Annotated in this window: 51 protein-coding genes (1 of these 51 cut by a window edge); 28 read left to right on the top strand and 23 right to left on the bottom strand. The window is 64.8% G+C overall.

The annotated features are described in order from the left end of the window. The 3 genes in view from Q0743_RS22715 to Q0743_RS22705 are tightly spaced (at most 35 nt apart) and all read left to right on the top strand, a layout consistent with a single transcriptional unit that may run on beyond the window. A protein-coding gene (locus tag Q0743_RS22715) for an ABC transporter permease (protein WP_298243713.1) crosses the window boundary here: on the top strand, window positions 1-543 show its 3' portion. The gene continues 243 nt to the left of window position 1, outside the view; 543 of the gene's 786 nt are visible here — the last part of the coding sequence; its start codon lies off the left edge, out of view; its stop codon occupies window positions 541-543. Next, window positions 543-1,307 (top strand): ABC transporter permease, encoded by a 765-nt coding sequence (locus Q0743_RS22710; RefSeq protein WP_298243712.1) that lies wholly within the window; start codon window positions 543-545, stop codon window positions 1,305-1,307. Before Q0743_RS22715 ends, Q0743_RS22710 begins: the two co-directional genes overlap by 1 nt. Before the next feature lie 35 nt (window positions 1,308-1,342). Continuing rightward, complete coding sequence (locus Q0743_RS22705; RefSeq protein WP_298243711.1) at window positions 1,343-2,389, top strand: peptidase M29; 1,047 nt, start codon at window positions 1,343-1,345, stop codon at window positions 2,387-2,389. Here the strand turns inward: Q0743_RS22705 and Q0743_RS22700 are convergent. Genes Q0743_RS22700 through Q0743_RS22680 form a run of 5 tightly spaced genes read right to left on the bottom strand, consistent with a single transcriptional unit; the run spans window position 2,386 to window position 8,095 of the window. Next, entirely contained in the window at window positions 2,386-3,378 is a 993-nt protein-coding gene (locus Q0743_RS22700; protein ID WP_298243710.1) for a 3-hydroxybutyryl-CoA dehydrogenase, read from the bottom strand. The two genes, Q0743_RS22705 and Q0743_RS22700, sit on opposite strands and share 4 nt — an antisense overlap. 3 nt (window positions 3,379-3,381) lie before the next feature. Next, window positions 3,382-4,470, bottom strand: coding sequence for an NAD/NADP-dependent octopine/nopaline dehydrogenase family protein (locus Q0743_RS22695; protein ID WP_298243709.1), 1,089 nt, complete (start codon window positions 4,468-4,470; stop codon window positions 3,382-3,384). After that, window positions 4,467-5,993: a class I adenylate-forming enzyme family protein gene (locus tag Q0743_RS22690; protein ID WP_298243708.1), complete on the bottom strand. Its 1,527-nt coding sequence runs from the start codon at window positions 5,991-5,993 to the stop codon at window positions 4,467-4,469. The genes Q0743_RS22695 and Q0743_RS22690 overlap by 4 nt, the downstream gene beginning before the upstream one ends. A gap of 2 nt (window positions 5,994-5,995) precedes the next feature. Beyond that, the gene (locus Q0743_RS22685; RefSeq protein ID WP_298243707.1) at window positions 5,996-7,285 is read right to left on the bottom strand and encodes an acyl-CoA dehydrogenase family protein; all 1,290 of its coding nucleotides are present in this window, start codon (window positions 7,283-7,285) and stop codon (window positions 5,996-5,998) included. A gap of 12 nt (window positions 7,286-7,297) precedes the next feature. After that, window positions 7,298-8,095: an alpha/beta fold hydrolase gene (locus Q0743_RS22680; protein ID WP_298243706.1), complete on the bottom strand. Its 798-nt coding sequence runs from the start codon at window positions 8,093-8,095 to the stop codon at window positions 7,298-7,300. 212 nt (window positions 8,096-8,307) lie between these two features. On the opposite strand from Q0743_RS22680, the gene Q0743_RS22675 reads away from it, so the two are divergent. The 4 genes from Q0743_RS22675 to Q0743_RS22660 all read left to right on the top strand — a co-directional run bounded on the left by Q0743_RS22675 (window position 8,308) and on the right by Q0743_RS22660 (window position 13,688). Continuing rightward, on the top strand, window positions 8,308-9,069 hold the full coding sequence (locus Q0743_RS22675) for an SDR family NAD(P)-dependent oxidoreductase (protein WP_298243705.1): 762 nt from the start codon (window positions 8,308-8,310) through the stop codon (window positions 9,067-9,069). 30 nt (window positions 9,070-9,099) lie between these two features. After that, window positions 9,100-9,936, top strand: a complete 837-nt coding sequence (locus tag Q0743_RS22670) for an enoyl-CoA hydratase family protein (RefSeq protein ID WP_298243704.1) — start codon at window positions 9,100-9,102, stop codon at window positions 9,934-9,936. A 98-nt stretch (window positions 9,937-10,034) separates the two neighbouring features. Next, window positions 10,035-12,386: a bifunctional salicylyl-CoA 5-hydroxylase/oxidoreductase gene (locus Q0743_RS22665; RefSeq protein ID WP_298243703.1), complete on the top strand. Its 2,352-nt coding sequence runs from the start codon at window positions 10,035-10,037 to the stop codon at window positions 12,384-12,386. 51 nt (window positions 12,387-12,437) lie between these two features. Beyond that, window positions 12,438-13,688 (top strand): flavin-dependent oxidoreductase, encoded by a 1,251-nt coding sequence (locus Q0743_RS22660; protein ID WP_298243702.1) that lies wholly within the window; start codon window positions 12,438-12,440, stop codon window positions 13,686-13,688. A gap of 9 nt (window positions 13,689-13,697) precedes the next feature. On the opposite strand, the gene Q0743_RS22655 is transcribed toward Q0743_RS22660, so the two are convergent. Both Q0743_RS22655 and Q0743_RS22650 read right to left on the bottom strand, forming a co-directional pair. Beyond that, entirely contained in the window at window positions 13,698-14,156 is a 459-nt protein-coding gene (locus tag Q0743_RS22655) for a cupin domain-containing protein (RefSeq protein ID WP_298243701.1), read from the bottom strand. Window positions 14,157-14,183: 27 nt separating this feature from the next. Beyond that, the gene (locus Q0743_RS22650) at window positions 14,184-15,359 is read right to left on the bottom strand and encodes an ABC transporter substrate-binding protein (protein ID WP_298243700.1); all 1,176 of its coding nucleotides are present in this window, start codon (window positions 15,357-15,359) and stop codon (window positions 14,184-14,186) included. A 252-nt stretch (window positions 15,360-15,611) separates the two neighbouring features. Here Q0743_RS22650 and Q0743_RS22645 point away from each other — a divergent pair, with 252 nt between their 5' ends. From Q0743_RS22645 to Q0743_RS22635, 3 genes are all read left to right on the top strand, one after another. Further along, the gene (locus tag Q0743_RS22645; protein ID WP_174719141.1) at window positions 15,612-16,130 is read left to right on the top strand and encodes a MarR family winged helix-turn-helix transcriptional regulator; all 519 of its coding nucleotides are present in this window, start codon (window positions 15,612-15,614) and stop codon (window positions 16,128-16,130) included. Window positions 16,131-16,278: 148 nt separating this feature from the next. Next, a complete protein-coding gene (locus Q0743_RS22640) occupies window positions 16,279-17,970 on the top strand; it encodes a benzoate-CoA ligase family protein (protein ID WP_298243699.1) in 1,692 nt (563 codons plus the stop codon). A gap of 15 nt (window positions 17,971-17,985) precedes the next feature. After that, window positions 17,986-18,450 carry a RidA family protein gene (locus Q0743_RS22635; protein ID WP_298243698.1) on the top strand — a complete coding sequence of 155 codons (465 nt, stop codon included), beginning with the start codon at window positions 17,986-17,988 and terminating at the stop codon, window positions 18,448-18,450. 6 nt (window positions 18,451-18,456) lie between these two features. On the opposite strand, the gene Q0743_RS22630 is transcribed toward Q0743_RS22635, so the two are convergent. Next, entirely contained in the window at window positions 18,457-19,185 is a 729-nt protein-coding gene (locus tag Q0743_RS22630) for a CBS domain-containing protein (protein ID WP_298243697.1), read from the bottom strand. A gap of 210 nt (window positions 19,186-19,395) precedes the next feature. On the opposite strand from Q0743_RS22630, the gene Q0743_RS22625 reads away from it, so the two are divergent. Continuing rightward, window positions 19,396-21,249 carry an alpha/beta fold hydrolase gene (locus Q0743_RS22625; RefSeq protein WP_298243696.1) on the top strand — a complete coding sequence of 618 codons (1,854 nt, stop codon included), beginning with the start codon at window positions 19,396-19,398 and terminating at the stop codon, window positions 21,247-21,249. Here Q0743_RS22625 and Q0743_RS22620 read toward each other — a convergent pair. From Q0743_RS22620 to Q0743_RS22610, 3 genes are read right to left on the bottom strand one after another with little or no spacing between them, the layout of a single operon-like run. Next, on the bottom strand, window positions 21,246-22,217 hold the full coding sequence (locus Q0743_RS22620; RefSeq protein ID WP_298243695.1) for a CHAD domain-containing protein: 972 nt from the start codon (window positions 22,215-22,217) through the stop codon (window positions 21,246-21,248). The two genes, Q0743_RS22625 and Q0743_RS22620, sit on opposite strands and share 4 nt — an antisense overlap. Next, entirely contained in the window at window positions 22,204-23,766 is a 1,563-nt protein-coding gene (locus tag Q0743_RS22615) for a bifunctional aminoglycoside phosphotransferase/ATP-binding protein (protein WP_298243694.1), read from the bottom strand. The genes Q0743_RS22620 and Q0743_RS22615 overlap by 14 nt, the downstream gene beginning before the upstream one ends. A 23-nt stretch (window positions 23,767-23,789) precedes the next feature. Beyond that, entirely contained in the window at window positions 23,790-24,773 is a 984-nt protein-coding gene (locus Q0743_RS22610) for a zinc-dependent alcohol dehydrogenase family protein (RefSeq protein WP_298243818.1), read from the bottom strand. A gap of 164 nt (window positions 24,774-24,937) precedes the next feature. Between Q0743_RS22610 and Q0743_RS22605 the strand changes: the two genes are divergently transcribed. Beyond that, window positions 24,938-25,777: a universal stress protein gene (locus tag Q0743_RS22605; protein ID WP_298243693.1), complete on the top strand. Its 840-nt coding sequence runs from the start codon at window positions 24,938-24,940 to the stop codon at window positions 25,775-25,777. A gap of 66 nt (window positions 25,778-25,843) precedes the next feature. Beyond that, entirely contained in the window at window positions 25,844-28,537 is a 2,694-nt protein-coding gene (locus Q0743_RS22600) for a bifunctional acetate--CoA ligase family protein/GNAT family N-acetyltransferase (RefSeq protein ID WP_298243692.1), read from the top strand. Window positions 28,538-28,546: 9 nt separating this feature from the next. On the opposite strand, the gene Q0743_RS22595 is transcribed toward Q0743_RS22600, so the two are convergent. Then, on the bottom strand, window positions 28,547-29,047 hold the full coding sequence (locus Q0743_RS22595; protein ID WP_298243691.1) for a phage holin family protein: 501 nt from the start codon (window positions 29,045-29,047) through the stop codon (window positions 28,547-28,549). Then, window positions 29,048-29,323: a hypothetical protein gene (locus tag Q0743_RS22590; RefSeq protein ID WP_298243690.1), complete on the bottom strand. Its 276-nt coding sequence runs from the start codon at window positions 29,321-29,323 to the stop codon at window positions 29,048-29,050. Window positions 29,324-29,497: 174 nt separating this feature from the next. On the opposite strand from Q0743_RS22590, the gene Q0743_RS22585 reads away from it, so the two are divergent. The 3 genes from Q0743_RS22585 to Q0743_RS22575 are packed head-to-tail and all read left to right on the top strand — an operon-like array spanning window position 29,498 to window position 32,511. Further along, window positions 29,498-30,634, top strand: a complete 1,137-nt coding sequence (locus Q0743_RS22585; protein ID WP_298243689.1) for an ABC transporter permease — start codon at window positions 29,498-29,500, stop codon at window positions 30,632-30,634. A gap of 2 nt (window positions 30,635-30,636) precedes the next feature. Then, complete coding sequence (locus Q0743_RS22580) at window positions 30,637-31,404, top strand: ABC transporter ATP-binding protein (RefSeq protein ID WP_298243688.1); 768 nt, start codon at window positions 30,637-30,639, stop codon at window positions 31,402-31,404. 3 nt (window positions 31,405-31,407) lie between these two features. After that, complete coding sequence (locus Q0743_RS22575) at window positions 31,408-32,511, top strand: MlaD family protein (RefSeq protein ID WP_298243687.1); 1,104 nt, start codon at window positions 31,408-31,410, stop codon at window positions 32,509-32,511. A gap of 6 nt (window positions 32,512-32,517) precedes the next feature. On the opposite strand, the gene Q0743_RS22570 is transcribed toward Q0743_RS22575, so the two are convergent. Next, window positions 32,518-32,835, bottom strand: coding sequence for a cytochrome c (locus tag Q0743_RS22570; RefSeq protein WP_298243686.1), 318 nt, complete (start codon window positions 32,833-32,835; stop codon window positions 32,518-32,520). Window positions 32,836-32,987: 152 nt separating this feature from the next. On the opposite strand from Q0743_RS22570, the gene Q0743_RS22565 reads away from it, so the two are divergent. The 3 genes from Q0743_RS22565 (at window position 32,988) to Q0743_RS22555 (ending at window position 34,925) form a co-directional block, all read left to right on the top strand. Continuing rightward, window positions 32,988-33,701 carry a helix-turn-helix domain-containing protein gene (locus Q0743_RS22565; RefSeq protein ID WP_298243685.1) on the top strand — a complete coding sequence of 238 codons (714 nt, stop codon included), beginning with the start codon at window positions 32,988-32,990 and terminating at the stop codon, window positions 33,699-33,701. Window positions 33,702-33,794: 93 nt separating this feature from the next. Continuing rightward, complete coding sequence (locus Q0743_RS22560) at window positions 33,795-33,920, top strand: hypothetical protein (RefSeq protein WP_298243684.1); 126 nt, start codon at window positions 33,795-33,797, stop codon at window positions 33,918-33,920. 276 nt (window positions 33,921-34,196) lie between these two features. Next, the gene (locus Q0743_RS22555; protein WP_298243683.1) at window positions 34,197-34,925 is read left to right on the top strand and encodes a Crp/Fnr family transcriptional regulator; all 729 of its coding nucleotides are present in this window, start codon (window positions 34,197-34,199) and stop codon (window positions 34,923-34,925) included. Window positions 34,926-34,935: 10 nt separating this feature from the next. Here the strand turns inward: Q0743_RS22555 and Q0743_RS22550 are convergent, their stop codons facing one another. Then, complete coding sequence (locus Q0743_RS22550; RefSeq protein WP_298243682.1) at window positions 34,936-35,712, bottom strand: cyclase family protein; 777 nt, start codon at window positions 35,710-35,712, stop codon at window positions 34,936-34,938. A gap of 293 nt (window positions 35,713-36,005) precedes the next feature. Here Q0743_RS22550 and Q0743_RS22545 point away from each other — a divergent pair, with 293 nt between their 5' ends. The 4 genes from Q0743_RS22545 to Q0743_RS22530 all read left to right on the top strand — a co-directional run bounded on the left by Q0743_RS22545 (window position 36,006) and on the right by Q0743_RS22530 (window position 39,704). Next, window positions 36,006-36,977, top strand: a complete 972-nt coding sequence (locus Q0743_RS22545) for a TRAP transporter substrate-binding protein (RefSeq protein WP_298243681.1) — start codon at window positions 36,006-36,008, stop codon at window positions 36,975-36,977. A 66-nt stretch (window positions 36,978-37,043) separates the two neighbouring features. After that, entirely contained in the window at window positions 37,044-37,592 is a 549-nt protein-coding gene (locus Q0743_RS22540; RefSeq protein ID WP_298243680.1) for a TRAP transporter small permease, read from the top strand. After that, complete coding sequence (locus tag Q0743_RS22535; protein WP_298243679.1) at window positions 37,583-38,875, top strand: TRAP transporter large permease; 1,293 nt, start codon at window positions 37,583-37,585, stop codon at window positions 38,873-38,875. The genes Q0743_RS22540 and Q0743_RS22535 overlap by 10 nt, the downstream gene beginning before the upstream one ends. A 22-nt stretch (window positions 38,876-38,897) precedes the next feature. Further along, window positions 38,898-39,704, top strand: a complete 807-nt coding sequence (locus Q0743_RS22530; protein ID WP_298243678.1) for an SDR family NAD(P)-dependent oxidoreductase — start codon at window positions 38,898-38,900, stop codon at window positions 39,702-39,704. A gap of 9 nt (window positions 39,705-39,713) precedes the next feature. Here Q0743_RS22530 and Q0743_RS22525 read toward each other — a convergent pair whose 3' ends face one another. The 4 genes from Q0743_RS22525 to Q0743_RS22510 are packed head-to-tail and all read right to left on the bottom strand — an operon-like array spanning window position 39,714 to window position 43,998. Beyond that, entirely contained in the window at window positions 39,714-40,412 is a 699-nt protein-coding gene (locus Q0743_RS22525) for a substrate-binding domain-containing protein (RefSeq protein WP_298243677.1), read from the bottom strand. Further along, window positions 40,409-42,541, bottom strand: a complete 2,133-nt coding sequence (locus tag Q0743_RS22520) for a molybdopterin cofactor-binding domain-containing protein (RefSeq protein ID WP_298243676.1) — start codon at window positions 42,539-42,541, stop codon at window positions 40,409-40,411. Before Q0743_RS22520 ends, Q0743_RS22525 begins: the two co-directional genes overlap by 4 nt. Then, on the bottom strand, window positions 42,538-43,008 hold the full coding sequence (locus Q0743_RS22515) for a (2Fe-2S)-binding protein (protein WP_298243675.1): 471 nt from the start codon (window positions 43,006-43,008) through the stop codon (window positions 42,538-42,540). Before Q0743_RS22515 ends, Q0743_RS22520 begins: the two co-directional genes overlap by 4 nt. Window positions 43,009-43,023: 15 nt before the next feature. Continuing rightward, window positions 43,024-43,998 carry a tripartite tricarboxylate transporter substrate binding protein gene (locus Q0743_RS22510; RefSeq protein ID WP_298243674.1) on the bottom strand — a complete coding sequence of 325 codons (975 nt, stop codon included), beginning with the start codon at window positions 43,996-43,998 and terminating at the stop codon, window positions 43,024-43,026. Between the two features lie 234 nt (window positions 43,999-44,232). On the opposite strand from Q0743_RS22510, the gene Q0743_RS22505 reads away from it, so the two are divergent. Next, on the top strand, window positions 44,233-46,323 hold the full coding sequence (locus Q0743_RS22505) for a molybdopterin oxidoreductase family protein (protein WP_298243673.1): 2,091 nt from the start codon (window positions 44,233-44,235) through the stop codon (window positions 46,321-46,323). Here the strand turns inward: Q0743_RS22505 and Q0743_RS22500 are convergent. Beyond that, window positions 46,320-47,696 (bottom strand): caspase family protein, encoded by a 1,377-nt coding sequence (locus Q0743_RS22500; protein ID WP_298243672.1) that lies wholly within the window; start codon window positions 47,694-47,696, stop codon window positions 46,320-46,322. The genes Q0743_RS22505 and Q0743_RS22500 overlap by 4 nt on opposite strands. A 168-nt stretch (window positions 47,697-47,864) precedes the next feature. Between Q0743_RS22500 and Q0743_RS22495 the strand changes: the two genes are divergently transcribed. After that, window positions 47,865-48,647, top strand: a complete 783-nt coding sequence (locus tag Q0743_RS22495) for an enoyl-CoA hydratase/isomerase family protein (protein ID WP_298243671.1) — start codon at window positions 47,865-47,867, stop codon at window positions 48,645-48,647. A gap of 1,034 nt (window positions 48,648-49,681) precedes the next feature. On the opposite strand, the gene Q0743_RS22490 is transcribed toward Q0743_RS22495, so the two are convergent. From Q0743_RS22490 to Q0743_RS22480, 3 genes are all read right to left on the bottom strand, one after another. Beyond that, window positions 49,682-50,110 carry a heme-binding protein gene (locus tag Q0743_RS22490; RefSeq protein WP_298243670.1) on the bottom strand — a complete coding sequence of 143 codons (429 nt, stop codon included), beginning with the start codon at window positions 50,108-50,110 and terminating at the stop codon, window positions 49,682-49,684. Further along, window positions 50,103-53,078 carry an FAD-binding and (Fe-S)-binding domain-containing protein gene (locus Q0743_RS22485; RefSeq protein ID WP_298243669.1) on the bottom strand — a complete coding sequence of 992 codons (2,976 nt, stop codon included), beginning with the start codon at window positions 53,076-53,078 and terminating at the stop codon, window positions 50,103-50,105. Before Q0743_RS22485 ends, Q0743_RS22490 begins: the two co-directional genes overlap by 8 nt. 104 nt (window positions 53,079-53,182) lie before the next feature. Continuing rightward, window positions 53,183-53,932 (bottom strand): GntR family transcriptional regulator, encoded by a 750-nt coding sequence (locus Q0743_RS22480; RefSeq protein WP_298243668.1) that lies wholly within the window; start codon window positions 53,930-53,932, stop codon window positions 53,183-53,185. A gap of 82 nt (window positions 53,933-54,014) precedes the next feature. On the opposite strand from Q0743_RS22480, the gene Q0743_RS22475 reads away from it, so the two are divergent. The 3 genes from Q0743_RS22475 to Q0743_RS22465 all read left to right on the top strand — a co-directional run. Further along, on the top strand, window positions 54,015-55,268 hold the full coding sequence (locus tag Q0743_RS22475) for an alanine--glyoxylate aminotransferase family protein (protein ID WP_298243667.1): 1,254 nt from the start codon (window positions 54,015-54,017) through the stop codon (window positions 55,266-55,268). A gap of 146 nt (window positions 55,269-55,414) precedes the next feature. Then, on the top strand, window positions 55,415-56,398 hold the full coding sequence (locus tag Q0743_RS22470; RefSeq protein WP_298243666.1) for a tripartite tricarboxylate transporter substrate binding protein: 984 nt from the start codon (window positions 55,415-55,417) through the stop codon (window positions 56,396-56,398). A 62-nt stretch (window positions 56,399-56,460) separates the two neighbouring features. Then, the coding region (locus Q0743_RS22465; RefSeq protein WP_298243665.1) for a tripartite tricarboxylate transporter TctB family protein at window positions 56,461-56,896 on the top strand (436 nt) is incomplete at its 3' end.

The raw sequence follows: 56,896 nt of genomic DNA, 5'->3' as shown, positions 1-56,896 counted from the left end.
CTGTTGATGGGACGCAGCCGGAGCGTCGCGGCTTTCTTCAATCCGCTTCTGATGGTGATTTATCCGGTGCCGAAAGCCGCCTTGATGCCGATCATCATGCTGTGGCTGGGCGTCGGCGATGTCACCAAGACGCTGGTGATCTTCCTCGGTGTCAGCCTTCCCGTGATCTACCATAGCTTCGAAGGCGCCAAGGCCGTCGAAGAGAAGATGCTGTGGTCGGGTGCCGCGATGGGGCTGTCGCCCGCACAACGCCTGGTGCGGATCGTACTGCCCGCGGCGTTGCCGGAAATCTTGACCGGATGCCGAACGGGGCTGGTGCTGGCGCTGATCACGATGATTACGAGCGAGATGATCGCCCGCCAGTCCGGTGCCGGCAACATTCTGTTCAACGCGCTCGACATGGGCCAGTATGACACCGTGTTTGCGATGATCATCATCGTGGGCGCCATGGGGATTTGCTTCGACGCGATTTTCGAAAGGGTTCGGGCGAGACTCGTGCGCTGGTCCGAGCCCCAGTTCGACCTGCCGCTGAGCTTCTCGTGATGACGCGCCTTCTCTCCTCAAACGTCTTTCTCGGAATTGTCCCGATCGCGCTGGTCATCGCACTGTGGCAGGGTCTGGTGTCCTTCGGCTTTGCGCCCGCGGTCCTGCTGCCGCCGCCGGGCTTCGTGTTCAGTCGGCTGCTCCAGCAGCTCGTGACGTGGACGTTTCAGCAGGAGATCGTGGCAACCCTCATCCGACTGTTTGCCGGATTCGCGATTGCGGTCGTGCTCGGCGTCAGTGTCGGCATCGCCGCGGCCGCCAGTCCTGCGATCAATGCCGTGGTGCGGCCGATCGTTCGCGTCCTGGCCCCCCTGCCCAAGGTCGCGCTCTATCCGGCGCTGCTGCTGCTGCTCGGATTCGGCCATGGATCGAAGATCACCTTGGTGACCGCGGATGCGCTCTTTCCTATCCTGCTCTCGACCTATTACGGCGCCTCGACTGTCGAGCAGAAGCTGATCTGGTCGGCAATGGCGGCGGGAACGTCGCGCGCCGAAATTCTGTTCAAGGTGGTGTTGCCGGCGGCGATGCCGTCGATCCTGACCGGGTGCCGGATCGGCCTTGTCATTTCCTGCATCGTGGTGTTTCTGGCCGAGATGATCACGTCGACGGACGGATTGGGGCATGCGCTCGTCACCGCGGCGCGAACTTTTCAGGCCGTCGACATGTTCGTGCCGCTGATCACGATCTCGCTGTTGGGGTTGATTCTGAACGCCCTGCTGGGCGCCTTGCGGTCTTACCTCTTGCGCGGCTTCCCAGAAGCGTGATCTGAACGAAGAAGAAACAAGACCGGGAGTGACCCATGCTGGCTGATCGCATCGAGGCAAAATGGATCGATGCATTTTGCGAGATCTTTGAGCGATGCGCCGTCAAGGCCGGCGATACCGCGGCCATTCTCTCGGAGACCCAGTCGCGCGCATTGAACGTGCATCTGGCGGAGCTCGCCCTGCTGCGCATGGGCGCGCGACCGTTTCATGTGGTGATGCCGACGCCGCGTAACCGCAACATCGTGCCGGTGCGTTCAACGGGGGCGAGCGAGGCGATCCAGCGCCTTGGCCCGGTCATCACCGCGCTCCAGCAGGCCGGCTTTGTGGTGGACTGCACCATTGAAGGTCTGATGCACGCGGTGGAGACGCCAGAAATCCTCAAGGCCGGTGCGCGGATCCTGGTGATTTCGAACGAGCATCCCGAGGCGCTGGAGCGCATGATGCCGGATTCCGCGCTCGAGAAGCGGGTTCGTGCGGCGGCGAAGATGCTGCGAGGGACCAAGCGGATGCGGGTGACCTCGAAGGCCGGCACTGCGCTGGATGTCGACATGGTTGGCGCGTCCACGGTCGGTGTGTGGGGCTGGACCGACAAGCCCGGCACGCTCGCGCATTGGCCGGGCGGTATCGTCGTCAGCTTTCCCAAGCGCGGGACCATCAACGGCACGTTGGTGATGGCGCCCGGCGACATCAACCTGACTTTCAAGCGATATTTAACCTCGCCGGTGACGATGATGTTGAAGGACGACTATGTCGTCGAGCTCGCAGGCGAGGGCACGGATGCCGCGATGATGCGCGCCTATCTGGCGGCCTGGGGTGACCGCGAGGCCTACGCCGTGTCGCATGTCGGCTTTGGCATGAATCCGGGTGCGCGTTATGAAGCGCTCTCGATGTACGACCAACGCGACACCAACGGCACGGAGATCCGCGCCGTCTCGGGCAATTTCCTGTTCTCGACCGGCGCGAACGAATTCGCTGGCCGCTATACGGCAGGCCATTTCGATCTGCCGATGATGGGAACGACCATCGAGCTCGATGGCGTCGCCGTGGTGCGGGAAGGCGTGCTTCAGGACGTCTTCGGCTAACTGCCGTCCCGCGCGGGCGGCCGGGCGAGGTCGAAGTGCCGGAGCAGGTCGACCATGGCCTGCAGCCGCTTCACGCGATAAGCATCGAGATCCATCCCGGAGTAATCCAGGAAGCCGGCGCCCGTACGCAGGCCGATCCGGCCTTCATGCATGTTGCGGGAAATGACCTCGGGCGCCCGATAGCGATCGCTGCCGAGCGCGCCTTCGAGGTAACGGCTGGCGTAGTACAGGATATCACCGCCACCCCAGTCGATGAATTCGAGCAGACCGAGCACGGCATAGCGGAAGCCGAAGCCGTAGCGGATCGCCTTGTCGATCTCTTCGGCGCTGGCGACGCCTTCCTCGACCATGCGCGCCGCCTCGTTCATCGCCAGCGCCTGGATGCGCGGGACGATGAAGCCGGGCGTCGCCGCGCACACCACCGGCACCTTGCCGATGCCTTCGAGCAGAGCCTTGACCTCGTCGATGATGGCGGGGTCGGTGGCTTTGCCGGGCGAGACCTCGACGAGCGGGATGAGGTAGGCCGGATTGAGCCAGTGCACGTTGAGAAAGCGACGCGGGTTCACGATCGCGCCCGAGAGATCGTCGACGAGGATGGTCGACGTCGTCGATGCGATGATCGTGTCAGGGCTGACCTGCTTTGAGGCCGTCCCCAGCACCTCGCGCTTGAGCTCGACGACCTCAGGAACGCCCTCGAAGACCATTCCGGCGTCTGCCAGCGCTGCGTCGCTTCGGCTCGCCGGCACCACCGAGACCCGTGCGATCAGCGGATCGACATCCGCCTCGGTCAGCAGTCCCAGCTTCGACAGGCTGGCGAAGGTCTTTCCGACTTCACCGAGCGCGTCCGCCTCCAGCTTGGCGAAATCCTCCGGAGAGCGAGCCTTGACGTCGATCATCGTGACCTTGTGCCCGGCGTAGGCGAACGCGACGGCGATGCCGCGCCCCATGCGGCCGGCGCCGAGACAGGCAATATTGGCGCGACTGGTCATCGGTCAGAATCCATTACGAAGCAGCGTCTGCAATTCAGCCTTGCCGAGCTTGTCGAGCCCGAGCGTCCCGAGCGTGCGGCCGCCTTGCGTAAAATCCTCGCCGCAGATCGCGCCGCCGATCGACAGGAAGGCCTTGGCCAGTGGTGTGGACACGCCCGCGAGGCCGGCGACGGAGACCAGCAGCGACAGCCCAAGCCGCAGATCCTCGCGCATGTAGCGATGCTCAGTCAGCACGATCCGCTCGCGCCAGTCGCCGGAATCGGTCAGGCGGTCGTGCGAGCCGCGGCCATACATCCAGATCTCGCCCTCCTTCGCGTAGTGATGAGCGAGCGGGAAATGCGGCGCGCCGTAGCCGAGCGCTTCACGCACAGCGATCCGCTCGGCATCGAGCGCGTCCGTCACCCGCCGGATCGCGGCTTGCGTACCTTCCTTATGGATATCCCAGCGTTCGAAATGTTCGATCGGCCCCGCATTCATCACGATCAGCGGCGGATGAATGATCGGGCCGGCATTCATCAGTGCACCGGACAATGCGTCTCCGCACGGCTCGATCGCATCGGGAAACGCGCTGCCGATCACTTCGAGCGCATGCGGTGCCTGGTCGAGCGGAAACACGCCGACCGGTAGCCGTTTGGCGCGGATGGTGATGGCGACCTCGAACGGTCCGTGTTTGCGGGTGAGCCACGGCAGCGTGCCGGTTTCGGCGAAACTCGCCTTGGCCTGGTTCCCAGCGTCATGCGCCGCCTGCGCGAAGATCATCGAGCCGAATGTCGCCGGGGGCAGGAAGACGACCTGGCCGTCGCGCAGATGCGGAGCGAGCAGGTGGGCGATATCCGGTTGCGCGAAGGCGGGAGCCGGACACAGGATCAGCTCCACGTCACCGACGGCCTCGGCAATATCGGTCGTGACCAGCGCGAGCTTCACATTGTGGCGGCCGTTGTGGTCCTTGACCAGAATGCGCGAGTCGGCGGCGCGATGCGCCGCCACCTGGTCGGCATCGCGGCGCCAAAGCCGCACCTGATGCCCTGACAGCGCAAAGTCGCCCGCGGCCGCGAAAGAGCCGTTTCCCCCTCCCAAAACCGCAATCTTCAAGACGTTTCTCCTTGCGCACGCGACTGCGCATCAAGCTGTTTCAGCAGGAAATGCTGGACCTTGCCCAGCGCCGTGCGCGGCAGGTCTTTGACGAAAACGATATCACGCGGAACCTTGTAGCGCGCGAGCTGCACCTGCAGATGGGCTCTCAGTTCGTCGACTTCGAGGCGGCGACCGGATCGTGGGATCACGTAGGCGATCGGGACCTCGTCCCAGCGTGGATCGGGCCGTCCGATCACGGCGCATTCGCTGACATCGGGGTGCTCGAGCAGGACACGCTCGACCTCGGCTGGGTAGACGTTCTCGCCGCCGGAAATGATCATGTTCTTCTTGCGGTCGCGCACCCAGAAATACCCGTCGGCATCGCACAGGCCGATATCGCCGGTGCGATACCAGCCGTCGTGCAGCGCCTCGCGTGTTGCAGCCTCGTTGCCCCAATATTCGAAGAACACGTTGGGGCCGCGCACGGCAATCTCGCCCGGCGTGCCCGCCGGCACCTCGTTGCCGGAATGATCGACCACCCTGGCGTCGCAGCACAGGCCGGCAAGTCCGGTCGATCCCGCGCGTGAGAGATCACCGCCAAGGCGTGTATAGACGGCGATGGGGCAGGTTTCCGTGGAGCCGTAGACCTGAAGTACCGGAACGTCGCGTGCGACGAAACGCTCGATCAGATGCGGCGGCACGATGGTCGAGCCGGTGGCGACGGCCTTCAGTGAGGAGAGATCGGTGGTTGCCCAGGAGGGATGCTCGCTGACGGCCTGGATGATCGCCGGCACCATCACGGTCAGCGTCGGCCGTTCGTTTTCGATCGCGGAGAGCGCCGTATCCGGCGTGAAGCGGGCATGAATTGTGACGGTGGCGCCGAGCTGGAGCGCCGGCGTGGTCTGGATGTTGAGGCCGCCGACATGAAAGAACGGCAGCACGGTCAGCACGTGGTCGTCCGACGTCATGTTGTGCATGTGCTGGCTCATGACGCCGTTCCAGAACAGCGCCTCCTGGCGCAGCACGGCGCCCTTCGGCCGCCCCGTCGTACCCGAGGTGTAGACGATCAGCAGCGGGCAGGAGAGATCGGTGTGCGGATTGCGGCTGGTGCCGTCGCTGCGGGCCAGCAGGCTTTCGAATGCCGCGCCGCGAGGCGGCGCGAAGTCGAGGCCGACAACGGACGTCCCCGGCGCAAGCTCGGGCAGAACTCCCTCGAACGCCTGTTCGAGTACCAGCACTTTGGCGCCGGCGTCATTGAGAATGAAGAGTTGCTCGGCGACGGCGAGGCGCCAGTTCAACGGCACCAGCATCGCGCCCAGCCGCGCGCATGCATAGAGCAGGACCAGATAGTCCGGCCGGTTCAGGCTCAGGATCGCGACGCGATCGCCGCGACCGACGCCCAGCTCCTGCTTCAACGCCGTGGCGGTTCGTTCGATACGCGCGGTGAAATCCGCATAGCTCAGCCGTTCGCCTTCGTAGGCAATGGCGGTCTTGTCTGGCGCGAACGCTGCATTGCGGTCGATCAGGCTGCAGAGGTCCACCGTCAGTCGTCCGTCTCGCCGGCCTCGTACAGCGCCTCGCGCCCGATCCGATCGAGGCAGAGCTCGGCCGTCCAGGGCAGCATCAGCGAGCCGCAGCGGCTGTCGCGATAGATTCGCTCCAGCGGCAGCGAGCGCAGCATGGCTTGGCCGCCGCAGGTGCGGATCGCGAGCGCCGCGAGCTCATTGGCGCCCTCCATCACCGAATACTGCGCGGCATAGGCCCGCAGCACCTGCTCCTTGCTCGGATTGGCGCAGGCTTCGGTGACCGCCTGGAACCAGATCCCCTTGATCTGCTCGAGCTTGATCTGCATCTGCGCGACCGCGATCTGCTTGGTCGGGTACATCCGGCGCTTGACCGGCGGCATGCCCGGCACTTCGCCGCGTAAGTACCGCACGGTGAAATCATAGGCGGCCTGCGCGAGGCCCATATAGGTCGGTGACAGCGTCAGGAACATGTGCGGCCAGCGCATCGCCGCCTGGAAGTAGACGCCGCGCGGCATCAGCGCGGAATCCTCGGGGACGAACACGTCCTTGAACAGCAGCGTCCGCGAAACCGTTCCGCGCATGCCGAGGGGATCCCAGTCGCCGACGACCGAAACGCCCTCCGATTTGGCCGATATCGCGAGGTACAGCGTGTTACGGCGAGAGGCCTTCTCGCCCTCCTCGATCTCGGTGCAGAGTACGCCGTAATAGTCGGCATGGCCGGAAAGCGATGCAAAGATCTTCTTGCCGTTGACGATCCAGCCGCCTTTGACGGGCTTTGCTTCCGTGCCGAAGGCGACGCCGCCAGCGGCCGCCGCACCACCCTCGGAGAAGGGCTGCGAATAGATCACGCCGTCCTCGACGATGCGCTTGTAATGGACCGCGCGGCGTCGTTCGTGTTCGGTGCGGGTCGTCGCATCCATGTCGAGATCGTCGGCCAGCGGGCCCGACCACAGGGTCGAGCAGACGTGCATGTTCCAGGTCAGTGCGGTCGCGCCGCAATAGCGGCCGATCTCGGCGGCTGCCAGGGCATAGGTCTGGTAGTTCGCGCCAAGTCCGCCGTGTTTCTTGGGGACGGCAATGCCCAGCAGGCCGACGCGATGCAGGTCACGATAATTCTCGGTCGGGAAGATCGCCTCGCGATCGTAGGTGGCGGCGCGATCGGCGAACACGGTCTGGCCGATCTCCCGTGCCCGGGCAATGATGCCGGCCTGCTCATCGCTGAGGCGGAAGGCGACGGGATCGAAGATCGGAGCATCCAGCGCGACCTTGCCGGTCGCGCCAATTGTCTTGCTGACTTGCATGGTCATCGCGCAATCACCTTACGCTTTGGTCGTCACGGAATTGAGGAAGGGGCCGAGCGCCGCGTCGAAGGCGTCGGGACGTTCGAGGTTGGCGAGATGACCGACGCCGGCGAGCTCGACATATTCAGCCCCCGGAATGTAGGTCGCCGTCTTCGCCATCATCGGTGCGGGCGCATTGTTGTCCTTGGATCCGGACAACAGCAACGTCGGAACCGAGATGTCCTTCAGCGAGCCCCGCTGGTCGAAGCCGATCAAGGCCAGCATCATGGCGCGATAGCTTGCCTCGGGCACGCTCCCCATGCACTCGCGCGCAAGCTCCATTCCCCTGGGATCCGGATCGTCACCGACCAACTCCTTCACCAGAGAAGGCGCTAGCGACGTCATGGTCTCGCCGCGATCGAGTGGGCCAAGCCGCGCCGCGATGAAGGATCTCTGCCAATCGCCGTCGGCCTTGCCGAAGGCGGGGCTGGTCTGCGCCAGCACCACCGCGCGGGCCAGTTTCGGGAACTGCGCCAGCCATTTCTGGACGATCATGCCGCCGATGGAATGGCCGACCAGAATGGGCATTGTTGCGCCGAGCTGCTCGATGAATAGCTGGAGCGCATCAGCCAGGGCAGCGATGCTGACGCTGGTGAGCGGTGCCGAGCCGCCATAGCCCGGCATGTCCCATGCGATTGCGCGGAAACGGTCGCCGAACGTCGCCAGCTGCTGTCGCCAGCTCCGAGCCGCACCGCCGATGCCGTGCAGGAAAATCAGAGGGATCGCGCCCGGATCGCCTGCGGCTTCATAGGCGAAGCGTCCGTCCATTGTTATCATTGGCACAGGCTGCGACACGCGACATCCTTCTGCTTGGCCCATGGATGCTAACAGGCCTTGCGGCGATGGGAAGCGATAATTTTATACTTAAAGCAATTTCCGGGCCGTGTTTCGTGGCGCGGCATTCGCGCCGGCGAGCGGCGTCTTCATTGCAAAAGTTTGAAGGTTAAAATATATCGGAAGACGACCACGAGATCCGAGGGAGCCAGCGCATGTCCGGATTGCCGCACTCGCCGCACGCGCTGGTGACCGGGGGCGGCCGCGGCATCGGTCGCGCGATCGCAGCGGCTCTCGTCGGCGCCGGCGCCACCGTGACGATCGTCGGCCGGAGCGCTGCGGCCCTCGAAGAGGCCGTCAACGCAGGCGCTGCGCATTTTGCGGCCGTCGCCGACGTCGCGAACGAGATCGCTCTGAAGGCCGCCATCGCCGAGGCTCATGCGCGCAAGCCGATCGATATCCTGATCGCCAATGCGGGCAGCGCCGAATCCGCGCCGTTTGCAAAGTCCGATAGTGCCCTGTTTGCGCGCATGATGAACATCAATTTCATGGGCGTCGTCCATGCCATCCACGGCGTGCTGCCGGGTATGAAGGATCGTCCCTATGGCCGCATCGTCGTGATTGCGTCGACCGCAGGCCTCAAAGGCTATGCCTATGTCAGCGCATACGCCGCGGCCAAGCACGCCGCAGTCGGTCTCGTTCGTTCGCTTGCCCTGGAGCTCGCCGGCAGCCACGTGACCGTGAACGCGGTTTGCCCTGGTTTCACCGACACCGATCTCGTCGCCGGCAGCATCGACAACATCATGAAGAAGACGGGACGAAGCCGCGAGCAGGCCATCGCCGAGCTGGCCAAGCACAATCCGCAAGGGCGGCTGATCGCGCCTCGGGAGGTCGCGGATTCCGTTCTTTGGCTGTGCGGGCAGGGCGCCAGCGCGATCACCGGACAGGCCATCGCAGTTGCAGGCGGCGAAATCTAGCGGCGCGGAACAGACACCTAAGGAGATCGCATGAGCAGACCAGCCAATCCCGTCACCGTGCCGCTCGCGGATTACTCGCCGCAGCATTTCCTGCTGGCCGTGGTTGACGGTGTTGCCACCGTGACGCTCAACCGTCCCGAGCGGAAGAATCCGCTGACGTTCGAAAGCTATCGGGAGCTGACTGACTTCTTCCGCGCCTGCGCCTTTGACGATGCAGTCAAGTCCATCGTCGTGACCGGTGCCGGCGGCAATTTCTCGTCCGGCGGCGATGTGTTCGAGATCATCGGACCACTCGTGAAGATGGACACCAAGGGGTTGACCGCCTTCACGCGGATGACCGGCGATCTCGTCAAGGCGATGCGGGCCTGTCCTCAGCCGATCGTCGCCGCAGTCGAGGGCATCTGTGCCGGAGCCGGTGCGATCGTCGCCATGGCCTCGGACATGCGCCTGGCTGCAAGCGGGGCCAAGGTGGCCTTCCTCTTCAACAAGGTGGGGCTGGCCGGCTGCGACATGGGGGCATGCGCGATCCTGCCGCGGATCATCGGGCAGTCCCGTGCCTCCGAGTTGCTCTATACCGGCCGGTTCATGACCGCGGAGGAGGGCGAACGCTGGGGCTTCTTCAGCCGCATCGTGACGCCGGAGCAGGTGCTGCCGCAGGCGCAAGTTCTGGCCCAGCAGATCGCGGAAGGGCCGACCTTCGCCAACACCATGACCAAGCGGATGTTGGCGATGGAATGGGCAATGTCCATTGAGGAGGCCATCGAAGCGGAAGCCGTCGCCCAGGCCCTGTGCATGACCACGGCCGACTTCGAGCGTGCCTTCGAAGCCTTTGCCAACAAGGTCAAGCCGGTCTTCCGGGGCGACTAGGCCGGCACCTTTCGGCGCCCGGCCAGCAGCGGGGACTTGCGCGAAATTATTTTAGGCTTAAAATAGTTTTCATGGCCGGGTGAATTGGCGAGGCTCCCATGAAAGTCGCGATCATCGGTGGCGGACCTGCGGGTCTCTACGCTGCGATCCTGCTCAAGAAGCAGCGCCCGGGCGCCGACGTCACGGTGTACGAGCGCAATCGCGCCGACGACACGTTCGGCTTCGGCGTGGTGTTCTCCGACGCCACGCTGGACAATTTCGAAAAGCACGATCTTCCGAGCTATCGCCGCATCACCCAGGAATTCGCCTACTGGGACGACATCGCCGTGCATTTTCGCGGCACCGTCCACCGGGTCGGCGGCAACGGCTTTTGCGGCTGCTCGCGGCAGAAGCTGCTGCTGATTCTCCAGGAGCGGGCGCGCGAGCTCGGCGTGGTCCTGCATTTCGAAGCTGATGTCGATGACGAATCCCGCTTCGCCGACGCCGATCTCGTGCTGATCGCCGACGGCATCAACAGCCGTTTCCGCGAGAAATATGTCGAGCATTTTCAGCCGGAGGTCGATCTTCGCTCCAACAAGTTCGCCTGGATGGGCTCGACCAGGCCGCTCGATGCCTTCACTTTCATTTTCCAGGAGACCGAGTGGGGGCCGTTCATCGCCCACGCCTATCAATACGAGGCCGGACATTCGACCTGGATCTTCGAGACCGACCCTGCGACCTTCGAACGCGCCGGTCTGACGGGCCTGAACGAGACCCAGTCCGCCGCGCGCATGGCCGAGATTTTCGGCTGGTTTCTCGATGGGCACAAGCTGCTCACCAACCGCTCGATGTGGCGTAATTTTCCGATGATCCGCAGCAAGCGCTGGGTCAAGGGCAACATGGTCCTGCTTGGCGATGCCAAGGCGAGCGCGCATTTCTCGATCGGCTCCGGCACCAAGCTCGCGATGGAAGACGCCATCGCGCTCGCGGAGGCGATCGAAAAGGCGCCTGATATCAAGGCCGCGCTCGACGCTTACGAGCACGGCCGCCGCGAGGAGGTCGAGAAGACCCAGCACGCCGCCGACGTCTCGCTGGTCTGGTTCGAGCATGTCGACCGCTTCTGGGATTTCGACCCCGTGCAGTTCGCCTTTGGCGTGATGACGCGCTCGAAGGCGATTACCTACGATAACCTCAAGCTTCGCGCGCCCGATTTCGTGGTCGAGGTCGAGAAGTCCTTTGCCAAACAGGTTCGCGACAGCGGGTTTGACGTCGATACAGGCAAGCCGACGGTGCCGCTGTTCCAGCCGTTCCGCTTGCGCGAGATGGAGGTCGCCAACCGCGCCGTGATGTCACCGATGTGCATGTACTCGGCCAACGAGGGCGTGCCGACCGATTTCCATCTCGTGCATTACGGTTCACGCGCGATAGGTGGGGCCGGCCTGATCTTCACCGAGATGACCTGCGTCAGCCGCGACGCCCGCATCACGCCCGGCTGCGCCGGCCTGTGGAACGACGAGCAGGAGGCGGCGTGGCGGCGCATCGTGGATTTCGTCCACGGCAATTCGGCCGCGAAGATCTGCCTGCAACTCGGGCACGCCGGCCGCAAGGGCGCGACCAAGCTGATGTGGGACGGCATCGACCGTCCGCTCGACGAAGGTGGCTGGGACGTGGTCTCGGCATCGCCGCTGCCCTATTTCCCCGACAGTCGGGTGCCGCGCGAGCTCGACCGCCCCGGCATGAGCGCGGTACGGGATTCGTTCGTTGCGGCGGCCGAGCGCGGCGAGCGCTGCGGCTTCGACATGCTGGAGCTGCACTGCGCCCATGGTTATCTGCTCGCGAGCTTCATCTCGCCGCTGACGAATACGCGCACCGATGAGTATGGCGGCTCGCTCGAAAATCGGCTGCGCTTCCCACTGGAGATCTTCGAGGCGCTCCGCGCGGTCTGGCCGTCGCACAAGCCGATGTCGGTGCGTATCTCTGCCACTGACTGGGCCGACGGAGGCATTACCGGTGACGACGCTGTCGCCATCGCGCGCGCCTTCGCCGAGGCCGGCGTCGATCTCGTCGACGTCTCCACCGGGCAGACCGTGCGTGATGCGCAGCCGGTCTACGGCCGCATGTTCCAGACGCCGTTTTCCGACCAGGTCCGCAACGAGGCGCGGGTGGCCACGATGTGCGTCGGCAATATCACGACGGCGGACCAGGCCAACACCATCCTGGCCGCAGGCCGGGCCGATCTCGTCGCCCTCGGCCGGCCGCATCTGGTCGACCCGTTCTTCACCATGAAAGCGGCGGCCTGGTACGGGGCCAAGGACGCGTTCTGCCCGCCGCAATATCTACCCGGAATGGATCAGATTTTCCGCAACAGCGTCCGCGATCGCCAGGACATGGAGGAGCTGCGAATTAAGGCTAAGCCCAAGACCCGGGCCGAGCTCAAGGCGGAGGCGACAAAGCCGCTTGCGGCGGAGTGACCGCCCGTGCGACGTTAACCCATTGCCTGTGTTTCGAGTGGAGTAAGGGCGATGAAGGCGATTATCGTCGGTGGTGGTATCGGTGGTCTCACCACCGCTTTGATGCTGCGCTCGCGCGGCCTCGACTGCGAGATTTTCGAGCAGGCCGACACCATCCGCGAACTTGGCGTCGGCATCAACACGCTGCCGCATGCCATGCGCGAGCTCGCGGGGCTTGGCCTGCTCCAGAAGCTCGACGACGTCGCTGTTCGCACCGACCAGCTCTATTATCTCAACCGCCATGGCCAGGAAGTCTGGCGCGAAGCCCGCGGGATCGACGCCGGCCACGACGTGCCGCAATTCTCGATCCACCGCGGTCGCCTGCAGGGCGTGATCCATCGCGCGGTCGAGGAACGGCTCGGGGCTGATGCTATCCATACCGGTTGCCGGCTCGGCGCCTTCACGCAGGACGAGGGCGGCGTCACCGCTTATTTCTTCGATCGTGCGGGCGCGCAGGTCCACACCGCGCGTGCTGATATCCTGATCGGTGCTGACGGCATCCACTCACGTGTGCGCGACACGCTGTTCCCGAACGAGGGGCCGCCGTGCTGGAACGGGCTGATGTTGTGGCGCGGTGCGCGCGATTGGCCGCTATTCCTCACCGGCAAGTCGATGATCGTGGCTGGCGGTCTCAATGCCAAAGTGGTGATCTATCCGATCGCGGAGGGATCGAGCCCGGCGAGCCGCCTGACCAATTGGGCGGTTCTGGTGAAGGTCGGCGAGGGTAACGCTCCGCCGCCGCGCAAGGAGGACTGGTCACGGCCGGGCCGCCGCGAGGATCTGATGCCCCATGTGGCCCGGTTCTCGGTTCCCTATATCGACGTGAAGAGCCTGATCTCGGCGACGCCCGAATTCTACGAATATCCGACCTGCGACCGCGATCCCTTGCCATACTGGTCATCAGGACGGGTCACCCTGCTGGGCGACGCGGCGCACCCAATGTATCCGGTCGGCTCCAATGGCGCGTCGCAGGCGATCCTCGATGCGCGCTGCCTTGCCGACGCGCTGGTTCGCGCCGAACACCCGCGTCAGGCGCTGCTCGAATACGAGAAGAAGCGTCTGCCGATGACGGCTGATATCGTCCGCTCGAATCGGCGCGGTGGTCCCGAGGGCGTCATCGACGCCGTCGAGCAGCTCGCGCCCGACGGCTTCGACAATGTCGACAATGTGCTGAGCTATTCCCAGCGCGAGGCCATCGTGCGCGGCTATGCCACCAAAGCGGGCTTTGCCGCGGTGCCGGGCCTTGCGGCGGTGCGGGCCTGACGCGCGCCGTTAGCCGGCGCCCGGAGGCGGCGGCAGGAAGTGGATGTTGAACTCGGCCGCCATTGCCACCACGTTCTCGGGCTTCTGCTCCTTCATGTTGTGGAGGCCCCAGAACAGGTCGAACAGCTTGCGGCTCGGCGACACCCAGAACAGCACCTTTGCGGTCTGCTCCGATTTGTTGAAGATGCCGTGCGGCACGCCCATGCCGAGCCGGATCAGGTCGCCGGCGGTTGCCTGCGACTCCGAATTGCCGAGCATGAAGTCGAGCTTGCCCTCGAGCATGTAGAGATATTCATCCTGGTCCGGATGAATGTGCGGCGGCACGAACGTGCCCGGCGGCAGCGTCGCGTGCCAGGAGAAGCTGTTCTCGGCGTAGCTCTTCGGCACATAGGTTTGGCCGAGGATGTTCCAGGAAATGCCCTGAATGCCCTCATTGGCCCGCGTGATGCCGGTGATTTCGCTCTTCATTGCAGTTCTCCCGTAACGCGATGCGGTCTAGTTCGCCGCCTTGCAGTCCTTGGCATAGCGGTCGCCGTAATTCTCGAAGACCTTCTGCACGATCTCGGTCTGGAACTTGCCGTCCGGACGCTTGGCGACCTTGGTCAGATAGAAGTCCTGGATCGGATAGCCGTTGGTGTTGAACTTGAAGGCGCCGCGCAGCGAGGTGAAGTCGGCCTTCTTCAGCGCGGCCCCTACGGCATCCTTGTTCGACAGATCGCCCTTCACGGCCTTGACTGCACTGTCGATCAGCATCGCGGCGTCATAGGCCTGAAAGGCGTAGGTGCCGGGCACGACATTGTAGGCGGCCTCATAGGATGCGACGAATTTCTTGTTCTGGGGATTGTCGAGGTTGGGTGCCCAGTTCGCGCCGCCGAACATGCCCACGGCCGCATCCTGCTGCGCCGGGAGGGTCGATTCATCCACTGTGAACGCGGAGAGCACCGGGATGCTGTCGGCCAGGCCCGCCTGCCGGTACTGTTTGACGAGATTGACGCCGAGGCCGCCCGGCATGAACGTGAAGAGAGCATCGGGCTTCTGCGAGGAGATCTTGGACAGCTCCGGCTGGAAGTCGAGCGTGTTGAGCGGCATATAGGATTCCTCGACGATCTCGCCCTTGTAGTCGAGCTTGAAGCCCGCCACCGAATCCTTGCCGGCCTGATAGTTCGGCACCATCAGGTACATGCGCTTGTAGCCGCGATCCTGCGCGACCTTGCCGAGAATCTCGTGCACCTGGTCGTTCTGATACGAGGTCACATAGAAGAACGGGTTGCAGTCCTTTCCTGCGAACGTCGACGGACCGGCATTGGGGCTGATCAGGAAGGTTTTCGATTCCGTCACGGGCCGATGGATCGCCTGCAGGATGTTGGAGAAGATCGGGCCGACCACGAAGTCGACCTTGTCGCGCTCGAGCAGGCCCTTGACCTTGGTCACGCCGGCATCCGGCTTCAGCTCGTCATCCGCGACGATCACCTCGACATCGCGGCCGCCCATCTTGCCGCCGAGATCCTTCACCGCGAGCGCAAAGCCGTCGCGAACCTGTTGACCGAGTGCGGCCGCGGGTCCTGACAGGGTCACGATCACGCCCAGCTTGATCTTTTCCTGGGCGAGGGCGGGAGTCATCGCCGTGCCAAGCAGCATGGTGGCCGCGGCCAAGGTCATTTGCGTCTTCATGATCTGTCCCCTCGTGACTATCGGCGAGCGCTGCAAGCCGCGTACTCCAATCCAAGCTTATGCCGATGATGGCAGCCGCGGCAAGCAGCGCTCAAAGTGTCGCCATCTTGCGGGCAGCGGCGCATGCAAGTGGCGCGCCAATTATTTGAAGCCTAAAGAAGTTGCGGTGCGGTCGATTGTTGCAGCTTTGGACTTGCGGCCGGACCCGATTTATTTGAAGCTCAAAATGTTGGGGAATCCGTGCCGGCACCAATGCCCGCCGAGAGTGACTGCACCGCGATGCTCGATTCCGAGACCAAGGCCGTCGAAACGCCGGAAGATCACGCCGACGAGCTCCGGCTGTGGTTGCGCCTGCTCACGTGCACGACGCTGATCGAGGGCGAGGTCCGGGGCCGGCTGCGGCAACGGTTCGACGTCACGCTGCCCCGCTTCGACCTGATGGCGCAGCTCGACAAGGCGCCTGACGGTATGACGCTGTCCGATGTCTCCAAGCGGATGATGGTGTCGAACGGCAACGTCACCGGTCTCGTCGAGCGCCTCGTGGAATCCGGCCATCTCGACCGGCGGACCTCGGAGACGGATCGCCGTGTCCAGGTGATCCGCCTCACAAAGCTCGGTCGCGCCGAGTTCCGCCGCATGGCTGCGGAACACGAGACCTGGATTGCGGATCTGTTCGCCGATCTCTCGCCGAAAGATGTGCGCGAATTGATGCGGCTGCTCGCCAAGACCAAGGCGTCGGCGCAGAAATCTGCCGCCCGCCGCCGGCCGTAAGCGCAGGGCGGGCGGGCCGCCCAATCCCTTTTTGCCGCAGGAAAAAGCAAACCATGCCCAAAATCCGCTATTGCGCCGAATTGTTTTAAGCCTAAAATGTTTTCCAGATCGTGCTGCCGGGTGCAATCCATGCTGAAAGGAGCGTGCGATGGCCAACGCCGCCAAGGTTCAAGTGAAGGGCTCGCATGACGGCAACGCCGCGACGGCCCATGTTGATACGTTCGCGCGGCAGCATCTGCCACCGCGCGAGCTGTGGCCCGAATTCATCTTCACGCGGCCGGAGCTGAACTATCCGCCTCGATTGAACTGCGTCAGCTCCTTCCTCGACCGCTGGGTCGAGCAGGGTCATGGCGACGCACCCTGTGTCATCAGTCCTGCCGTCAGCTACACCTATCGCGAGCTGCAGGCGCTGGTGAATCGCATCGCCAACGTGCTGGTCGGCAAGCTCGGTCTTGTGACCGGCGGTCGGGTGCTGCTGCGCTCGGCCAACAACCCGATGATGGTTGCGACCTATCTCGCGGTGATCAAGGCCGGCGGCATCGTGGTGGCGACCATGCCACTGCTCCGCGCCAAGGAATTGTCGTATCCGATCCAGAAGGCGGAGATCACGCTGGCGCTGTGCGACGGCAAGCTCGCCGAGGAAATGGAGAAGGCGAAAGCTGCCGCGCCGAATCTCAGGCAGGTTGTTTATTGGGGCAATGGCGCGCCGGACGCGCTCGAAGCGCTCATCGGCGACGCGAGTGCGGAGTTCAAGGCCGTCGACACCACCTCCGACGATGTCTGCCTGATCGCCTTCACGTCGGGCACGACCGGCGATCCCAAGGGTACCATGCATTTCCACCGCGACATGCTCGCGGTCTGCGACGGCTATGCGCGCAACATCCTGCGCGCCGAGCAGAAGGATCGCTTCGTCGGCTCGGCGCCGCTCGCCTTCACCTTCGGCTTCGGTGGCGTGCTGTTTCCGATGCACATCGGTGCCTCCTTCGTGGTGCTGGAGAAGACGACGCCGGACGATATTCTGACGGCGATCGAGCAATACAGGATCACGGTCTGCTTCACCGCCCCGACCGCGTACCGTGCCATGATCGGCAAGCTTGCCGGCCGCGACATCTCCTCGCTGCGAAAATGCGTCTCCGCCGGCGAGACCCTGCCCAAGCCGACCTTCGATGCCTGGCTCAAGGCTACCGGACTCAAGCTGATGGACGGGATCGGCTCGACCGAGCTGCTGCACATCTTCATCAGCGCGACCGAGGACGAGATCCGCCCGGGCGCTACCGGAAAGCCCGTACCGGGTTATGAGGCCAAGATCGTCGACGACGACGGTCGCGACCTGCCGCCGGGCACGATGGGCAAGCTGGCAGTGCGGGGGCCGACCGGTTGCCGCTATCTCGCCGACGAGCGCCAGCGCAAATACGTGCAGAACGGCTGGAATATCACCGGCGACACCTATCTCATGGATAGCGACGGTTATTTCTGGTACCAGTCCCGATCCGACGACATGATCGTGTCGGCCGGCTACAATATCGCGGGCACCGACGTCGAGGCGGCGCTGCTCACGCACCCGGCGGTCGCCGAGTGCGGCGTGGTCGGCGCTCCAGACGAAGCGCGCGGCATGATCGTGAAGGCCTATGTCATTGCGGCAGCCGGCGTGACGCCGGACGCAGCGCTGGTGGCCGAACTGCAGGAGCATGTCAAACGCGAGATCGCGCCGTACAAATATCCGCGGGCCATCGAGTTCGTGACGCAACTGCCGAAGACCGAGACCGGAAAATTGAAGCGCTTTGCCCTACGGCAACTGGCGCAAGCCGCCGTGACGTCCTCAGGCGTCGCTGCGGAATGACAGAGGGATGAAGAATTGTCCGTGACGACGCCGAAAGGCCCGCAGCTCGCGGTGCTGCCGACAGCCACCGAGGATGACACCCCTTCGCGGGTCCAGGTGCTCCAGCCGTCGGGGTGGCCGATGCCGAAGGGCTATGCCAACGGCATGGCCGCCGAGGGACGCATCGTCGTCACCGGTGGGGTGATCGGCTGGGATGTCGAGGAGCGTCTCGCCGACGGCTTCGTCGCCCAGGTGCGCCAGACCCTGAGCAATATCGCAGCGATCCTGGGCGAGGCCGGGGCGCGGCCCGAGCACCTCGTGCGGTTGACCTGGTACGTCGTCGACATGGACGAGTACCTGTCCAACCTGAAGGAGCTCGGCAAGATCTATCGTGCCATCTTCGGCGCGCATTACCCGGCGATGGCGCTGGTGCAGGTGGTGCGCCTCGTGGAGAAGGCGGCGCGCGTCGAGATCGAGGCCACCGCCGTCATTCCGCGCTGACGCGCGTCAGCTCGCCTTGGAGAGCTCGTCGTCCTCGGGCGAATTCAGGTAGATGCCCGACATGGTGTCGACCCAGCACAGATGGTCGTGCACCTTCTTCACGCCGTCGACGTTCTCCGCAGCGACGATCGCGGCCTGCCGCGTGCGCTCTTCGGTGATGACGCCGCTGAGGTGAACGATGCCGTCACGGACGATGACGTTCAGCCCGAACGGGCACCAGTCGTTCTTCTCCATGGTGTCGATGATGCGGCCGCGAATGTGGTCGTCGTCCGCTGTCGGATCCTTCACTTCACGCGCAAGCCCTGCCACCGCCTGCAGCAGATTGGCCCGCGATACGATCCCGACGACCTTGTCGCCGCGGACCACGGGCAGCCGCTTCACGTTGTTGCGCTCCATGAGGTCGACGATCTCGGCAAGCGCCGTGTCCTCCGTGATGGTCACGGGCGAGTCGGTCATCACCTCCGCGACCTTGCGGCCGTGCTCATGGACGAAGTCGCTGGCGGATTTGCCCGGACCGAGGATGAACCGCAGCCAGCGCCCACGCTTGCGCCCGGTGCCGATTTCGCTGCGGCGGATGAAATCTCCTTCGGAGACGACGCCGACCAGCTTGCCGCTATCGTCGACGACCGTGAGACCGCTGACATGCCGCTTGAGCATGATATTCGCCGCCTCGACGATGCTGGTGTCGGGGGTAACCGAGATGACCGACCGGGTCATGATCTGGTGGGCGCGCATGGACAACTCCGCTGGCTTGTCGAATTTCAATGCGGGCAAACTAGCCCGGGTATCGAGGTGCGGCTTGACTCAGGTCAATGGGACGAAGCCCGTCTGTCCTGATGAAGCAATTGTGATACGCGCCCGGATTTGATGCAGCTCAACGCTTGTGGGAAGCCTCGCCATATCCTTCCGCCGACGTAGAACAGCAGCCCTTGGGACCATTCAGCCATGAGCGTCGTGCAGATATTTCCACGGGCCGAGGAGCCGGCAGTGCAGGCTCTTCCCGTCAATCCCGCCGCGGGTCTCGAAGCCCCGACAGTGAGTTCCGAGAAGCTTGCAGGGATGCCGGCTGCCGCCGATCCCTTGCCTGTATCGGAGCCATATCCCCTCGACCGCGCGTTTCGCGCGATGCTGGCGCGATTCACGGGCGGCATTTCGCCGCTGGCCTTGTCGCTCGCCTGGCTCGACTGGAGTTCGCATCTCGCTGCGGCGCCGCAGCGCCAGATGGAGATTTCCCGCAACATCCTGCGCGACACCGGCCGGCTGGCCGAAGCTGTCGCGCATGCGACGTCGCCGGAGCAGAAGCCGTGGTCCGTGATTCAGCCGCAGGCGCGCGATCGCCGCTTCAGCGGGCCTCAATGGGAGACAGCGCCGTTCAATCTGCTGGCGCAGGCATTCCTGCTCGGAGAACGCTGGTGGCACGATGCTACGACCGGCGTGCGCGGCGTGTCGCACGCCAATGAAGCCATCGTCGAGTTCTCGGTGCGCCAGACGCTCGACATGCTGGCGCCGTCGAATTTCGCAGCGACCAATCCGAAGGTTCTGGAAAAGGCGTTCCAGAGTGGCGGGGAGAATTTCGTCTTCGGCTGGCAGAACTGGTGCAGCGACCTGATGCGCCTGCTCTCCAACGCAAGATTGGCTGATGACGCGCAGTTCGTGGTCGGCAAGACGGTGGCGGCGTCGCCCGGCAAGGTCGTCTACCGCAACGAGCTGATCGAGCTGATTCAATACCATCCGACCACGGCGCAGGTCCGGCCCGAGCCGATCCTGATCGTGCCGGCCTGGATCATGAAATACTACATCCTCGATCTGTCGCCGCGGAACTCGCTGGTCAAGTATCTGACCGGCCAGGGCTTCACGGTGTTTGCGATCTCCTGGCGCAACCCGGATGCGAGGGATCGTGATCTCGCATTCGACGATTATCGCAGGCTGGGCGTCATGGCCGCGCTGGACATGATCGGCCTGATCGTACCGGGCCAAAAGATCCACGCGCTCGGCTATTGTCTTGGCGGCACCTTGCTGTCGATCGCCGCCGCTGCGATGGAGCGCGACGGTGACAACCGCTTCGGCACCGTCACGCTCCTTGCCGCCCAGACCGACTTCACCGAGGCCGGTGAGCTGACGCTCTTCATCAATGAAAGCCAGGTTGCCTTTCTCGAAGACATGATGTGGCAGCGCGGCTATCTCGACACGACGCAGATGGCCGGTGCCTTTCAGCTGCTGCGTTCCAACGAATTGATCTGGTCCCGCCTGTCGCACGATTACCTGATGGGCGAGGGCGCGCCGCTGAACGATCTGATGGCGTGGAACGCGGACGCAACCCGGCTGCCGTATCGCATGCACTCGGAATATCTGCGAAAGCTGTTCCTCGACAACGATCTGGCCGAGGGGCGCTACCACGTCGATGGCCGCAGCGTTTCGTTGTCCGATATCCATGCGCCGATGTTCGTGGTCGGCACGCTCGCCGATCACGTGGCGCCGTGGCGATCCGTCTACAAGATCCACTATCAGGTCGATGCCGACGTGACGTTCCTGTTGACGAGCGGCGGCCACAATGCCGGTGTCGTTGCGCCTCCGGAGGAGCCCGGCCACAGCTATCAGGTGCTGACCAAGGCGGAGGACGCGCCCTATGTCGGTCCGGACGAATGGCTGAAGCTGGCTCCGCACGTTGAAGGGTCGTGGTGGCCGGAATGGGCCAAATGGCTGGCGGCGCGCTCCGGCGCGCCCTGCGATCCACCCCAGATCGGCGTTGGAGGCGCTGCGGGCCTGCCAGATGCGCCGGGGGACTACGTCCACACCTAAGCTTCCGGCTCGGAATTTGGCGCGAGATCGGAGGAGCGGAAAGGCTTGGTCTTGTCCAGTTTGCGGTAGGCCGCCGAGGCCGCTCGCAACAGCTTCTTTTCCCGCTTGCGGTCGAGGAAGCGATGGCTGGCATCGAGGCCGGCGCCGTTCAGCGACGCCGCCAACGCCTGTCCACGAGCATCGTCGTTCAATTGTCCGAGCGACCGTTGCGCCTTGCGCAATTTCTTGAGGATGGACTGCTGCTTCTTCAAGGCGTCCTCGGCGAACAGGTCCTGGAGCGATTCGATCGAATAGGTCATCCGCTTGTTGAGAAGACGCAGCTTGTGGCGCTTTTCGACGTCGAGCCTGCGGAGCTTTCGCGCTTTCTTGAGTAGCGTCGTTTCCCATTCGGTCAGCCTCGCCGTTGCATGCTCAGCGAGCGTCGAGCGGCGCAGTCGGATGGCTTCCTTGCTGCGCCGGGTCGACCAGGGGCCGCTCTCGATCCAGGCCGAAGTCTGCTCGACGAGGCGGCGATAGCGGGCCGACTGCAGCGCACGTGCCAGCATGCGGTGGCTCTCGGTGCGTTTCTCGTCCCAGTGCTGGAGCTCGGCGACCACTGTGAGTTCACCGTCGCTCTCGGCGATGACCCGCTCGATCGCCACATCGAGATCCCTGACCATGCCGAGCTGGCTGTTCAGCCATTTCAGTTCGGTCCAGACATCCGGCCGCAGGGCGTCGTCGACCATCGGCGAGAAGAAGCGGATGGCGGTGCGCAGATGCGTCAGTGCGATCCGGATCCGATGCAGCGCGTCGGGGTCGCCGCGGCAGGTGCCGTCATGCTGGGCGAGAACGGCCGCGAGGTGACGGCGCGCGATGATCCGGAACGCCGTATCGCAGGCCATGCCGGGGCTCAGGCGGCCGGGCAGGGCATTTCGCCGCCCCGCCGGCGTGGCGCGAGCGGCCGTCGAGGTCGTGCTAGGTCGCGCCATCTTTGCCCGCGCCAATCAGATTGCCCTGTTTGCCGTCAGCGATCGCGTCCCTGCAGCTCTCGAGCGTCTGCTCTTGCGTCCCGGATGCATCGACGGTCGCCCAACCGACATGGCCGATATTATAGTGCTCTTGCAGCGCGGCAACCTCTTGCGTGGCGTCGGATGCGTCGCCCCGGCGGCTTCCGATCCGCATCTGCCGGGTCTTGAGGTCGGCGACCAGGAACAGGCCGTTCAGCGGCACGTTGCGCTCGCGCGCCAGTGCGGCGATCGCGTCCCGCTCGTCCTCGCGCGCGAACACGCCGTCGATGACAGCCGAATGCCCTTGCGCCAGCACCCGCCGGGCCCGCTGAGCGAGCGTATCGTAAACACGGGCCGCATGCTCCGGCGTGTAGGCGGATGGCGGCAGGCGGTGGGTGTCCTCGACGCCGAACATCTGCTTGCGGACGACGTCGCTGCGCAGCACGACGGCTCCGGGCGGCGGTGCGACGAGAGGCGCGAGTGTTTGCGCCAGAACCGTCTTGCCGGTGCCTGACAAGCCGCCCACGGCAATCAGGCGCGGAGCGGCCGGATGGATCAGCGTCCTGGCAAGGTCGAAATAGCGTTGGGCCTCATCCAGAATGGCGAGGTCATCGGAGTGCGGTGGCTTCAGCCGTGCCAGAGTCACCTGGGCGCGGATCGCGGCCCGTATCGACATGAACAGCGGCAGAAACGAGAGCGCGTCGAGATTGTCGGCAGACGTCGCGGCGAGATAGCGGTTCAGGACGATGTTGGCGGCGCTGGGTTGATCATGATGCAGCAGATCCATCAGCGTGAAGGCGAGATCATAGAGCACGTCGACGGTTGCCATCTGCGGGTCGAACTCGATGGCGTCGAACAGCACGGGCCGGTCATCGAGCAAAACGATGTTTGCCAGATGCAGATCGCCATGGCAGCGGCGCACAAAGCCTTGCCGGCCGCGCTCTGCGAGCAGAGAACGCAGGCGCAGGAATGCCTCGTGGGAAGCTTTGCCGAGCTTGTCGATCTCGTCAGCGTTGAAGCGGCCGCCAGCCCGCAGGCCGAGACTGTTGCCGTCGATCAAGCCAGGGATGGACGCGACCCATGCTTCTCCCTCGGCGTGAATCACCGCCGCGTGCGAAGCCGCAATCGCGTCGGCGGCAGCCGAGGCCAGTTTCGCATCCAGCGGCCCGGCCTTTGCCAGATGATCCAGCGTCCTGCTTTCGTCGAAACGCGACATATCGACTGCGTACTCGATCGGCCGACCGGGACCGTCGACCTGCACCGACCCATCCGGCTCTTCCGTGATCGCGACGACGCGATGATAGATCTGCGGCGCCAACGGCCGGTTGATCCTGATTTCCTCCTCGCAAGCGGCCTTGCGTTTCTCGAGCGTCGAATAGTCGAGGAAAGGAAACTTCACGGCACGCTTGATCTTCAGCGCGCGCATCCCGTCGAGGAATACTGCGGCGCCATGCGTGTCGATCTGCGTCACGCCGGGATGGTCGGTCAGCGTCCGAAAGATCCGCTCCTGGGTCGCCATTTCATCTGTCATGGAACGAGCATCCGAAAGCACCTTCAGGGCGTCAGCACGGCCGCGCCGAGAATCTGGCCGGCTCGCAGCATGTCCAGGACGTCGTTGGCCTGATCAAGCGGAAATGCCGTCGTTTCGGTGCGGACGCCGGCTTGCGGCGCGACTTTAAGAAAATCCAGGCCGTCCTGCCGGGTCAGGTTGGCGACCGAGACCAGCTGCCGTTCCTGCCAGAGCAGGTCATAGGGAAAGCCTGGAATGTCGGTCATGTGAATGCCGGCGCAGACGACGCGACCGCCTTTGCGGACTGCGCGCAGCGCGGCCGGGACAAGTTCGCCAGATGGTGCGTAGATGATGGCGGCGTCGAGCGGCTCGTCGGGCACCTCGTCGGATGCCCCGGCCCAGACCGCGCCGAGACGACGGGCAAGGCCTTGTGCGGCAGCATCGCCGCGCCGCGTGAAGGCATGGACGGATCGCCCTTGCCAGCGCGCGACCTGCGCGATGATGTGGCCGGCCGCGCCAAAACCGTAGAGGCCGAGCCGTTCGGCAGGGCCAGCCAGCACCAGCGAGCGCCAGCCGATCAGCCCCGCGCACAGCAGAGGGGTGATCTCCACGTCGTCGCCGTCCTCACCGAGGGGAAAGGCGTAGCGCGCGTCGGCGATGGTGTGGGTCGCATAGCCGCCATCGCGCGTGTAGCCCGTGAACAGCGGCGCATCACAGAGGTTTTCCATGCCGTCCCGGCAGAAGCGACAATGGCCGCAGGTGTAGCCGAGCCAGGGAATGCCGACCCGATCGCCTGGCGCATGCGTTGTGACATTCGGACCCACGAGATCGACCCGGCCGACGATCTCGTGGCCGGGCACGATCGGATAGCGGATATCGGGCAGCTCGGCATCGACGAGATGAAGGTCGGTCCGGCATACGCCGCAGGCGCTGATCTTCACCCGGAGCTGACCCTCGCCGGGTATCGGGTCGGGCCGCTCCTCTATCTCGAGCCGCGTTCGTGGGGCCGGCAACACCATCGCACGCATGAGTTTCTCCGGGGCAACCGCTCCGACTGGATTATCCGTAGAACAACCGGGCGGCCAGTCCTTGATGCCAGTCAACGTCTGTTCTGGCCGAAGTTCCCCTGGGTTGACGAGGATCAAGCGGCTCGACGAAAGCCGGCCTATTGTGGCGGCCAAGGAGAATCCCGATGCCCATCAAGGATGTCTTTATGCCGCTTGTCGGCCAGCCGCGCGGGGCGGCGCTGGCTGCGATCGACAAATGCGTGGCCGTCGCCGCCGAACTCGGGGCCAGGATCACCGCGCTCGCGCTCGAGGAAGAGGTTTTTGAGCGACCGAAGGTGATGCTGCCCTACGATCGCGAGGCCGCGGAGGCCGGCAGTGCGTGCGAGGCGAGCGACACGCAACAGCTTCTGAACGCATTCACGAGTGCGACGTCCCGCGCCAAGATTCGCGCCCAGAGCCGAATGGGCAAGGTGCCCGCGGACCAGATCGCGGCGATCCTGGCCGAGTACGCCCGATTCAGCGATCTCACGCTGCTCCCCGTGAAGCCGCACGACAGTCGGACGGAGAGCATTGTCGAAGCCTTCCTGTTCGGATCCGGCCGACCGCTCTTGCTATGCCCGGAACATCTCGCGGACGAGGTTTCGCCCAAATTCGAGAATGTCGTGATCGCCTGGGATCACTCCGCGCGTGCGGCGCGCGCGATCGGCGACGCGCTGCCGGTCCTGCAGGCGGCGGCAACCGTCCGCGTGGTGACGGTGGCGGATGACAAGACCGACGCGATCGTGCAATCCGGAACTGCTCTGGTCGATCATCTCAGGGAACACGGCGTTCATGCCTCGTTCGAAACGGTGAAAGGCCGCGGCAGCTCGATTGGCAAGGTCCTGGGAAACTTTGTGAATTCCCACGACGTGGACGCTATCGTGATGGGGGCCTATCATCATTCGCGTCTGAACGAGATCGTCTGGGGCGGTGTCACAAAGACCGTCATTGGCCAGCCACCGTGCTGGGTTATGATCTCGCACTAGGCTCGCCATTCGTCCAGACTGATCGTCAACCATCGGAACCGCCGCCGACCGGGCGTATTTGCTTTCATGTCAACCTATCGTCTGAATAACCTGCTGGCACCGCGTTCGGTTGCGCTTGTCGGCGCGAGCGCTCGCCCGGTCTCGGTGGGACGCGCGGTTCTGGAGAACATTCGCAAGGCTGAATTCAAGGGGCGGTTTGGCCTCGTCAATCCACGCCATGCCGAAATCGGCGGCATCGCGGCGGGGAAGAGTCTGGACGCCCTGAACTTCGTGCCCGAGCTCGTGATCATCACCGCGCCGGCGCGCGAAATCCCCGGCATCATCGACCAGGCCGGACGGCGCGGCACGGCAGGCGCCTTGATCGTTTCGGCCGGGCTTGGCCACGGACCGGGATCTCTGCACGATGCTGCCATCACCGCGGCCGGCAAGTACGGCATGCGGCTGATCGGACCGAACTGTCTCGGCATCATGATGCCCGGAGTCAGCCTGAATGCCAGCTTTGCCGCGCATATGCCGGGGGCGGGCAGTCTGGCGCTGATCTCGCAATCGGGGGCGATCGCCGCCGGCATGGTCGATTGGGCGGCGCAGCGCGGCGTCGGCTTCTCCGGCATCGTCTCGATCGGCGATCAGATCGACGTCGACATTGCCGATCTGCTCGACTATTTCGCGATGGATCACAAGACCCGCGCGATTCTGCTCTATATCGAGTCCATCAAGGATGCACGCAAGTTCATGTCGGCGGCGCGCGCGGCCGCGCGCGTGAAGCCTGTCGTGGTGGTGAAGTCCGGCCGCATGGCGCAAGGTGCCAAAGCCGCGGCCACGCATACCGGCGCGCTCGCCGGCGCCGACGCCGTCTATGACGCGGCGTTCCGCCGCGCGGGCGTTTTGCGCGTCTCAGACCTGCGTGAGCTGTTCGATTGTGCCGAGACGCTCGGCCGCGTCGAATCGCCGACCGGAAAGCGTCTTGCCATCCTGACCAATGGCGGCGGCATCGGCGTGCTCGCCGTCGATCGACTGGTCGAACTCGGCGGGATTCCGGCGACCATCTCGGCGGAGGCGCGCAAGAAGCTGGATGCGGCGTTGCCGCCGACCTGGTCCGGTGCAAATCCCGTCGACATCGTGGGCGATGCGGATGCTGCGCGCTATGCGGCGGCGCTGGAGGTGCTGCTGGCCGATCCCGACAATGACGCGGTTCTGGTTCTCAACGTGCAGACGGCGATTGCCTCGGCTACCGAGATCGCCGCGACCGTGACGGAGCGCGTCGCAAAATATCGCGAGCAGCACCGCCGCTGGGCGAAGCCGGTGCTGGCCGCCTGGGTCGGCGCCGATCAGGGCATCATTCAGGCGCTGTCCGGCGCCGGCATGCCGAACTATCCGACCGAGGACGACGCCGTGCGCGGCTTCATGCATCTGGTCCGCCACCGCGAAGTGGTGGAGGAGCTAAGTCAGGTTCCTCCAGCGATGCCTGACACGTTCGTTCCCGACGCCCGAGGCGCGAGGCAGATCGTCACCGCCGCGATCGCCGACGGCCGTGAATGGCTCGAGCCAGTCGAGATCAAGAACCTGCTCGAAGCTTACGACATCGCGATGGTGCCGACCTATGCGGCAGCCGATGTCGAGCAGGCGGTAGCTTATGCGAACGAAATCTTCGCGCAGGGCGGCACCGTCGTGCTGAAGATCATGTCTCGGGACATTATCCACAAATCCGATGTCGGCGGCGTCGTGCTCAATCTAACCACGCCCGATGCGGTCCGAGGGGCGGCCACGGGCATCATGGCGCGTGCGAAGAAGCTGCGCCCGGAAGCGCGCATCGGCGGCGTCATCGTGCAGGCCATGGTCGTCAAGGCAAAGGCGCGCGAGCTGATTCTGGGCCTCGCCGACGATCCCACTTTCGGCACCGTCGTGGTGTTCGGCCGCGGCGGCACGGCGGTGGAGATCATCAACGACAAGGCGCTTGCGTTGCCGCCGCTGGACTTGCAGCTCGCCCGCGATCTGATCGACCGCACCCGCGTGTCGCGGCTGCTGAAGGCCTATCGCGACGTGCCCGAGGTCAAGCAGGACGCCGTGGCCATGGTGCTGGTCAAGCTGGCACAGATGGCGGCCGATATTCCCGAGATCCGCGAATTCGACATCAATCCGCTGCTCGCGGACGAAACCGGCGTGACCGCGGTTGATGCCCGCGTCGCGGTCGGGGCGCCGCAACGGAAGTTCGTCGGCTCCGGCCCGGCCAATTTCGCGGTTCGCGCCTATCCCTCGCAATGGGAGCGCCGCCTCAAGCTCAAGGACGACTGGCGTATCTTCGTGCGGCCGATGCGGCCTGAGGACGAGCCGACCATCCACGAATTCCTGCGTCACGTCACGCCACACGACCTTCGCCTGCGCTTCTTCGCGCCAATGAAGGAATTCACCCACGAATTCATCGCGCGTCTGACCCAGCTCGACTATGCGCGCGCGATGGCCTTCATCGCATTCGATGAAGCCACCGGCGAGATGGTCGGCGTGGTCCGGCTTCATTCGGACTCGATCTACGAGACCGGTGAATACGCGATCCTGCTGCGCTCCGATCTCAAGGGCAGGGGGCTCGGCTGGGCCCTCATGCAGCTCATCATCAACTATGCCAAGTCGGAAGGGCTGAAAGTCATCTCGGGCGACGTGCTCCAGGAAAACACCGTGATGCTCGAGATGTGCCGGCACCTCGGCTTCGAGGTCAAGCCGGATCCGGCCGAACCCGACATCTGCGACGTCAAATTGAAGCTCTGAGCACGCCCGTCAGGAGCGCGCTTCGGCCGCATCTGCTGTGGCGGACGTCTTGGTCGATGACTTGGCCGTCGACCGCAAATTCTTCACGATGATTGCGATCAGCGGCACCAGCACCGGCACGATCGTGCTGAGCGGATGGTGCACCGCGCCTGACACCTGGGCCTGGAGTGCACGCGCCTCGAGCTGAAGGGCTTCGATGGACGCATCGTGAATTTCACTGGCGAGCTCAATGTCGCGGCCGGACGGAGCGCGGCTGGCGATGGCGAAGAGCGTGGCCGCGATGGCGAAATTGACGGCGCCGAGGATGGCCGCGGCGGCAATCGCGCTCCAGATCTGGACCAGTGCGAAATAGGCCGACAGCTCCAGCATCAGCAGGCCGAATGCTGCGATCAAGGCCGCAAAGGCGCGCAGGCCGAGGCCGATCAGCAGGTGGCGCAGCCGGATGTCCGCGATGATCCTGTCGGTGCGCCACAGCACGCGCAGATGTTTGACCACATTCTCGGTATTCACCTAATGCCTCCTCAGCATGAAGCCGACGACCACGCCGAGTGCGAAGGCGGAGGCGAGCGAGGTGATCGGGCGGTCCGCAATGAGGCCCTGCAGCTGCTCCTGCTCTTCCTCGACGGTTTCGCCGAGCTCGGTCAGCGCGGCCCTGATCTGGTCGGCGAGCGCTTCGGCGCGATCTTTCGAGCTCTCGAACATCTCCTCGCCGGCGGTGCTCAGCAAGCGCGTCACGTCAACCTTCAGCGCGCGCAATTCTTCGCTCATCCTGTCGCTGTTGAACATGGACCTGATATCCCGATTGAACAAACGCAAGCCTAGGGCCCGCGCACGCGATCGCGCTTGATTTGCGTCAATCGGCAGGGCAGCTCCGCGCTTGAGACAGGTCAAGCCGGCCGCCATATGCTGGCCTAGAAATGCCGTCTGAATGGGGACCGATTGTCCCGACGAGGTGGAAGCGTGAACCACGAACCGCTGTTGCTCGCGACGCCGTCCGGCGACGTGCTGAACCTGCGCCCCGAAGGGCCCTGGACCGCCGCGAATGTGGTCACGCTCGAGACCTTGTCGCGGTCTGTCGGCGCCGACGTCGATCGCTCGCGCGCCGTCACCCTTGATATGTCGGGCGTCAGCGCGCTCGACACGCTCGGCGCCTGGGTCCTGGAAAAACTGTCGCGCAGGGCTGCATCCTCGGGCAGATCGGCCGAATTCGTCGGCGTCGCCGATCATTTTACTGGGCTGCTGGACGAGGTGCGCCAGGTCAACCGCCACACACCGGCTCCGGCGGCTGCGCCCAATCCGGTGCTGGCGAGGCTCGGCGATCTCGGCAAATCTACCGTTGGCGCGCGGGAAGACATCACGATCTTCCTGCAGATGCTCGGCGCATTGTTCATGGCGATCATCGGCGTGCTGCGCCGGCCGCGTTCGCTGCGGCTGACCTCGCTGGTCTATCAGCTCTACCGCATCGGCTGGCAGGCGATCCCCATCGTCGCGCTGATCACCTTCCTGATCGGCGCCATCATCGCACAGCAGGGCTTCTTCCATTTCCGCAGATTCGGCGCGGAGTCCTATACCGTCGACATGGTCGGCATCCTGGTGCTGCGCGAGCTCGGCGTGTTGATTGTCGCCATCATGGTCGCCGGCCGGTCGGGCAGCGCCTACACCGCCGAGCTGGGCTCGATGAAGATGCGCGAGGAGATCGATGCACTCTCGACCATGGGACTCGATCCCGTCGACGTCCTGATCCTGCCGCGCGTTGCGGCCCTGGTCATCGCGCTGCCCATCCTCACCTTCATCGGTTCGATTGCAGCGCTCTATGGCGGCGGTCTCGTCGCGCAGTTTTACGGCGACATGGGCCCGGCGATCTACATCGCGCGGCTACACGAGGCCATCTCCGTCACGCATTTCGAGGTGGGCATCCTGAAGGCGCCGTTCATGGCGCTGGTGATCGGGATCGTGGCCTGTAGCGAGGGATTGCGCGTCAAGGGCAGCGCGGAGTCGCTCGGACGGCAGACCACGACGTCGGTGGTGAAGTCGATCTTCCTGGTGATCGTGCTCGACGGCCTGTTCGCGGTCTTCTTTGCCTCGATCGGAATGTGACGATGGACGCATTGCAAGACCAGTTCGCGATCCGCGTCCGGGACCTCGTTGTCGGCTTCGGCCGCCAGACCGTGCTCGACCATCTGTCGCTCGACGTCCGCCGCGGCGAGATCCTTGGACTGGTGGGGGCATCCGGCGGCGGCAAGTCGGTCCTGATGCGCACCATCATCGGCCTCATTCCGCGCCGGAGCGGGACCATCGAAGTCATGGGGCAGCCCACCGGCGGCCACGGTCGGGGCGCGGCCACGATATGGGGCATCCTGTTCCAGCAGGGCGCGCTGTTCTCCTCACTGACGGTCCGCCAGAACGTCCAGTTTCCCTTGCGGGAAAATCTTGTCCTGTCGCAGGAGCTGATGGACGAGATCGCGATCGCCAAGCTCGAAATGGTCGGCTTGCGTGCTCAGGACGCCGACAAATATCCGTCAGAGCTGTCCGGCGGCATGACCAAGCGCGTGGCCTTGGCCCGCGCGCTCGCGCTCGATCCGCCGATCCTGTTCCTGGATGAGCCGACCTCCGGCCTCGATCCGATCGCCGCGGGCGATTTCGACGCGCTGATCAAGACCCTGCAAAAGACGCTGGGGCTGACCGTGTTCATGGTCACCCACGACCTCGCAAGCCTGACCACGGTCTGCGACCGCGTCGCCGCGCTCGCCGACGGCAAGATCGTGGCGATCGGCCCGATGCGCGAATTGCTGCAATCCGAGCATCCCTGGGTGCGCGCCTATTTCCACGGCAAGCGCTCGCAGATGCTGCAACACGAAATGAGATAAGACATGGAAACCCGCGCTCCTTACGTGCTGATCGGCAGTTTCGTGCTGGCCGCGATCCTCGCGGTGTTCGGCTTCGTCTATTGGCTGAACAACACCGGCGGCATCGGGCCCCGCACGAACTACCAGGTGCAATTCCAGGGGCCGGTCCCGGGCCTTTTGGTCGGCGCCGGTGTGCTGTTCAACGGCATTCGCGTCGGTGAGGTGACCCAGCTCGGGCTCGCGCCGGACAACCCGCGCTTCGTCAATGCGACGATCTCGGTTGCGACGGCCACGCCGGTCCGTTCCGACACGAAAGTCGGTCTCGAATTCCAAGGCCTGACCGGCGTACCGGTGGTGACATTGGAGGGCGGCGTGATCCTCGCCAAGTCCAGCGAGCCCCTGACCTTGATCGCGGATGCCGGCGCCGGCCAGAGCATGACGCAGGCCGCGCGCGATGCGCTGCGGCGGGTCGACACGGTGCTTCAGGACAATTCCGGCCCGCTGAAGGACACCATTGCGAATTTCAAGACATTCTCCGACGGGCTGGCGCGCAACACCGGCAAGATCGACGGCATTCTGGCGGGTCTGGAGAAAATGACCGGCGGCGGCACCCCTGCGCAGAAAATTACCTACGATCTGCGCACGCCGCAGAACCTCGGGCCGGCCGGCAAGACGCTCTCGGCGTCGCTGGCCATCCCCGAGCCGAGCGCGGTGGCCATGCTGCAGACCCAGCGCATGCTGTTCGCGCCAGTCGGGGACAGGCCGGGCTTTGCCGACTTCCTCTGGGCCGATAGCATTCCGAAACTGGTCCAGGCGCGCCTGATTGACAGCTTCGAGAATTACGACATCGCCCACGCCCCGCTACGCACGAGCGATCTCGGTCAGGCGGACTACCAGCTCCTGATCGATATCCGCAGCTTTCGGATCGCCACGGAGGGCGAGGCGAGGGTCGATATCGCGCTGTCGGCACGGATCGTCGACAAGAACGGCAAGGTGGTTGCCTCGCGCCTGATCGAGGCCAGCGAGAAGCTCGACAAGGTCGAGCCGGCCGCTGCGGTCGCCGCCTTCGATGCGGCCTTTGCCCGCATCGCCAAGGAGCTGATCGGCTGGACCGTCCAGGCGGTGTAACGCCGTCTATTCCAGCGTCTTGAGGTAGGACAGAAGGTCGTGGATCTGGTCCGGACTGAGCTCGAAGGCCGGCATATCGGCGTGACCGGTATAGATCCCCTCCGCCAGCGCCTCGCCGAGGGTCTCGATCGGGTAACGCTGATGCAGGGTCCGGAGCGGGGGCGCGCCCTTGAGCGGGCTGCGGGAGGCGCGATCGATCGCGTGGCAGCGGGCGCAATTGGCCTTCGCAAAGGCCTTGCCGCGCTGTTCTGCGGTCGGGGCCGCCAGCGCAGGTGTCATCAGAAGCAGCCCAATCAGGCCGTGACGCAGGGCGCCTTGCAGCATGGAATGTGATCCCGTCGAACTCTAGAGCAGAATAAGACGGGGATGCCACTCAAATTTGATTTGAGTCAATTGGCTTTGGCGCAGTGCAGTAAAATGCCCCCGCGCGGTGGACTCGGCCTGGGGCCAAGAGCAGCCGGCGCGGGGAGCGGTGGATGAAGCCTTCCGTGGTCATGATTGAGCCGAACGGACATTTTTGCCGCGATTGTGCCGTACGCGGTGCGGCGGTTTGTTCGTCGTTGAATGCGGCCGAGCTCACGGAGTTCGAGCATCTCGGGCGCCGCGTTCATTTTGACGGAGGCGAGACCGTGTTCTCCGAGGAGGACATCACGACCTCGTTCTACAACGTTCTCGAAGGCGTCATGCGGTTGTACAAGCTGCTGCCGGACGGCCGCCGGCAGATCGTTGGTTTTGCCTTGCCCGGCGATTTCCTGGGGATGAACATATCCGGCCGGCATAATTTTTCCGCCGATGCGATCGGCGTCGTGACGGTGTGCCAGTTCGCCAAAGCCCCGTTCGGCCGCTTTATCGAAGACCGGCCGCAGCTGCTCAAGCGGATCAACGAGCTGGCCATTCGCGAGTTGAGCCAGGCGCGCGACCATATGGTGCTGCTCGGCCGTCGTTCGGCCGACGAGAAGGTTGCGACCTTTCTGCTTGGCTGGCGCGAACGGCTGGTCGCGCTCAAAGGGTTGTCCGACACGGTTCCGCTTCCGATGAGCCGTCAGGACATCGCCGACTATCTCGGCCTGACCATCGAAACCGTCAGCCGCACCTTCACCAAGCTCGAGCGTCACGGCGTGATCGAGATCATCCACGGCGGCATCAGCCTGCTCGACCCCGCGCGCGCCGAGGCACTGGCCGCAGCCTGACAGTCCGTTCGCGACGCCCTGACGTTTTTGATCTCGATCAATGACGTCGGTCGGCTGCGGCAAAATAATGCCCCAAATTATCGGGAGGGGATGATGCCTGCTGACGCGTTGCTGGTAACCGTTGTCGTCGTCGCGATCTTCGTCGCATTTGCCGCTGCCTTGGCTTACGCGGACCGGCAAACCAGCTCGGGCCGGCTTGGACCGGATTCCAAGCGCTGAAGCTCCCGAACTCCTAATCCGCCTGGACGCCGGCGGCTGGCGCTCGCCCAGCCGACTCGGCCGTTCGTCAGCGCCTGAGCACAATTGCGGCTTGCGCCGCCTGCAACTCTGCATCGAGCAAAATGCATCGAGCATCCTTCGGATGCCGGGTTCGGCTCGACCGCGGCTTTTTCGCGGCATTTGCCTCAAAACACGCGCGTGCTTTCCGGTTGAAAAGCCTGATAACGTTGACTACGCAGGAACGTCAGTGCCTCGCAGTCTTAGGAGCCCCGCGGCGTGCCTCAGGACAAGACCGGCGACCCCCGACAGTCGGCGGGCAACAAACTATCGGTCCTGCGCAAGCACCCGATCTTCGCGGATCTGGAGCCGGAAGCGCTCGATCAGCTCTGCCGCTACGCCAAGCACACCACCGTGAGGCGCGGTGCGACGATCGCCGCCAAGGGCGATCCCGGCAACAATCTGTTCGCGGTGATCTCGGGGACGGTGAAGATCTCCTCCTCCTCCCCGGATGGGCGGAACGCTATTCTCAATCTGATCGGTCCCGGAGAAATCTTCGGCGAGATCGCGGTGCTCGACGGCGCGCCGAGATCGGCTGACGCGACCGCCAACACCAATTGCGAGCTCTACATCATCGATCGCCGGGACTTCCTTCCGTTCGTGAAGAGCCAGCCGGCGCTGGCGATGAAGTTCATCGAGCTGCTCTGCGCGCGTCTGCGCTGGACCAGCCAGCAGGTCGAGCAGGTGATCCTCCAAAATCTGCCGGGACGGCTGGCGAGCGCGCTGCTCGGTCTCACCGAGGAGCGAAAGCTCGATTCCGGCAGCGGCACGCTTGCCATCACGCAGCAGGAGATCAGCGAGATGGTGGGGATGACGCGCGAGAGCATCAACAAGCAACTGCGCGCCTGGGCCGGCCGCAACTGGGTCCGCCTCGAGCACGGTGCCATCGTCGTGCTCGACACCGATGCGCTGCGTGAGCTCGCCGAGAGCGGCCTCGACGGCGAGTGACGCCGCCTGCCTAATTGTCGATGATGGCGACGGCGCGAGTCCAGCCCGCCGAGGCGCGTTCGATCTTCACCGGAAAGCACGAGACGGTGAACCCGGTCGATGGCAATTGGTCGAGGTTGTGCAGCTTCTCGAGATGGCAATAGCCGATGTGCCGTCCCGCCTTGTGGCCTTCCCAGATCAAGCCGGCGTCTTTGGTCTCGGCATATTTCTTCGCGGTGTAGACGAACGGCGCGTCCCAGCTCCAGCCGTCGGTTCCGGTCAGCCGCACGCCGCGTTCGAGCAGATACATGGTGGCCTCGTAACCCATGCCGCAGCCGGAATTGACGTATTCGGCCTTGCCGAATTTAGCGCCGGCGCTGGTGTTGACGACGACGATCTCCAGCGGCGACAGCGTGTGTCCGATGCGCTGCAGCTCCCTCTCGACATCTTCGGCGCTCGCCACATGGCCGTCGGGCAGGTGCCGGAAGTCGAGCTTCACGCCGGGTTGAAAGCACCATTCCAGCGGGACCTCGTCGATCGTCCATGACCGTTCGCCGCGATTCATGGTCGGATGAAAGTGCCAGGGCGCGTCGAGATGCGTGCCGTTATGGGTCGACAGCGAGACCTGCTCGACCGCCCAGCCTTGTCCGTCCGGCAGATCCTGCGCCTTGAGCCCCTCGAAGAACTGCAGCATGCGGGGCAGGCCCTGCTGGTGATCGATGTACTGGATGGTTGGATGGTTGCCGGGCGGATCGGCCGTCACGTCGTTTCTGAGCGGCACCGAGATATCGATCAGCTTCCGCTGCATGGGCATTCCTTGGAGAGGGTCCGCTGTTTCCGTCCATCTTGGAGGGCCTCCGTCAGTCGCGTCAAGTCACGTGCCGGCGAAGCAAGCCGTTCTGCCGCTTCCACAACGAGGCGAATTGAGCCAGACTGATCGATGCAACTGTTGCATCGATCAATGCCGGATTTGGCTTGGACAGGGAATGCCGCGCGCCCTAGGGACGATACTGGCGCTTGACTTCACGCTTGGAGTGGAGCGACCCAAGGCGGCCCGCAGCCTGCCGACAACGACATAATCAACCCAGGAGGAAAGCCCAGATGAAGACATTGACCGGTATCGTCGCAGCCGTTGCGCTGGCATTCACGGCGCCCCTGGCGACCGCGCGCGACTTCCGCTCCGCCGACGTCCATCCCGCCGATTATCCGACCGTCGAGGCCGTCAAGTTCATGGGCAAGCAGCTCGCCGCCGCGAGCGGCGGCAAGCTCGGCGTCAAGGTGTTCCCGAACGGAGCCCTGGGCTCGGAGAAGGACACCATCGAACAGCTCAAGATCGGCGCGCTCGACATGATGCGGATCAACGCATCGCCCCTCAACAATTTCGTGCCGGAAACCATCGCCCTCTGCCTGCCGTTCGTGTTCCGCGACACCCAGCACATGCGCACCGTGCTCGACGGCCCGATCGGCGACGAGATCCTGGCGGCCATGGAGCCCGCGGGCTTGATTGGCCTTGCCTATTACGACAGCGGCGCGCGCTCCATCTACACCGTCAAGGCGCCCGTCAAGTCGCTCGCCGATCTCAAGGGCCTGAAGATCCGTGTTCAGCAGTCCGATCTGTGGGTCGGCATGATCCAGAGCCTCGGTGCCAACCCGACGCCGATGCCCTATGGCGAGGTCTATACCGCGCTCAAGACCGGTCTGGTCGATGCGGCCGAGAACAACTGGCCATCTTACGAATCTTCCCGCCATTTCGAGGCCGCCAAGTTCTACAACGTCACTGAGCATTCCCTCGCGCCCGAAGTCCTCGTGATGTCCAAGAAGGTCTGGGACACGCTGAGCAAGGAGGACCAGGCCATGGTCCGCAAGGCGGCCAAGGAGTCGGTGCCGGTCATGCGCAAGCTCTGGGACGAGCGCGAGCAGGCCTCCCGCAAGACCGTCGAGGGGGCGGGCGTGCAGGTCGTGACGGTGGCCAACAAGCAGGAGTTCGTCGACGCGATGAAGCCGGTGTACGACAAGTTCGCCGGTGACGAGAAGCTGAAGGGCCTCGTCAAGCGCATCCAGGACACGAAGTAAAACAGGGCAGACAGGGTCCGGCGTCGCCGCAGGGTGACATCGGACCCTCGCGAGGGGAGACGCGGGATGACGGACCCACACGTCGCGGATCACGAGCACGACGCGGTCAGCCGCCCGTCCTCCGTCTTGCTGTCGCGGATCAATGCACCGATTGCGCGCCTCGGCATGTATCTGTCCGTAGCCGGACTGCTCGTCATCGTCGCCATCGTCTTCTATCAGGTGTTCGGACGCTACGTGCTCAATTCCAGTCCGACCTGGACGGAGAACCTCGCGCTGGTCCTGATCCTCTATGTCACGCTGATCGGCGCCGCCGTCGGCGTGCGCGATGCCGGGCACATCGGCATGGACAGTCTCCTGGTGATGCTTCCCGACCGGGCGCGCGAGAAGATCGAGATCGTGATCCACGTTCTGGTCGCCATCTTCGGCGTCGCCATGGCCTATAACGGCTGGATCCTCGGCGCTTCGGTCGGCACCGTGAAGATCCCCAATCTCGGCCTGCCCGAGGTCATCCGCTACGTGCCGCTGATCGCCTCCGGCCTCCTGATCGTCTCCTTTTCCATCGAGCACATCATTGCTCTCCTGCGCGGCGAAGAGGTCGTCCCCTCATGGAACTGATCATCCTCGGCGCGACGTTCTTCGGCTTCCTGATCCTCGGCGTCCCCGTCGCCTTCGCGATCGGCCTCTCGGCCATCTGCACCATCCTTTACGAAGGCCTGCCGGTCGCCGTCATCTTCCAGCAGATGATGTCGGGGATGAACATCTTCTCCTTCCTCGCCATTCCGTTCTTCGTTTTCAGCGGCGAGCTGATGCTGCATGGCGGCGTCGCCGACAAGATCGTGCAGCTGGCCAAGAATCTGGTCGGGCACATTCGCGGCGGGCTCGGCATGTCGAACGTGGTCGCCTGCACCCTGTTCGGCGGCGTCTCCGGCTCGCCCGTGGCCGACGTGTCGGCGATGGGCGCGGTGATGATCCCGATGATGAAAAAGGAAGGCTTCGACACCGACTACGCCGTCAACGTCACCACGCACGCCTCGCTGGTCGGAGCCTTGATGCCGACCAGCCACAACATGATCATCTATGCGCTCGCCGCCGGCGGCAAGGTGTCGATCGGCGCCCTGATCGCGGCTGGCCTGCTGCCGGCGGCCGTGCTGATGGTGTGCATGCTGGTCGCCGCCTACGCGGTGGCGGTGAAGCGCGGCTATCCCGCCGGAAAATTCCCGGGCTGGGCCGAGGTTGTCCGCTCGTTCGCGGCGGCGCTGCCGGGCCTCTTGATCGTCGGCATCATCCTCGCCGGCATCCTGTCCGGCGTCTTCACGGCAACGGAATCCGCGGCCGTCGCCGTCACCTACACGATCCTGCTGACGTTCTTCATCTACCGCACCATGACCCTGCGGAACTTTCTGCGCGCAGCCGCCAAGGCGGTGAAGACGACGGGCGTGGTGCTGCTCCTGATCGGCGTCTCCACCATGTTCCAATATCTGATGGGTCTCTACGAAGTCGCCGACTTCGCCGGTGAGCTCATGAGCAAGGTGTCCTCGCAGCCCTGGATCATCTTCCTGCTCATCAACATCATCCTGTTCGTGCTCGGCACCTTCATGGACATGGCGGCGACCATTCTGATCTGCACCCCGATCTTCCTGCCGATCGCGATGAAGGCGGGCATGGACCCGGTGCAGTTCGGCATGCTGATGCTGATCAACTGCGCGCTGGGACTGAACACCCCACCGGTCGGAACCACGCAGTTCGTCGGCTGCGCCATCGGCGGCATTTCGGTGGGCGCGGTGATGCGCACCATCCTGCCGTTCTATGCTGCCTTGATCGCAGCTCTGATGTTCGTGACCTACGTGCCTGCGTTCTCGCTGTGGCTGCCCCGCCTGCTGATGGGCTACAAGGGCTAGCAGCAACGCAGGAGACCATTCAGTGACGGACTATCGCAAGCTCTTCGATCTCACCGGCAAGACCGCCGTGGTGCTCGGCGCCGCCTCAGGGATCGGCAAATCGTCGGCCGAGGCGCTGGCCGGGCTCGGCGCCCGCGTCGTTTGCGCCGATCGCGCGCTTGATGCGGCGGAGGCGACCGCTGCCGGCATCCGTGACAAGGGCGGCTGGGCGGAAGCAGCCGCTTGCGATGCCGCGAGCGCTGCGGACGTCAACGCCTTGGCCAAGGCCGTGATGCAGAAATTTCCGCGGCTCGACATCGCCGTGACGACGCCCGGGCTCAACATCCGCAAGACCATTCTCGATTACACCGAGGAGGATCTCGACCGCGTCCTCAACCTCAACGTCAAGGGCACCGTCTGGTTCTTCCAGGCCTTCGGCCGCATCATGGTCGCGCAGAAGGGCGGCAGCATCATCGCCTGCTCCTCGGTGCGCGCGGTGACGATCGAGCCGGGCCTTGGCGTCTATGGCTCGACCAAGGCGGCGATCGGCCTCTTGGTAAAGGGCTTTGCCTCCGAGGTCGGCCATGCTGGCGTGCGCGTCAATGCGATCGCGCCGAGCATCGCGGAGACCGCGCTCACCGGTCCGTTCAAGCAGCGGCCCGACATCTACAATCTCTACGCCGGCCATACCGTGTTCAACCGCTGGAGCAGCGCCGACGAGGTCGCGACCGCCGTTGCCTATCTCGCCTCGGATGCCGCGAGCTATGTCAGCGGCAGCACGATGTTCGTCGATGGCGGCTGGACCGCCGTCGACGGTCCGCCGACCGGTCTCACCCAGCTGCACAAATAGGCCAGCGGCTTAGCCGGCAAAGCCCACGCGCTGGCGTAGCTCCCTCCGGTCTGCGCCGGTCAGCAGCGCGACCAGCGCGGCGGCCTCCTTCGGATGCGCGGCCCGCGCCGTCACACCGGCCGTGTACATCGTCACCAGCTCGCATCCCGGCGGCAGCGAGCCTGACAGCGCGATGCCGTCGGTTGCGATGATTTCGGTGGCCTGGGTGCAGCCGATCGGCCGCGCCGCGGTCGAGTTGGCAAGCTCACGCATCGCGGTTGCGCCGTTCGGAAAGATCTTGAGGCGCGAGGCGACCTCGTAGGCGATGCCGAGTTGGTCCAGTACCTTTGCGACGTGCTGGCCCGCCGTCGAAGCCTTCGTATCTGGGACGTAGATCGCTTCGGCGGAACGCAGCACGTCGCGCAAATCGGATTCCGTCTTCACCACCACCCTGGGATCGCGGCTGCGGACGGCCAGTGCGGTCTCGACCCGGCCGACATCGGCGATCGAGGAGGGGATGACGAGCTCCTCCCTGGCGAGCTTCGCCAGCAGCGCCTGCGTCAGGATCACGAGATCGGCCGACGCACCGGCGCGCAGCTTGTCGGCCATGATTCCAACCGCGCCGAACTCGCCGTCGATGCCGAAACCGGTCTGCGCCTTGAAGGCCTCGGCAAGTCCGCGCACCAGGCCTTGGGCCGCGCCGCCGCTCAAAATGCTCAGTGTCGTCAAGTCGCACGCTCCATCGCTGCAATGATCCTGTCGCGCGTGATGGGCAGGTCGCGCACGCGCACACCGAGGCAGTCGAACACCGCATTCGCGATCGCCGCCGTCACCGGGCCGTGCGCGGCCTCGCCGGCGCCGACCGGCTCGATCTCCGGCCGCTGGATGATCTCGACATCCACTGCCGGCACCTCGCTGAAGGTCAGGATCGGATAATCGGTCCATGAGGCCGAGGTGATGCGGGTCCGGTCGAAGCGGACACGCTCCTTCAGCACCCAGCTCGTCGCCTGGATCGCGCCGCCCTCGATCTGGTTGATCACGCCGTCCGGGTTGATGGCCTCGCCGACATCGACTGCGAGTGTCAGCCGTTTGACGCGGATGTCGTCCGCGCCTTCGATCTCGGCAATCGCGGCGCAATAGGCGCCCATGTTCTTGTAACGGGCAAAGCCGACGCCGTGACCGATGCCGGGACGCTTCTCCGGCTTCCATCCGGCGCGTCGCGCCGCGGCGTTGATGACGCCGCGTGCCCGCTCGTCGCGCAGATGCCGCAAGCGGAATGCGATCGGATCCTCGCCGCGCAAGGCCGCGATCTCGTCGAGCAGGGATTCGATGGCGAAGACATTGCCTTGCCCGCCGAGCGTCCGCAGCGCCGAGGTCCGCACCGGCATGGTCAGAAGCCGATGGCTGGTGATCGTCCAGGCCGGCAGATCGTAGAGCGGAACGGAGTTGCGGTCGCCGCCGCCGCCATTGGCCGCCGGCGGGTTGGTCGAGATCATGCGCGGATAGGGATTTGCGATCTCGGTGGCGGCCAGCAGCGCCGGCTGTGCCGCGCGTCCCGGCCTTGCGGCGTGACCGTTGCTCCAGATCGCGTGGCGCCAGCCGACAATCTCGTTCTCGGCATCGAGATCGGCCTCGATCTCGATGGCCATCGCCGCGCCGAATGGGCCGTGGGACATCTCGTCGTGGCGCGACCACTGCACCCGCACCGGACGGTTACCTGCCGCCTTGGCCAGCAGCACGGCATCCAGCGCGACATCGTCGGCCGCGTTGTGCCCGTAGCAGCCGGCGCCTTCCATGTGCTCGACCACGATGTTCTCGGCCGGGAGCTTGAGCACGATCGCGAGATCGGCGCGGAGCAGATAAATACCCTGGCTGTGCGTCCAGACATGGACGTGCTCGCCGTCCCATTGGGCCATCGCACAGGACGGTGCGATCGAGGCATGGGCGATGTAGGGGCGGGTGTATTGCCGACGGAGGGTTTGGGCGGGCTTGCGGGCCAACTCCGCCGTCCTGGTGTCGATGGTGGTGGTCTCGACCGGTTGGCTCCTGAGAAAGCCCGCCAGATCGTCTTCATCCGGCAGCGGCTCGCCGGCCGACCATGTCGCGGCCTTGCGCAAAGCCTTGAGTGAGGTTTCCGCCGCCGTCTCGCTGTCGGCGACCACGCCGGCAAAACCGCCGTTGCGGACGATCGCAACGAGGCCGGGGACCGCGCGCGCCGTCTGCTCATCGAGTGCGATCAATCTGGTGCCCGAAATCTCCGGCCGCAGCACGCGCCCGTGCATTAGCCCCGGAAACGCGACATCGTGGATGAAGCGCCGCCGCGCGAATACCTTGTCGGGAATATCGACGCGCTGGACCGAATGTCCTGCCACGCTGCGCCTCGCAATGCGCTTCGCGCTCACGCCCGCCGTGGCGTCGAGATCGAGCGAGACGTCATCCGCCAGCTCCCAATAGCTGGTCCTGACATTGCCCGGCCCCGAGATGGCGCCGTCATCGACCTCGAGCGAAACCGCATCGACGCCGAGACGCTCCGATGCCGCGGTGAGGAAGCGCTGGCGCACCTCGGCGCAGACCTGGCGCAGCGCGCGGCCCGACTGCTGGACCGAAAGGCTGCCTGAGGTGACGCCTTCGTTCGGGCTCGTCGCGGTCGAGGCGCGGACCATATCGATGCGGCCAATATCGACATCGAGCTCATCCGCGGCGATCTGCGCCAGCGCCGTGACGATGCCCTGGCCGATCTCGACCTTGCCGGGCGAGATCGCCACACGGCCGCCCTCGGTCAACCGCAGCCATGATGATAGCCTGGGATTGGCCACGAGACTCACCGGCAGCTTCGGGGCTGGGGATGGCAAGCTCATGACGCCGCCATCTCCGCCGCCGCGCGGAGCACGGCGCGGACCATGCGGTTGTGCGACCCGCAGCGGCACAGATTGCGGTCGAGCGCTGTTCGAACCTCGGCCTCCGTCGGGGACGGATTGCGTTGCAGCAACGCAGCCGCGCTGACGAGGATTCCGGAGACGCAATAGCCGCACTGCATCGCCTGTTCGGAGATGAAGGCCCGTTGCAGCGGATGCGGATGCTCGGCGCTCCCGAGCCCTTCGACCGTGACGACGTCCTTGCCTGCGACGGACCACATCGGCATGTCGCAGGACGTCATCGCGCGGCCGTCGACCATGACGTGACAGGCGCCGCACGCACCGGCGCCGCAGCCGAAATGAGGACTGGTGACGCTGAGCTGGCTGCGCAACACATCGAGCAACACTCGGTCCGGATCGGCATCCACGGCGGTGGCCGCGCCGTTGAGCTGGAACTGAATCGTGGACATGATCGCCGAGCAGCCTCAGGACTTGTCGAACTTCTTGACGACATCGGCCCATTTCTCGATGTCGCCGCGCAGGAATTTGTCGAATTCCGCCGGTGTCATCGACATGGGGACGGCGCCCTGTTCGGTCCAGAGCTTGACGATGTCGGGTCGCTTCACCATGGCGTTGACGGCCGCATTGAGCTTGTCGATCACGGGCTTCGGCGTGCCTGATGGTGCCATCAGGCCGAGCCAGATCGTGGCCTCGTAGCCGGGAACACCGGCCTCGATCGCGGTCGGTGCATTCGGCAGCACGGTGGAGCGCTGCTTGCCGGTGGTGGCGAGCGCGCGGACCTGGTTCTCGGCGATGTTAGGCGCCATCGCCGGCACCGCGTCGATCATCATCTGCACCTGTCCGCCGATCACGCCGCTGCGGGCCTCGCCGCTGTTGCGATAGGGAACATGGACGATGTCGATGCCGGCCATGGCTTTGAACAGCTCGCCGGCCATGTGATAGGGCGTGCCCTGACCGGAGGAGGCGTAGTTCAGCTTGCCTGGCTGCGCTTTGGCGAGTGCGATGAACTCGGCCAGCGTCCTCGCCGGAACCTGTGGGTTCACCACGATGACGAGATCGGAATAGTTCACGGGTGCGATCGGCGCGAGATCGCGCATCAATTCGTATTTGCGCTTGTCCGGCGTCAGCAGCGATTCATTCGCCGTCTGGGTGTTCGACATCATCAGCAGTGTGTAGCCGTCGGCCGGAGATTTCACCGCCTCGATCGTGCCGATGACGCCGCCGGCACCGGTGCGGTTCTCGATCACGAAGGGCTGGCCAAAGCTCTCCTGGAGCACGTTGCCGATCAGCCGGGCTGCGACGTCGGCCGGCCCGCCGGCCCCGAAGGGCACGACGATCCGCACCGCATGGGACGGATAATCCTGCGCGGACGAAGGGGCGGCCGGGACCACGGCGAGCAGGCCGGCAGCCAGCGCCAGCATGAATCTTCGGGCCGTCATGCCCACCTCCCTGATGTCGTTCTTGTTGGCCGGCACTGTAGCGGCAGGGAATGCGGGCTGTCGACGCCTTACAAAGTCGGTCGGGCGGGGAATATCGGGAGGTTTTCGGTGTGATTGCGCCGCCTTTCGCGGTCGCAGCAGGAACCGCAGTCGCGCACGGTTTGAGCAAATCGCATGGGCGTTGCCGGATAAATGCCCTCGGCTGGCAGGTATTTTGGTGTTACGAACTGAGACATGAACCAGCACGCCAAAATCGAAATCCGCCATTCGACCTGTCCGCACGATTGCCCGTCGGCCTGTGCTCTCGATGTCGAGGTGGTCGAGGGTCGCAGCATCGGCCGTGTCCGAGGTTCGAAGCAACAGACCTACACGGCCGGCGTCGTCTGCGCCAAGGTCGCCCGCTACGCCGAGCGCATCCATCACCCCGAGCGGGTGACATTTCCGATGCGCCGCACGGGCGCGAAGGGCTCCGGACAATTCGCGCGCATTTCCTGGGACGAGGCGCTGGACGAGATCGGGCACCGCTTCAACGCGGCCGAGCGCGAATTCGGCGCAGAATCGATCTGGCCCTATTACTACGCCGGCACCATGGGCCTCGTGATGCGCGACGGTCTCAACCGTCTCACCCATGTGAAGAAATATTCGCGCTTCTACCAGACCATCTGCGCCAATGTCGCCCGCATCGGCTTTGCGATCGGCACCGGCAAGATCGCCGGCGCCGATCCGCGCGAAATGGCGTTGTCCGATCTCGTCGTGATCTGGGGCACCAATCCCGTCAACACCCAGGTCAACGTGATGACGCACGCCGCGCGCGCCCGCAAGGAGCGCGGCGCCAAGATCGCGGCAGTCGACATCTACGACAACGACACGATGAAGCAGGCGGACATCAAGATCATCCTGCGGCCCGGCACCGATGGTGCCTTCGCCTGCGGCGTGATGCACGTGCTGTTCCGCGACGGTTATGCCGACCGCGCCTATATGGACAAGTACACCGACTGCCCCGCCGAGCTCGAGGCGCATCTGCAGACCCGCACGCCGGAATGGGCGTCCGCGATTTGCGGCGTGCCCGTTGCGGAAATCGAAGCCTTCGCGAAAGCGGTCGGCGAGACCAAGCGTACCTTCTTCCGCTTCGGCTACGGTTTTACGCGCAGCCGCAACGGCGCGACGCAGATGCACGCGGCCAATTGCATTCCTGCGGTGACCGGCGCCTGGCAGTATGAAGGCGGCGGCGCCTTCTTCAACAATTACGCGCTGTGGCACTTCAACGAATCCATCATCGAAGGCCACGATGCGATCGACCAGAGCGTCCGCGCGCTCGACCAGTCCAAGATCGGCCGCATCCTCACCGGTGATGCCGAGGCCCTGTACGGCAAGGGGCCGGTCAAGGCGATGCTGATCCAGAACACCAACCCGATGACGGTGGCGCCGGAGCAGGCGCTGGTGCGCGAGGGCTTTGCGCGCGAGGACCTGTTCGTCGCGGTGCACGAGCAGTTCATGACCGAGACGGCGCTGATGGCCGACATCGTGCTGCCGGCGACCATGTTCATGGAGCACGACGATCTCTATTACGGCGGTGGCCATCAGCACATCTCGGTCGGGCCGAAGCTGATCGACCCGCCCGGCGAATGCCGTTCCAACCACGAGGTGCTGCAGGCGCTGGCGCCGCGGCTCGGCGCGAAGCATCGGGGTTTCGAGATGACGCCGCGCGAGTTGATCGACGCGACCTTGAAGCTCAGCAACCACGGCGACATCGGCGGCCTCGAAGCCGACCTCTGGCGCGACCTGCAACCGGACTTCCGGACCTCGCATTATCTCGACGGCTTCGCGCATGCCGACGGCAAATTCCACTTCAGGGCGGACTGGGCGCATCCGCCGTTCGGGGTGACGATGGGCGATGTCGGCAATATGCCGTCGCTGCCGGACCATTGGGCCGTGATCGAGCACTCCGACCAGGCCCATCCGTTCCGGCTTGCGACCAGTCCGTCGCGGAGCTTCCTCAACACCACCTTCAACGAGACGCCGTCCTCGCAGGCGCGCGAGGGCAAGGCCAGCGTGATGATCCATCCCCTGGATGCCGCCGCGCTCGACATTGCCGACGGCGATGCGGTGACGCTCGGCAACACCCGCGGCGAGACCTCGCTTGTGGCGACGCTGTTCGAGGGCGTGCGGCGCGGCGTGCTGGTCGCGGAATCCGTTCATCCCAACAAGAACCATATCGGCGGACGCGGCATCAACATGCTGACAGGCGCCGAAACCGTCGCGCCGATTGGTGGGGCCGCCTTCCACGACAACAAGGTCTGGATCAGGAAGGCCGCCGTCGTCTAGGGGCTGCACTCCGTGACGCCGTAGCCGGCAAACTCCTTCGCGATGTCGGGGTTCATGGACTTCGCCTGCGCGATATCGGTGGCGCCGTCGCCGCCGCCTCTGCGGGTGGCGATGCCCCGGCCGAACAGCGACGATGACGAGCGCGGGTTGCGCTGGATCGCGTCGGTGTAGTCCTTGATCGCCTCGTTGGTCCGGCCGAGCTTGAGGTTGACGAGACCACGGCTGTCGAGCGCATCGCTCAAGCCGGGATCGATCTGGAGCGCCAGGTTGCAGTCGGCGAGCGCGCCCTGCAGGTCGCCGGTGGCAGCGCGCGTCCAGCAGCGGTTGTTGAGCGCCTCGCCATCGCGGGGCTGCCTGCGGATCACGCCGTCGAAATCCTGCATGGCGAGCGTGTAGGCCCGCTTGATCGCATAGACCTGGCCGCGCTTGTAACGCGAGGCGATGTCATTGGCGTTCGCCGCGATCTTGCGGCTGAGATCGGCGATGACCGGATCCCGAGTGAGATCGTCGGCGCTCGGGGTGGGCTCTGCTTGCGGCGTCACGCAGACCGGCTTCTCGGGTTTCGTCGGCACCGGGTCGCCGGCCTTGTTGTCGGAAGGCTGGGCGACCGACCCTGCGAACGAGAATTCCGTGGTCAGGGAGGACGACAGCCACGGCACCTGTTCCCGCTTGGTGGCGGCGACCACGCCGTTCTTGGTGTTGGTCAGGGCCTGCTCGGCGCTGATGTTCGGGGCGCGGATCTCGCGAAGCAGCTCGGCGACGAACAGGCTGTGATCGGTCTTGCCTCCGGCCGCAGCCGCGCCGAGCGCCGCGGAGTAAAGCACCAGCGAATTGCTCGGCGCGATCGCCGGCGCGAGGCCCGCCGAGTAGCGGCGGAAGCGCCGCTCGAACGGATTGCGGCGCGAAGCGTCGATCAGCGCGATCTTGATCGCCGCGCCGCGGGTGTTCATCTCGGCCAAGATGGTGTCGAGGCTGAAGCCGTCGCGCGCCACGTCCGGCTCGGTCCAGATCTGCGCGTCGACAGGGAGCAGATAGGTTTGCCGGTTGGACTGGATGGCAAAGCCGTCGAAGAAGATCAGCGCCACCGTGCCGCGTTCGATGCGTGCATAGAAGCGATCGAGCACCTGCCGCATGGCGTCCGCCGTGAGATTGCTCTGCCGGTCGACGACGAAGCCGCTGCGCTTCAATTCTTCAGTGACGTCCTGGGTGTCGTTGACGACGTCGTTCAGCACGAATTCGTTGTCGGGATATCTGGCGTTGCCGATCACCAGCGCGAGTTTGGCGGCATCGGCCGCGCGGCATGCGGGGCTCGCTCCGACTGCGAGCAGGCCTGCCAGCAACAACATCATCGCAGCGCGCATGAAATGGCTCATTGGTGATCAAGGTCTCCGGTCGGGATAGCGGTCGTGCCCCGTCGTCCAATCGGCGCGCGAATTTGTGCCCACACGCTGCGCCGACACAGCGTTGCAGATTGCCCTTGCGCGCGCCGCCCGTCCTGCCGCAAATGGCGGCAGATCGAAAGGCAAGGAAGCGAGTGGACCATGACCGACACCACAGCAATCATCACCGAGAAGCGCGGGCAGGCGTTCTGGATCACCATCAACCGGCCGGAGAAACGCAACGCGCTGAACGGAGACGTCATCGCCGGCATCACCAAAGGCTATCGCGACGCGCATGACGACAAGGACGTCCGCGTCATCGTGCTGACGGGCGCGGGCGACAAGGCGTTCTGCGCGGGCGCGGACTTGCAGAATTCCGGCGCCGCTTTCGCGATGGACCATTCTAGACCAAATGTCGACTATGCCGATCTGTTACGTTTGTCACAGAACGCCACCAAACCCGCGATTGCTAGGGTCGGCGGCGTCTGCATGGCCGGGGGGATGGGCCTTTTGTGCATGACCGACATGGCGGTTGCAGCCGATCACGTCGTCTTCGGCCTGCCGGAGGTGAAGGTCGGCGTGTTCCCGATGCAGGTGCTGAGCCTGTTGCAGAACATCGCGCCGCCGCGCCTCGTCAACGAATGGGCGCTCACGGGCGAACCGTTCGACGCCAGGGCGGCGCAGGCGGCGGGCCTGCTCAACTACGCGGTGCCGACGGCCGAGCTGGATGCCAAGGTCGACTGGCTGATCGGCCGCATCGTCGACAAGTCCCCGACCGCGATCCGCCGCGGCAAATATGCCATGCGCGCCATCGCCTCGATGTCGTTCGACGAAAGCATCGCCTACACCGAAAGCCAGATCGCGCTGCTGGCGATGACCGAGGACGCCAAGGAGGGCCTGAAGGCGTTCAGCGAGAAGCGCAAGCCGGTCTGGACGGGGAGGTAAAGGCGAGGGCTGCTTGTCATCCGTCATCCTGAGGTGCGAGCGGTGTGATGCGACCAGCAACGCGCCGGGAGCCTCGAAGGATGAACGGCCGAGATGCAGCCGGGCCGTCGCCCTTCGAGGCTTGCTCAACGGCGCGGTTGCGCCGCTGAGTGCGCACCTCAGGGTGACGGGATGGCGTAACGCGCTCTGCGGCCCTGCATTGAAACACTCTCCATCTCCAATTCGCATCTCAAACAGCAGACGCACCTTCGCCTTCTCGCGGCGTGTTGCGCCCGAGCTTTGCTCTCTTCATCACGCCCTCTCAAACAAAGGGCGCAGGGAAGGCCGGGTGCCGGCTGGCACCCGCAAAACTCCCGTGCAAGAATGATGCACACGCAAGGCACAGGAGCGATCCAGGGCAGCCGAAACATCCGGCCTTCCCTGCGCAGTGGGTTGACGGCTTATGCGTGCTCTCCCCGGAGACGAGTTCCTGCTTGCCTCCGTCGCCTCGCGAAAGTCGCGGGCGCGCCTCGGTTGAAGCGACGCCGCATTCGCGGGGGCTTGACCGTAGCAACGACGGCCAGGACCACACGGTTTTGCCGTACGCAGACTTCCCGCTCCACCTCAGGGCGTCTTCGCCCAAGGGCTTCGCAGGCATCGAGCGCCGTTCGTACAACGCGGCTTGCGGGACGCTCACGGGGTTCGGCTCAATCCATCGCCCCGCCCTGCGTCTCACATCCGCGACGGCGCTGCCAGCGTCCACCGCAGCCCGATCCGCGGTTCGTGACGACGTACGACCGCCCCTTGTCACGGGATCAGGATGGCGACAGAATGCGGTAAAACGGAAATTCTGTAAAGGCGAATATTTTGACGCGCCGCGGTTGACCGAGGGGTGGGGTGTTTTGCCCGTCGGGCGGCACGAGGGCTTGTAGGTGTCTACGCGCTACCGTCATTCCGGGGCGCGCCGCTTGGCGCGAGCCCGGAGTCCATTTGTCCGCGTCGTCTGTTGCCTGATGGATTCCGGGCTCGCGCTTCGCGCGCCGCGGAATGACGAACTACCCCGCGTTGGCCTTGAGCCCGGTCGCCTGGATGCCCGCCACCGCACAGGCCTCGTCATTGTCGGAGGTGTCGCCGGACACGCCGACGGCGCCGAGCAGGGTGGTGCCGTCCATGATCAGCACACCGCCGGGGACCGGCACCAGCGCGCCCTTGGCAATGGTGTTCACGGCGTCGATGAAATAGGCCTGCTCCTGCGCGCGCTGGAACAGGGCGCGCGAGCCCATGCCCATCGCGAGCGCGCCATAGGCCTTGCCGTGGGCGATCTCGGCACGCATCAGGCTGGTGCCGTCCTGGGCCGCAGCGATCTTGAGCACGCCGCGGGCGTCGAGGACGGTGACGACCAGCGGCTTCAGCTTGAGCTCGCCGGACTTGGCGAAGGCGGCGTCGAGGATCTTGCGGGCGGTGTCGAGCGTGAGGTCAGCCATGGTCGGTTTCCTTTTGAGCTGGAGCGGTGGAATGGGTCCCGGCGCGATCGAGGCTCATCGCCAGCACGCGCGCGACGTGAAGGGCTTCGCGCTGGGCGCCGTCGTGGATCTGATGGCGGCAGGAGGTGCCGTCGGCAACCACCAGCGTATTCCGATCTGCGCGCCGCACGGCGGGCAGCAGCGACAGCTCGGCCATCTCGATCGAGGCGTCATAGGTGTCGGCGCCATAGCCGAACGCGCCGGCCATGCCGCAGCAGCTCGACTCGATGGTCTCCACCTCGAGGCCCGGAACGAGCCGCAGCACCTGCTCGACCGGCTTGAAGGCGCCGAAGGATTTTTGGTGGCAATGGCCGTGCACCACGGCCTTGTCGGCGACTGTGCCGAGCGGCAGTTGCAGCCGGCCGGCCTCGGCCTCGCGCACCAGAAACTCCTCGAAGGTGAGGGCATGCGCGCCGACCGCCTTGGCATCGTTGTCCTTGCGCAGCGAGGCGAGCTCGTCGCGCAGCGTCAGCAGGCAGCTCGGCTCGAGGCCCACGATCGGCACGCCACGCGCGGCGAAGGGGGCGAACGCAGCCACGAGACGATCCAGCTCGGATCTCGCTTCATCGACCAGACCGGCGGACAGGAAGGTGCGGCCGCAGCAGAGCGGGCGGCTGCCGGTCGCCGGTTTTGGCATGTGCACGCGATAGCCGCCGGCCGCGAGCACCCGCAATGCGGCCTCGAGGTTCTCGCGCTCATAGATGCGGTTGAACGTGTCGGTGAACAGCACGACCTCGCGGCCGGTCTCGGGGCCAACCGCCTCCGCGGGCGCCACGAACACGTCGCTGCGGAAGGCAGGCAGCGCCCGGCGCGCGCTGATGCCGGCAAAGCGCTCGAACAGTTTTCGCAGCAGCGGGCTGTGGTTGCGCAAATTGGCAAGCGGCGCAAAGCGCGCTGCAAGGCCGGCATAGCGCGGGAGATATCCGACCAGCCGGTCGCGCAGCGTCAGGCCGTGGGAAGCGGCGCGCGCCGCCAGCACCTCGATCTTCATCTTGGCCATGTCGACGCCGGTCGGACACTCGTGGCGGCAGGCCTTGCAGGAGACGCAGAGTTTCAGCGTCTCCATCATCTCGTCGGACGAGAGCGCATCGGGGCCGAGCTGGCCGGAGATCGCAAGGCGCAACGTGTTGGCGCGGCCTCGCGTGACGTCCTTTTCGTTGCGCGTGGCGCGGTAGGACGGGCACATCACCCCGCCCTCGAGCTTGCGGCAGGCGCCGTTGTTGTTGCACATCTCGACCGCGCCCTGGAAGCCGCCGCCGGCGCCGGGCCAGGCGGACCAGTCGAGCTTCGTCTTCAGTTCGCCGACGCGATAGTCGGGCTTGAAGCGGAACAGCGAGCGGTCGTCCATCTTGGGCGCGTCGACGATCTTGCCGGGATTGAGCACGCCGTCGGGGTCGAAGCGCTGCTTCACTTCCCGGAAGTCGGCGACGAGACGTGTCCCGAACATGGTCTCGTGGAATTCCGAGCGCACCAGGCCGTCGCCATGCTCGCCGGAATGCGAGCCCTTGTATTCGCGCACCAGTGCGAAGGCCTCCTCGGCGATGGCCCGCATCGCCTTGACGTCCTTCTCCAGCTTCAAATTCAGCACGGGGCGCACATGCAGGCAGCCCTCGGAGGCATGCGCATACATCGTGCCGCTGGTGCCGTGCCTGGCGAACACCTCGTTCAGCCGCGCGGTGTAGTCGGCGAGGTGCGGCAACGGCACAGCGCAGTCCTCGACGAACGAGACCGGCTTGCCCTCCTGCTTCATCGACATCATGACATTGAGACCGGCGGCGCGGAAATCGGCGATGCCGGCCTGCAGCGCGGGCTCTGATATCTCGACCACGCCGCCCCATTTGCGCGTGTCGTTGGTCCAGCCGAAGCCGAGATCGCCCATCAGCTCGGAGAGCTGTCTGAGGCGCAACAGATTATCCGCCTGGTCTTCTTCCGCGAATTCGACCACCAGCACGGCGTCCGGATCGCCCTTGATGGCGGCGGAGATGATCGGCTTGAACATCGCGATGTCGCGGCCGAGCGCGATCATGGTGCGGTCGACCAGCTCGACCGCGATCGGCTTCAGCTTGACGAGGTGCTGGGCCGCATCCATCGCCTCGTAGAAGCTGCCGAAATGGCAGACGCCCAGTGCCTTGTTGCGGATCACCGGCCATAGCTTGAGCTCGACCTTGGTGGTGAAGGCGAGGGTGCCTTCGGAGCCGACCAGCAGGTGCGCCATGTTGTTGCGGGCGTTGCGCGGCGTGAGCGCATCGAGATTGTAGCCGCCGACGCGGCGCTGCACCTTGGGAAAGCGCGCGGCGATCTCGTCGGCCTCGCGCGTACCGAGATCGAGCATGTCGCGGAACAGGGCGCGGGTGCTGTCGCCGGCGTCGCTATCCGAGAGGTCACGCGACACCTCGCCGAACCGGCTCAGCGTGCCGTCGGCGAGCGAGGCCTCCATCGACAGCGTGTTGTCGCGCATGGTGCCGTAGCGCAGCGAGCGGCCGCCGCAGGAATTGTTGCCGGCCATGCCGCCGATGGTGGCGCGCGAGGCCGTGGAGACGTCGACCGGAAACCACAGGCCATGCTTCTTGAGCTGGCGGTTGAGGTCGTCGAGCACGATGCCGGGCTCGACCACGCAGGTCAGGCCCGCGACGTCGAGCGACAGGATCTTGTTGAGGTGTTTCGAGAGATCGACCACGAGCCCGTCATTGACGGTCTGCCCGCATTGCGAGGTGCCGCCGCCGCGCGGGGTGACCTTCAGACCCTCCTCGCGGGCGATCGCCAGTGCCCGCAGGGCCTCGTCCATGGTCTTGGGGACCGCTACGCCCGCGGGCACGATCTGGTAGAACGAGGCGTCGGTGGCGTAGCGGCCGCGGCTGAAGCTGTCGAACAGCACATCGCCGGTCATTTCCGCGCGCAGGCGCCGTTCGAGCGAGGAGGCGTTTGTCATCCCTGATCCCGGACTGCCTCAGCGAGGCCTGAGCCTTGCTGAGTTATTCATTATGGTTCCAGACCGATTATATTATGAATTCAAAATGAGCAAGCCGACCGCCCCTAAGGCGTGGCTGGCGCATCCTCCGGCGGCTCGGTCAGGTGCTCGATCGCCGCCGTCCGCTTGTTGCGCAGGTGCTGGAACAGGATGTCGCTGAGCTCGCTGCCGGCGCGGCGACGCAGCGCGTCGAGGATCGCCTCGTGCTCGCGCATCGCCTCCGCCCAGCGCTGGCGCTTGCGGGCGAAATTGGCGGAGTAGCGAACGCGGCGGATCCGTCCGGCGAAGTTGGCGTAGGCGGTCTTCAGCGTCTCGTTGCGGGCGGCCGCGACGATGCTCTCGTGGATGCACTGATTGGTCTGGAAGTAGCCGTGCATGTCGCGGTGCAAATAGTGGCCGTACATCTCGTAATGCAACTGCTCGATTGCGGTGATTTCCGCGTCCGTAATGGCCTCGCAGGCAAGCCGGCCTGCAAGGCTTTCTAGCCCCGCCATGACGTCGAACAGCTCCTCGATGTCGCGCGGGCTGAGCTGGCGCACCCGTGCGCCGCGGTTCGGCAATAGCTCGATCAGCCCCTCGGCGGCGAGCACCTTGAGCGCCTCGCGCAGGGGTGTGCGGGAGATGCCGAGCATCTCGCAGAGCTGCCGCTCGGGGACGCGTGCGCCTTCCGCAATATTGCCTTCGACCACGTAGTCGCGCAGCCGCGCCAGAATCTCGCCGTGAAGCGAGGCCTCGTGACGGTTGTCCTGGCGGTCGCCGCCGTTTGCGGCCGGCGGGGCGATCGGAACCCCGGTGTCGGGAATCGTGGATTTCATATGCCGCACAATAGTTTGCTCAAATAGTCGCGTCGATGTTCACAATCGAATACCAGATTTCGATTGAAAGGACAAAAAATGAATGCAAAATAGCCGTCGAAGCCGGCCAGAATCCGCCGCCAGGGAGGTTTGCATGCATCAGGGACGCCATTTCCTTCAGATTCCGGGCCCGAGCCCGGTCCCCGAGCGCGTCCTGCGCGCCATGGACATGCCTGTGATCGACCACCGCAGCGCGGAGTTCGGTGAGCTCGGCCGCGCCGTGCTCGAAGGCAGCCAGACAATTTTCCAGACCAAGGGGCCGGTCATCATCTTCCCATCGTCGGGGACCGGCGCCTGGGAGGCCGCGATCGTCAACACGCTGTCGCCGGGCGACAAGGTGCTGATGGTCGAAACCGGCCATTTCGCCACCCTGTGGCGGCAGATGGCCGGCCGCTTCGGCATCGAGGTCGACTTCGTGCCCGGCGACTGGCGCCGTGGCGCGGACCCCGCCGTCATTGAGGCCAGGCTGACCGAGGACAAGGCCCGGGCGATCAAGGCCGTCATGGTCGTGCACAACGAGACCTCGACCGGCGCGACCAGCCGCATTGCGGAGATCCGCGCCGCGATCGACCGCGCCTCGCATCCCGCGCTGTTGATGGTCGACACCATCTCCTCGCTCGGCTCCGTCGACTATCGCCACGACGAGTGGAAGGTCGACGTCAGCGTCAGTTGCTCGCAGAAGGGCTTCATGCTGCCGCCCGGCCTCGGCTTCAACGCGATCTCGGAGAAAGCGCGCGCGGCGGCGAAGACCAACAAGATGCCGCGCTCCTATTTCGACTGGGAGGAGATGCTCAAGCCCAACGCCAACGGCTTCTTCCCCTATACGCCGGCGACCAATCTGCTCTACGGCCTGCGCGAGGCGATCGCGATGCTGCTCGAGGAGGGGCTCGCCAACGTCTTCGCCAGGCATCAGCGGCTTGCCGCCGCAACCCGCGCTGCCGTCAATCATTGGGGCCTCGAAGTGCTGTGCCAGGAGCCTTCGGAGTTCTCGCCGGTGCTCACCGCGGTGCTGATGCCGCCGGGACACGATGCCGATCAGTTCCGGAAAGTCGTGCTCGACAATTACAACATGTCGCTCGGCTCGGGCCTGTCGAAGGTCGCGGGAAAAGTCTTCCGCATCGGCCATCTCGGCGAATGCAATGCGCTGACGCTGCTCGGTGCGCTCACCGGTGTCGAGATGGGGCTGTCGGTCGCCGGCGTGCCGCATCGCGCAGGCGGCGTGGCGGCTGCGATGAGCTACCTCGAAGGCCGGACCGAAACCAACAATCCTGCTCCGCTCAAAGTGGTGGGCCGGTAGCGCCATCGGCGGACCGGGCTTTGCCGGTCCGTCGACGAATTCATCATTTCGCGAATTCCGTCGGCTGCTGGGCTCTGTCAGCGAAGCCGGCGGAGCAATCAAGAACATCGGGCGTAAGCGCCGACAAATCACGGGAGCGAGGGAATATGCGCAAGGTAACAAGTGCTGTCGTTGGATTGCTGCTGGCCGCGGGAGCCGCGCCGGCGCAGGCATGGGAGCCGACGAAACCGGTCGAGATCGTGGTTGCGGCGGGCGCCGGCGGCGCTTCGGACCAGATGGCCCGCATGATGCAGGCGGCGATCCAGAAGAACGGCTTGATGAAGGCGCCGGTCGTGGTGTCCCTGAAGGGTGGGGCCTCCGGTGCCGAAGCGCTCATGTACATGAAGTCCAGCGATGGCGATGCCAATAAGGTGCTGATCGCCTATTCGCTGATCTACATGCTGCCGCTGTCGGCGAAGATTCCCTTCAACTGGCGCGATCTCACGCCTGTGGCCGTCGTGGCGATGGATCAGTTCGTCCTGTGGGACAATGTGGGCGGTCCAAAATCGGTCAAGGAGTTCATCGCGGCCGCGAAGGCGGCGAGCGCGCCGTTCAAGATGGGCGGCACCGGCTCCAAACGCGAGGACCACGTGCTCACGATCTTCATGGAGAAGAAGACCGGCGCCAAGTTTTCCTACCTGCCGTACAAATCCGGCGGCGAAGCCGCGACCCAACTGGTCGGCAACCACACCGAAGCCAACGTCAACAACCCCAGCGAAAATCTCGAAGTCTGGCGCGCCGGCCAGGTCCGCGCCCTCTGCGTGTTCGACAAGGAACGAATTTCCTACACCGGCAAGGTGACCGAAACGCAGTCGTGGAACGATATTCCGACCTGCAAGGAAGAAGGCCTCGACGTGCAATATCTGATGCTGCGCGCGATGTTCCTGCCCGGCAAGGTCAGCCAGGAGCAGCAGGCGTTCTACGTCGACCTGTTTCAGAAGATTTCCCAGACGCCCGAGTACCGGGACTACATGGAGAAACAGGCGCTGAAGCCGATCTTCCTCAAGGGGCAGGAGATGCTCAAATTTCTCGAACAAGATGACGCGCTGAACAAGTCGCTCATGACCGAAGCCGGATTCGCGGCGCCGTGAGCCGTCGCCCCTAGCCTTGCCCCGCTACCGAAGACAGATGATGACGTTAGCCGCGAGAGATCATGTCCAATACCGATATTGAAATCGTCGTCGAAGACCCGACCGCGCCGGATGATAATTCGCCTGCGGTGACCAGCGTTCGCGCTGTTGACGTCGTCGTCTCTCTCCTCCTGCTCGCGCTGGCCGTGACGCTCGGCTACGACAATTGGCGTACCGGCGCGGGCTGGGAAGCGACCGGCCCGCAGCCCGGCTATTTCCCGTTCTATCTCTCGGTCATCCTTGGCGGGGCCAGCATCTATGGCCTGATCGCCGCATTCCTCTCGCGCAAGGAAGCGCGAGAGACTTTCGTCACACAAGCGCAGCTCCGCCGCGTGGCGGCCGTGTTCGTGCCGACCGTCCTGTTCTGTCTCGCGACGCAGTTCCTCGGTCTCTATGTCGCGAGTTTCCTGCTGATCTCCGGCTTCATGCGCCTCGTCGGCAAGATCGCGCTGTGGAAGT

The organism is uncultured Bradyrhizobium sp., from assembly GCF_936943645.1.
Lineage (GTDB): Bacteria > Pseudomonadota > Alphaproteobacteria > Rhizobiales > Xanthobacteraceae > Bradyrhizobium.
Note: the sequence above shows the minus strand (reverse complement) of the source record. Positions and strands in the feature narration are given on the sequence as shown.

Bases quoted from the DNA above. Each gene is read 5' to 3' on its own strand.
- Q0743_RS22485 (WP_298243669.1), bottom strand. From the start codon at position 53,078: ATGACAAACGCCTCCTCGCTCGAACGGCGCCTGCGCGCGGAAATGACC.
- Q0743_RS22495 (WP_298243671.1), top strand. From the start codon at position 47,865: ATGACCGACACCACAGCAATCATCACCGAGAAGCGCGGGCAGGCGTTC.
- Q0743_RS22540 (WP_298243680.1), top strand. From the start codon at position 37,044: ATGACGGACCCACACGTCGCGGATCACGAGCACGACGCGGTCAGCCGC.
- Q0743_RS22545 (WP_298243681.1), top strand. From the start codon at position 36,006: ATGAAGACATTGACCGGTATCGTCGCAGCCGTTGCGCTGGCATTCACG.
- Q0743_RS22655 (WP_298243701.1), bottom strand. From the start codon at position 14,156: ATGAAGAGCGAAATCACCGGCATCACGCGGGCCAATGAGGGCATTCAG.
- Q0743_RS22610 (WP_298243818.1), bottom strand. From the start codon at position 24,773: ATGCGTGCGATGGTGTTGCCGGCCCCACGAACGCGGCTCGAGATAGAG.
- Q0743_RS22685 (WP_298243707.1), bottom strand. From the start codon at position 7,285: ATGACCATGCAAGTCAGCAAGACAATTGGCGCGACCGGCAAGGTCGCG.
- Q0743_RS22505 (WP_298243673.1), top strand. From the start codon at position 44,233: ATGAACCAGCACGCCAAAATCGAAATCCGCCATTCGACCTGTCCGCAC.
- Q0743_RS22580 (WP_298243688.1), top strand. From the start codon at position 30,637: ATGGACGCATTGCAAGACCAGTTCGCGATCCGCGTCCGGGACCTCGTT.
- Q0743_RS22650 (WP_298243700.1), bottom strand. From the start codon at position 15,359: ATGAAGACGCAAATGACCTTGGCCGCGGCCACCATGCTGCTTGGCACG.
- Q0743_RS22560 (WP_298243684.1), top strand. From the start codon at position 33,795: ATGCCTGCTGACGCGTTGCTGGTAACCGTTGTCGTCGTCGCGATCTTC.
- Q0743_RS22510 (WP_298243674.1), bottom strand. From the start codon at position 43,998: ATGACGGCCCGAAGATTCATGCTGGCGCTGGCTGCCGGCCTGCTCGCC.
- Q0743_RS22590 (WP_298243690.1), bottom strand. From the start codon at position 29,323: ATGTTCAACAGCGACAGGATGAGCGAAGAATTGCGCGCGCTGAAGGTT.
- Q0743_RS22570 (WP_298243686.1), bottom strand. From the start codon at position 32,835: ATGCTGCAAGGCGCCCTGCGTCACGGCCTGATTGGGCTGCTTCTGATG.
- Q0743_RS22470 (WP_298243666.1), top strand. From the start codon at position 55,415: ATGCGCAAGGTAACAAGTGCTGTCGTTGGATTGCTGCTGGCCGCGGGA.
- Q0743_RS22670 (WP_298243704.1), top strand. From the start codon at position 9,100: ATGAGCAGACCAGCCAATCCCGTCACCGTGCCGCTCGCGGATTACTCG.
- Q0743_RS22625 (WP_298243696.1), top strand. From the start codon at position 19,396: ATGAGCGTCGTGCAGATATTTCCACGGGCCGAGGAGCCGGCAGTGCAG.
- Q0743_RS22665 (WP_298243703.1), top strand. From the start codon at position 10,035: ATGAAAGTCGCGATCATCGGTGGCGGACCTGCGGGTCTCTACGCTGCG.
- Q0743_RS22480 (WP_298243668.1), bottom strand. From the start codon at position 53,932: ATGAAATCCACGATTCCCGACACCGGGGTTCCGATCGCCCCGCCGGCC.
- Q0743_RS22600 (WP_298243692.1), top strand. From the start codon at position 25,844: ATGTCAACCTATCGTCTGAATAACCTGCTGGCACCGCGTTCGGTTGCG.
- Q0743_RS22680 (WP_298243706.1), bottom strand. From the start codon at position 8,095: ATGATAACAATGGACGGACGCTTCGCCTATGAAGCCGCAGGCGATCCG.
- Q0743_RS22500 (WP_298243672.1), bottom strand. From the start codon at position 47,696: ATGAGCCATTTCATGCGCGCTGCGATGATGTTGTTGCTGGCAGGCCTG.
- Q0743_RS22640 (WP_298243699.1), top strand. From the start codon at position 16,279: ATGGCCAACGCCGCCAAGGTTCAAGTGAAGGGCTCGCATGACGGCAAC.
- Q0743_RS22705 (WP_298243711.1), top strand. From the start codon at position 1,343: ATGCTGGCTGATCGCATCGAGGCAAAATGGATCGATGCATTTTGCGAG.
- Q0743_RS22615 (WP_298243694.1), bottom strand. From the start codon at position 23,766: ATGACAGATGAAATGGCGACCCAGGAGCGGATCTTTCGGACGCTGACC.
- Q0743_RS22620 (WP_298243695.1), bottom strand. From the start codon at position 22,217: ATGGCGCGACCTAGCACGACCTCGACGGCCGCTCGCGCCACGCCGGCG.
- Q0743_RS22565 (WP_298243685.1), top strand. From the start codon at position 32,988: ATGAAGCCTTCCGTGGTCATGATTGAGCCGAACGGACATTTTTGCCGC.
- Q0743_RS22675 (WP_298243705.1), top strand. From the start codon at position 8,308: ATGTCCGGATTGCCGCACTCGCCGCACGCGCTGGTGACCGGGGGCGGC.
- Q0743_RS22605 (WP_298243693.1), top strand. From the start codon at position 24,938: ATGCCCATCAAGGATGTCTTTATGCCGCTTGTCGGCCAGCCGCGCGGG.
- Q0743_RS22710 (WP_298243712.1), top strand. From the start codon at position 543: ATGACGCGCCTTCTCTCCTCAAACGTCTTTCTCGGAATTGTCCCGATC.
- Q0743_RS22520 (WP_298243676.1), bottom strand. From the start codon at position 42,541: ATGAGCTTGCCATCCCCAGCCCCGAAGCTGCCGGTGAGTCTCGTGGCC.
- Q0743_RS22475 (WP_298243667.1), top strand. From the start codon at position 54,015: ATGCAAAATAGCCGTCGAAGCCGGCCAGAATCCGCCGCCAGGGAGGTT.
- Q0743_RS22515 (WP_298243675.1), bottom strand. From the start codon at position 43,008: ATGTCCACGATTCAGTTCCAGCTCAACGGCGCGGCCACCGCCGTGGAT.
- Q0743_RS22645 (WP_174719141.1), top strand. From the start codon at position 15,612: ATGCCCGCCGAGAGTGACTGCACCGCGATGCTCGATTCCGAGACCAAG.
- Q0743_RS22535 (WP_298243679.1), top strand. From the start codon at position 37,583: ATGGAACTGATCATCCTCGGCGCGACGTTCTTCGGCTTCCTGATCCTC.
- Q0743_RS22575 (WP_298243687.1), top strand. From the start codon at position 31,408: ATGGAAACCCGCGCTCCTTACGTGCTGATCGGCAGTTTCGTGCTGGCC.
- Q0743_RS22660 (WP_298243702.1), top strand. From the start codon at position 12,438: ATGAAGGCGATTATCGTCGGTGGTGGTATCGGTGGTCTCACCACCGCT.
- Q0743_RS22550 (WP_298243682.1), bottom strand. From the start codon at position 35,712: ATGCAGCGGAAGCTGATCGATATCTCGGTGCCGCTCAGAAACGACGTG.
- Q0743_RS22700 (WP_298243710.1), bottom strand. From the start codon at position 3,378: ATGACCAGTCGCGCCAATATTGCCTGTCTCGGCGCCGGCCGCATGGGG.
- Q0743_RS22490 (WP_298243670.1), bottom strand. From the start codon at position 50,110: ATGGCTGACCTCACGCTCGACACCGCCCGCAAGATCCTCGACGCCGCC.
- Q0743_RS22630 (WP_298243697.1), bottom strand. From the start codon at position 19,185: ATGCGCGCCCACCAGATCATGACCCGGTCGGTCATCTCGGTTACCCCC.